Source organism: Nesterenkonia sp. YGD6 (assembly GCF_022565895.1).
Taxonomy (GTDB): Bacteria; Actinomycetota; Actinomycetes; order Actinomycetales; family Micrococcaceae; genus Nesterenkonia.
Genome location: NZ_JAJOYY010000002.1, coordinates 287509 through 345179, shown reverse-complemented (window position 1 = coordinate 345179; position 57671 = coordinate 287509). Strand labels below are relative to the sequence as shown.

Sequence of the window (57671 nt, the reverse complement as noted above, 5' to 3'; positions counted from 1 at the left end):
GCAGATCGGACTGCACGGGAACAACAAGTCCGACGCCGAGATCCAGCGCGCCCTCGACGCTGGGATCGGCCGCATCATCGCCGATTCCCTCGATGAGCTTGAACGGATCTCCACGCTGGCCGTGGCAGCCGGCACCCGCGCCCCGGTCATGCTCCGGCTGACTCCCGGCGTGCACGCCTCCACCCACGAATACATCGCCACCGCGCACGAGGATCAGAAGTTCGGCCTCTCCCTGACCCCGGCGTCCGGTGCAGACGCGTCCGGTGCAGACGCTGCCGGGGCAGAGGCGAAAGTCACCAACCCCTACCTCGGTTCGCCCGCCTGGACAGCAGCCTCGCGCGCACTGGAGCTTCCCGGCGTCGAACTCCGTGGAATCCACGCCCATATCGGCTCGCAGATCTTCGAACCTGCCGGTTTCGAACTGGCCGCGCAGAAGCTCATCGCCTTCCTGGCCAGCCTGCGTGCGGCCTACGGCGTGGAACTGCCCGAGCTCGACCTCGGCGGGGGACACGGGATCGCCTACACCGAGGCCGACACCCCGCGGGCCCCCGAAGCAATCGCCGCAGCCCTGGCCGCCACGGTGAAGCAGGCCTGCGCGGAGCACGGACTGAGCGTCCCACGGATCTCCATCGAGCCCGGCCGGGCCATCGTCGGCCCCGCCGGGGTCACGCTCTACCGAGTCGGGGTGCAGAAGGACGTCCAGGTCGACGCCCCCGACGGCACCACCGTGTCCCGGCGCTACGTGGCCGTCGACGGCGGCATGAGCGACAACGCCCGCGGCGTGCTCTACGACGCCGACTATTCAGCGGTGCTCGCCTCGCGCCGGGTGACCGGAGACCACGCGCTGTCTCGCATCGTGGGCAAACACTGCGAGTCCGGCGACATCGTCGTGCGAAACGTATACTTGCCGACGGCGACGGCCCGGGATGATCTCCTTGCCGTTCCCGCCACCGGCGCATACTGCCACTCGCTCTCGAGCAACTACAACTACCTGACTCGACCCGCAGTGGTCGCCGTCGCAGACGGCGCCTCCCAGGTGCTCATCCGCCGAGAGACCGAGCAGGACATGCTCGGGCGTGACACCGGCATTGCCGCACACTGACACACAGCACGCGCGCAGCGCCGGGAACCGAACAGGCACAAGGGATTGAGGTCATGATGTCCGCAGCAAGGACCACCGCAGAGCCGCTGAAGATCGGTCTGCTCGGCGCAGGCAACGTCGGCTCACAGGTCGCACGCACCCTGGTCGAGGAGCGGGCGCTCATCTCCTCGCGGGTCGGTGCCCCGATCAAGCTGATCGGCGTCGCCGTCCGCGACGTCGAGGCCCCGCGCGACTGGAAGATCCCCGGCGAGCTGCTCACCACCGACGCCGAGGCGCTGGTGGACGAGGCAGACCTGATCATCGAACTCATGGGCGGCCTCGAGCCCGCCGGCACCCTGGTGGAGCGCGCGCTGCGCGCCGGCACCGCAGTGGTGACCGGAAACAAGGCGCTGCTCGCGGTCCAGGGCGGAAAGCTCAGCCAGGCCGCCGCAGAGTCCGGCGCCCTGCTGCGCTTCGAAGCCGCGGTCGGAGGGGCCATCCCGATCCTGCGCCCGATCCAGGAATCCCTCTCCGGCGACCGCATCACCAAGGTGATGGGCATCGTCAACGGCACCACCAACTACATCCTGGACCAGATGGACTCCACCGGCGCCGCCTTCTACGACGCGCTGGCCGAGGCGCAGCGGCTCGGGTACGCCGAGTCCGACCCGACCGCCGACGTCGAGGGCCACGATGCCGCAGCCAAGGCCGCGATCCTCGGCGCGCTGGCCTTCCACGCGCCCTTCAGCATCGACGACGTCTACTGCGAGGGCATCACCTCCGTCACCTCCGCCGACATCGAGGCCGCCGCGGCTTCCGGCTATGTGATCAAGCTGCTGGCGATCGTCGAGAAGAACGACGACGGTGCCATCCTGCGCGTGCACCCCACCCTGCTGCCCCGCACCCACCCGCTTGCAAGCGTCCGCGGAGCCTTCAACGCGGTCTTCGTAGTCGCCGAGAACGCCGGGGAGCTCATGTTCTACGGACAGGGAGCCGGCGGGCTGCCCACCTCCTCGGCCATCATGGGTGATGTGGTCTCCGTGGCGCGCCGACTGCACAGCGGACCGGACAACCCCGGGACCACCGACACCAACGGAGACTCCCAGACGGTTCGCGCACTGCCGGTGGATGACGCCCGCACGCAGTACTACATTGATATGGAAGTCGCTGACCGTGAGGGTGTCATCGCCGAGGTGGCCCGCGTGCTGGCCGATCACCACGTCTCCATCGAATCCATGCGCCAGCCCGGAAGCGTATCGACCGACGGTGAGGTGGACACCGAGGCGGCGCGCGAACGCGGCGCCGTCGTGCAGATCGTCACGCACCTGGCGAAGGAGAAGCACCTCTCCGACACCGTGTCCACGTTGCGCGCCCTGGACGTGGTCCTGGCAGTGAACTCGGTGCTTCGCGTCGAGGTCGAACAGTAGTCCTGGGCCCAGCCCACACAGAGCAGATCCCACCAGCACGACGATGAAGGAGCCCCCACTCGTGGCGCACCAATGGCGCGGAGTCATCCGTGAGTATGCAGACCGACTCCCCGTGGAGGAGACCACCGAGGTCATCACCCTGGGAGAGGGCGGCACCCCGCTGGTCTACGCCCCCGCGCTCTCCGAGCTGGTCTCCGGCACGGTCTACCTGAAGGTGGAAGGGATGAACCCCACGGGATCCTTCAAGGACCGCGGCATGACCATGGCGATCACCGCCGCGGTGGCCGAGGGCGCCAAGGCCGTGGTCTGCGCCTCCACCGGCAACACCTCCGCCTCGGCCGCCGCCTACGCGACCCAGGCCGGTCTGACCTGCGCCGTACTGGTGCCGGCGGGCAAGATCGCGATGGGCAAGCTCTCCCAGGCGGTCGCCCACGGTGCGGAGCTGATCCAGGTGGACGGCAACTTCGACGGCTGTCTCGACATCGCCCGCAAGCTCTCCGAGAACTACCCGGTCTTCCTGGTGAACTCGGTGAACCCGGCACGCATCGAAGGCCAGAAGACCGGAGCCTTCGAGGTGGTGGACGCACTCGGCGATGCCCCGGACTACCATCTGCTTCCGGTCGGCAACGCCGGCAACATCACCGCTTACTGGAAGGGCTACAAGGAGTACTCCCAGCCCTGGACCAACCCCTACGGGGGAGGCACCGGTGAGGAGCTCGCCGCGGTGGCCAGCCACACCCCGATCATGTGGGGGTTCCAGGCCGAGGGCGCCGCGCCCATCGTCATGGGCCACCCGGTGACCGAGCCCGAGACGGTCGCAACGGCCATCCGGATCGGCAATCCCGCCTCCTGGGAGAAGGCCGAGGCCGCTCGGGATGAGTCTGCCGGGGTCATCGAGTCGGTGACCGACGAGGAGATCCTCGTCGCGCACCGCTGGCTGTCCTCCAAGGAGGGCGTCTTCGTGGAGCCCGCCTCCGCTGCCGGCGTCGCCGGACTGATCAAGAAGCACTCCGCCGGTGAGATGCCGGCGGACAAGACGATCGTGATCACCGTGACCGGTCACGGACTGAAGGATCCAGACTGGGCGCTGAAGAACGCCGACGGCTCGGACGTCACCCCGACCATGGTCCCGCAGGATGTCGAGACCGTGGCCCGGCAGCTGGGGCTCTGATTCGATGAGCGGGCAGCCCAGCATGCACAAGCTAGGACAGGGCCTCGCCCCTGAACAGGCACTGGCCCCCTCGGCCGCGACGCCACCTGCCGCGCAGGGACATGACGCGGAAGGTGCCAACGACCTTGCCCTTCGTGAGCCGCTGGCCGCCCCGGCGTCCTTCCACCTGAAGGTGCCGGCCACCTCCGCCAATCTCGGCCCCGGCTACGACACCATGGGTCTGGCACTGGGTCTCTACGATGAGATCACCGTCCACGCCGCGCCGCGGAGCGGCACCACCGCGCAGGTGGAGATCACGGTGGAGGGTGAGGGTTCCGCAACGCTGCCCCGCGATGCATCCCACCTGGTGGTCACCCTGGTCGAGAAGATCCTCAACGCCAAGGGCTTCAGCCTCCCCGACCTTCAGGTCCGAGCGGTCAACAACATTCCACACAGTCGCGGGCTCGGATCCTCGGCAGCGGCCGTCGCCTCGGCCGTGATGACCGCGCACACGCTGCTCCCAGACGGGTTGAGCGACGACGAGAAGCTCCAGATCGGTTCCCGGATCGAGGGCCATCCGGACAACTACGTCCCGGCGCTGCGCGGAGGGGTTGCAATCTCCTGGCAGGCAGCCGCCACCGCGCTGGGCTCCGCCGGTGAGCCTGACGGGTCCGCCGTCCACCCCCGAGACGGAGCCTTCAAGACCGCGCCGCTGATCCCGCACCCGGACCTGCGCACCGTGGTGGCCGTGCCGAACTTCGAGCAGTCCACCCAGGTGGCACGAGACCTCCTGCCCGCCCAGGTCGATCATTCCGCCGCGGCGCAGAACTCCGCGCGCGCAGCGCTGCTGGTCCACGCCCTCACCAGCGCTCCGGAGCTGCTGCTCGACGCCACTGAGGACGCGCTGCATCAGGAACAGCGCCGTCCCGCATTCCCCGGGTCGATGGCTCTGGTGGACGGACTCCGCGCAGCGGGGTTCGCCGCCGTGATCTCCGGCGCGGGACCCACGGTGCTTGTGCTCGCTGACTCCGACGCCCAGGCCAGCGCCGCGGCACAACAGATCTCGGCACTTGGCGGGCCCGACGCGCGGGGCCATGTGTTCACCCCCTCAATCCTGCCGATCGCGGGCGCGGGTGCTACAGTGGAGGCACATCAGCGTTGATGGCGTGCCCCGCACGCTCTCTCCCCAGATCCATTGAGTTGGCCCTGTAGAGATCACCATGATGTTCTTTCGCGCGAATTGCGCTTTTTCCTGCGCGCTGGACGGTGCAGACTCCTCAACAGAGTGAATCAGCAGAGTCCCGCGATGATCCCACTCCCCGCCGGGGACGAGGACCGTGCAAGAAGTCTCCCCGACGGTGTATGCGCGAAAGAAACTGAAATAAGCCAACGGACTTCTGACGCTCCGTTGAAGACATCGCAGGACGGCGCATCCGCCGGGCCTGCCTGACGAGGGGGAAGGAACCTTCGTGACAGAAACCACCGCTGAGACCACTGCGACTCAGAGCCCCGAGAAGGCCGAGTCCGCTGCACCCGAGGCCAAGAGCTCCGGGCTTGCCGGTCTGAAGCTCGCTCAGCTGCAGGCGCTTGCCTCACAGCTGGGCATCACCGGAAGCTCCCGGATGCGCAAATCTGCTCTGGTGGAGGCCATCTCCTCTCATCAGCGCGGAGGCGCCGTCGCCGAACGGGACAAGAAGCAGGACCAGGCGGCCGCCGCAGGCCGCGAGAACGACGCCGCCAAGGGCGGCAATGATGGGCAGACCGCGAGCTCCGAGGAGCCTGCCGCCAAGCGCCCCAACCGCCGCCGGTCCAAGGCGAGCGAAGCTGCCGCAGAGCAGAACGGCTCCACCGCGGACAGCGCTGAGAACGCCGCGAGCACCGATGACACGCGCACCGAGAACTCTCGCGACAACGGCCGCAATGACAGCAACGGCATCGACCGGCGCGCTGATCAGCAGGGTGGCGAGAACAACGGCAGCGATGACGGCGGCGATTCTCAGCCCCGCGGACGCAACCGCAACCGCCGCAACCGCAACCGCGACGACAACGGGAGCCAGCAGCAGAACACTGCGCCGGCCGAGACCCAGCAGTCCAACGCCCAGCAGTCGGATTCCCAGCAGTCGAACTCTCAGTCGGGCTCCAACGAGCAGACTCAGGACCAGACTCAGGAGAACGGCCAGCGCAACGACGGCGAAGGCCGCGGCCGACGCAATCGCGACAACAACCGCGACAACAACGGTCGTGACGGTGGCCGCGGCAACCGCAGCGAGCGCAGCGAGCGCAGCGATCGCAGCGACGGCCAGCGCAGCGACGGCGGCCGCGACAGCAGCCGCAGCGAGCGCAATGACGGCCAGCGCAGCGAGGGTCAGCGGAGCGACGGCGGCCGTGACAGCAGCCGCAGCGAGCGCAATGACGGCCAGCGCAGCGAGGGTCAGCGGAGCGACGGCGGCCGTGACGAGGAGCGTCGCAACCGGCGCAGCCGCAACCGCAACGACCGCAATGACCGCAATGACCGCAATGACCGTAACGACCGCAACGACCGCAGCAACCGTCGCCGCGGCCGCGATCCAGAGGTCGACGACACCGAGGTCACCGAGGACGATGTCCTGGTCCCGGTGGCGGGCATCCTGGATGTGCTCGACAACTACGCCTTCGTGCGCACCTCGGGCTACCTCCCCGGACCCAACGACGTCTACGTCTCCCTGGCCCAGGTCAAGCGGCACAACCTGCGCAAGGGTGACGCCGTCCACGGACACATCCGCGCCCCCCGCGACGGGGAGAACCCGCAGAAGCGCGCGAAGTTCAACGCGCTGGTGAAGCTCGACGCCGTCAACGGCCGCCCTTCGGAGGCCAACACCGATCGTGTCGAGTTCAGCAAGCTGGTTCCGCTCTACCCGCAGGATCGTCTGCGCCTCGAGGGTGACCCGAAGGACATCGCCCCCCGCGTGATCGACCTGATCGCTCCGATCGGCAAGGGCCAGCGCGGCCTGATCGTCTCCCCGCCCAAGGCAGGCAAGACGATCATCCTGCAGGCCCTGGCGAAATCGATCAAGGCCAACAATCCTGAGGTCCACCTCATGATGGTCCTGGTCGACGAGCGGCCCGAGGAGGTCACCGACATGCAGCGCACGGTCGACGGCGAAGTCATCGCCTCGACCTTCGACCGCCCGGCCGATGACCACACCACCGTCGCCGAGCTGGCCATCGAACGCGCGAAGCGACTGGTGGAGCTGGGCAAGGACGTCGTCGTGCTGCTGGACTCCATGACCCGACTGGGTCGCGCCTACAACACCGCGGCTCCGGCCTCCGGTCGGATCCTCTCCGGCGGTGTCGACGCCAACGCGCTCTACCCGCCGAAGCGGTTCTTCGGTGCAGCGCGCAACATCGAGCATGGCGGTTCGCTGACCATCCTCGCGACCGCGCTGGTGGAGACCGGGTCCAAGATGGACGAGGTCATCTTCGAGGAGTTCAAGGGCACCGGCAACATGGAGCTGCGGCTGTCCCGCCGCCTGGCGGACAAGCGGATCTTCCCAGCCGTGAACGTGAACGAGTCCTCCACCCGTCGTGAGGAGAACCTCCTCTCGGCTGAGGAGGTCAAGATCATGTGGAAGCTGCGCCGAGTGCTCTCCGGACTCGAGCAGGAGCAGGGTCTTGAGCTGCTGATCAACAAGCTCAAGGCGACCCAGTCCAACGCTGAGTTCCTGATGCTGGCGTCGAAGACCACGCTCGGAGACAAAGGCAACTAGCCGACTCATCAGGCGAAGCCCGGGGAGAGCATGCGCTCACCCCGGGCTTCGCCTGTACCAGCCCGGTCCGCCAGCGCTCCGTTCGCGCTTCAGCCACGGAAATGAAAGAGAATCCAGTCATGAGCGAAGAGATCAACGCCCGGATGTTCGACTCCGTATCGACGCTGCTCGCCGAGCACGCCGAACTTCAGGAGCAGCTCGCCGACCCACAGGTCCACGCCGACCAGTCGCTGGCCCGCCGGCTGGGACGCCGCTACGCCCAGCTCAACGGTGTGGCTGAGGCGCACAAGACCTGGAAGCAGCTCAGCGAGGACCTGGCGACCACCCAGGAGCTCGCCCAGGAGGACTCCGAGTTCTCCGCCGAGATCCCCGCGCTCACAGCCCAGCTCGAGGAGGCCGCGGCGAAGCTGCTGCGCATGCTGATCCCGCGCGACGAGAACGACGTGCGCAACGTGATCATCGAGGTCAAGGGCGGTGCCGGGGGCGATGAGGCCGCGCTCTTCGCCGGAGACCTGCTGCGCATGTACACCCGCTATTCAGAGGCCAGGGGCTGGAAGACCGAGATCATCTCCTCGACCCCCTCGGACCTCGGTGGCTACAAGGACGTGCAGATGGCGATCAAGTCCTCCACCAATGACCCGGCCCGGGGCGTCTACGCGCACCTGAAGTTCGAGGGCGGCGTGCACCGGGTCCAGCGCGTGCCCGAGACCGAGTCCCAGGGCCGGATCCACACCTCGGCGGCCGGTGTGCTGGTCCTGCCAGAGGTCGACGAGCCTGAGGAGCTGGAGCTGAGCCAGAACGACCTCAAGATCGACGTCTACCGCTCCTCCGGGCCCGGAGGTCAGAGTGTGAACACCACGGACTCCGCGGTGCGGATCACCCACCTGCCCACCGGGATCGTGGTGGCCATGCAGAACGAGAAGTCCCAGCTGCAGAACAAGGAGGCTGCGATGCGCGTGCTGCGCTCCCGCATCCTGGCCCACCAGCAGGAACAGATCGACGCCGACAATGCGCAGGTGCGCAAGTCCCAGGTCCGCACCATGGATCGCTCCGAACGCATCCGCACCTATAACTACCCGGAGAACCGGATCGTCGATCACCGCAGCGGGTACAAGGCCTACAACCTGGACACCGTGATCAACGGCGACCTGGAGGCCGTGATCCAGTCCTGCGTCGAGCTCGACGAGCAGGAGCGGCTCGCGGCGCTGAACGACACCCAGGACTGAGTCCCATGCCCACACATCAGCCAGCCGGTGCCCAGCCGGGGGACCACCCGGCCGATCAGCTCATCGACGACGCCGCCGCCCGGCTCCGCGCAGCGGGCGTTCCGAGTCCCAGGGTCGACGCCGAGATCCTCGCCGCCCACGTGCTCGGCGTCCCGCGCGGACGCCTCGCCGCGATGGCCATAGCCTCAAGCTCGGTCACCGCTGCCGACGCCGAGCGGATCACCGACCTGGTGGCCGAACGTGCGGACCGGGTGCCGCTGCAGCACCTCACCGGACTGGCGCCCTTCCGGCACCTCGAGCTGCGGGTGGGCCCCGGAGTCTTCATCCCGCGCCCCGAGACCGAGCAGGTCGCCCAGGCGGCGCTCGAACAGCTGGCCCGGATGGCCGCGCAGCGCCCACCCTCCTGGCGGCCCCGCGTGGTCGATCTCGGCACCGGCTCAGGCGCCCTGGCCGCCGCCATCGCCGCAGAACACCCCTCGGCCGAGGTCCACGCCGTGGAGCTCTCCACCCAGGCCGTCGCCTGGGCGGAGCTGAATCTGGCCCCGCTCGGAGTGACCCTGCACCAGCGCGACCTGCGTGAGGTGCCCGAGGAGTGGGAGTCCAGCTTCGACGTCGTCGTGTCCAACCCGCCCTATATCCCCGCCGGCATGGTGCCGCGTGAGGAGGAGGTGCGGGTGCATGATCCGGAGCTGGCGCTCTACGGCGGGGGCGCCGACGGGCTCACCATGCCCCATGCGGTGATCGCCGCCGCCAAGCGGCTGCTCGTGCCGGGAGGCTGGTTCATCCTCGAACACGCCGAAGCTCAGGCGCAGGCGCTGGCCGAGCACTGCAAGGCAGACAGCTCGCTGGCTCAGGTGAGCACGCACCAGGACCTCACCGGCCGGGATCGCGCCACCAGCGCGGTCACTGACCCAGCTCCCGCCGTTGACGCAGGTCTCGTGGCTGACCCGTATCCCGCCGTCGGCGTGGAAGAATGGCGCGCGTGAGCCAGACAGTCGACTGCACGGACCCCGCCTCCCGCGCCGAGGGCATCTCCGCGGCGCAGGACGCGCTCTCTCGAGGGGAGACGGTGGTCCTCCCCACCGACACCGTCTACGGCATCGGCGCCGACGCGTTCTCCCCGCAGGCCGTGGCGGTGCTGCTCGCGGCCAAGGGCCGCAGTCGCACCATGCCGCCGCCGGTGCTGATCGGTCGCCCCGAGATCATGGACGCGCTGGCCATCGACGTGCCCGAGGAGGCCAGGACCCTGGCGCAGGCGTTCTGGCCCGGCCCGATGACGCTGATCCTCAACGCCCAGCCCTCGCTGCGCTGGGACCTGGGGGAGACCCATGGCACCGTCGCGCTGCGCATGCCGGCCGATGAGCTCGCCCTGGATCTGCTCAACGCCACTGGGCCGCTCGCGGTCTCCTCGGCCAACCGCACCGGAATGCCCGCCGCGACCACCGTCACCGAGGCCCAGCAGATGCTCGCCGAGTCGGTCGCGGTGTACCTCGACGCCGGTGACCGCGGCTCATCCGCCGCGTCGACCATCATCGACGCCACGGTGACGCCGCCCCGCGTGGTGCGCACCGGGGCCCTGCCCCTGGCCGAGCTGCAGGCCGTCGTAGCCAGCGTGGCGCCCGAGGCAGAGGCGTCCGACTCGCACTCATGATCTATTTCCTGGCCGTCCTCGCCGTCTCGATGGTGGTGACCTATCTGCTCACCCCCGCGGTGCGGACCATCGCGTTGAAGCTGGGCATCTACACCCCGATCCGGGAACGTGATGTGCACAACCAGATCAAGCCGCGCTGGGGCGGGGTGGCGATGTTCCTCGGGATGGTCGTCGGTCTCGCCGCCGCCTCCACGATTCCCTATCTGAGTGGCATCTTCGCCGACCTGACCCCCGTGCGCGGCGTCTTCGCGGCGATGGTGGTGATCCTGCTGGTCGGCATGGCCGATGACGCCTGGGACATCCCCTGGATGGTCAAGCTCGGCGGACAGGTCGGCGCAGCCATCATCCTGGTGCTCCACGGGATCCAGCTCGAGGTCATGCCGGTGGGCTGGCTCGGAGTCGGCGGGCCGCTGGTGCAGGCGATGCTGACCGTGTTCGTGGTGGTGCTGACCATCAATGCCTTCAACTTCATCGACGGGCTCGACGGACTGGCTGCCGGAGTCGCCGCGCTGGGCGGCGCCGCGTTCTTCATCTACAGCTACCTGCTGACGCTCTCGATCAACGCCTTCGACGCCTCGAACCTGGTGACGCTGCTGATGGCGGTGCTCGTGGGCTCGTGTCTGGGCTTCCTGCCGCACAACTTCTACCCCTCGAAGATCATCATGGGCGACACCGGGGCCATGCTGCTGGGCCTGGTCATGGCGGCCGGGGCGCTGGCAGTGACCGCCGACGTCGGCCAGCTCGCCGAGGGCTTCAGATTCCGTAACATCCCCGCGTACATGCCGATCCTGCTGCCCCTGGCGGTGACCCTGCTGCCGCTGCTGGACCTGGCGCTGGCGGTGGTCCGACGCACCGCTCGGGGCGCCTCACCCTTCACCCCTGACCGTGGCCATCTGCACCACAAGCTGGTCGACGGCGGCTATTCCCACCCGCAGGCGGTGCTGCTGCTCTACTTCTGGTCTGCGCTGTTCGCCTTCGGAGCCGTCTCCTTCAACTTCCTGCCCTGGTGGCTGGTCACTCTGGGCATGGTGCTGAGCCTGGGCGCCGCGGTGGTGCTCACGCTGGGGCCCTGGCTCCGCCGTCGTGCGCTGCGGGTCAACCGGGCCGCCGCCCAGCGTGCGCTGCGGCACCGACTCAACGACTGATGACCCGGGTCAGGACGGCTTTCGGTGTGGTGGGACCGCCTTCGTCGGTGGTCCTCCGGCAGTGCCGGGGGTCGTTGTTCTGGTAGGCTTTCGGTGACTTCCCACACCAGTTCTGTGTTTTCCAACACCTGCGTGGGGGAGTTGCCCGTGGACCGTCTTCGGAAGTCTTGCTCATAGACTGGCGGTCCACATAAAAGGCGAGACGGAGTTGATCCGGCTTCCGATGCCCGGGGTTGAAACCCACTGACGGACACCGCAGAGAGGACCAGCGTTGCATTCGCTTGCGCCCATGGCCACCAATGAAGGTGGATTCCAGCCGCCCACGATTTCTGAGACGCACCTTCCGGAGATCTTTCCCTGGATGGCGGAGTGGGGGACTGGCTTCGGCAAGAACATGCTGATGGTCATCCTCTCGGTCATCGTCATCTCCTGGTTCTTCATGTGGGCGATCCGGAAGCAGTCCCTCGTCCCGTCGCGCACCCAGTACCTTGCCGAGTCCGGCTACGGGTTCGTCCGGCACACCCTGGGACGCGACATCCTCGGCGAGAAGCACTTCCGGCAGTGGATCCCGCTGCTCTTCGCGGTGTTCTTCTTCGTGCTGGTCAACAACATCTTCGGCGCCGTCCCGGGCCTGCAGCTGCCCACGTTCTCCCACGCAGGCCCCGCCTACGCGCTGGCCCTGATCATCTGGATCACCTGGATCGCGCTGGGCTTCAAGACCCACGGCCCCAAGTTCATCAAGCTCATGACGGTGCCCTCAGGCGTGCCGAAGTGGCTGCTGCCGCTGCTCGTGGTCCTGGAGTTCCTCTCCAACTTCATCATCCGCCCGCTGACGCACTCGCTGCGACTCATGGCCGTGATGCTCGCCGGGCACATCATCGTGATGCTCGCCGGCTCCGGCGTCGAGTTCCTCGTCGCCCAGCAGGGCGGCCTGGCCGACTACGGCCTGGGCGCGCTCATCCTCGTCGGCTCCATCCCGCTGTACTTCCTGGAGCTGATCATGATGGTCCTTCAGGCCTTCGTCTTCGCGCTGCTGACAGCGATCTACATCCAGGGCTCGATCGAGGCAGACGCCCACTGATTTTTCCCTCTATGCGGTTCGGCGTTCCTACCAGGACGTCGAGGCGCAGCGGCGGACCGGCACATGCCGGTAGGCCAGACATTAGAACCGTCCGCGTGGTACGCACGGGGACTCAGACAGAAAGTGAGCAACACATATGGACGGCACTCTGAACATGGTCGGCATGGGTCTCGCAGGCTTCGGCGCTGCACTGGCCATCGGCATGATCTTCTCGGCCTACCTCAACGGTGTGGCCCGCCAGCCTGAGGCGCAGCGCGTGCTGCAGCCCATCGCCATCCTCGGCTTCGCGCTGGCGGAGGCGGTCTTCATCCTTGCCATCGTCTTCGCCTTCGTGCTCTGACGCTGGTCCGATTCTTCTGGGACGGGCACCGGAACTCCGGGCCCTCTGAGATCGTCAGACTACTGAAAAAAGGGTGAACACATGATCAGTGCATCTCTGATCCAGGCAGCAGAAGGTGACGCCAACCCGTTGCTCCCGAACTTCTGGGAATTCCTGGTTGTGCTATTGGGCTTCCTGGTGCTGCTGTTCGTGGTCCAGAAATGGATCGTGCCAGCATTCGAGAAGGCCTATCAGGCCCGTACCGAGGCCATCGAAGGTGGACTCAACGAGGCTGAGAAGGCCAAGGCTGAGGCCGAAGCCATGAAGGCCGAGTACGAGAAGAACCTTGGGGATGCCCGTGCAGAGGCGAGCCGGATGCGTGAGGAAGCTCGCGCCGAAGGTGCCGAGATCGTCGCCGAGCACAAGGAGAAGGCCGCCGCTGAGGCGGCCCGCATCACCGAGCAGGCCCAGCAGCAGATCGCCGCAGAACGGGCATCGGCTGCGCATTCGCTCAAGGCTGAGGTCGGTTCGCTGGCCACACAGCTCGCGAGCCGGATCGTCGGCGAGGCGCTCGAGGACGACACCCGCTCCCAGCGAGTGGTCGATCGCTTCCTCGCGGATCTCGACGCTGATCAGTCAGCCCAGGCTGGCCAGACAGGAGCAGCACAGTAATGGCAGCGGTGACCACCGAATCCCTCGCAGCCGTGCAGAAGGAGCTCGCGCCCTCATTGGCGCAGGCCGACCTTGAGGTCGCCCGTGAGCTCTTCGCTGTACTGGATGTGCTCGATTCCTCGGCAGGGCTGCGCCGCAGCCTCACCGACCCCTCCCGTGATCCCCAGGACCGGGTGGCGATGGCACGCAGCCTCTTCGGCGCGAAGGTCAGGGGCACGACGACGGAAGTCCTCGATGCCCTCGTCTCGCGACGCTGGAGCAAGGAGCGCGACCTCGGCGACGCCGTCGAGATCCTCGCCGTCGTCGTGGTGGTGGTGCAGGCCGAGCGCGAGGGCCTGGCAGGTCTGGAGAAGCTGGAGTCGGCACTGCTGGACTTCCGGCGGACCGTGGCCTCCTCGCACCAGGTGCAGCGCGCGCTGACTGACGCCCAGGCAACGCCTGAGGCCAAGCAGAAGCTCGCAGCCCAGCTCTCCCCGGGAGCCAGCGCCGAGGCGCGGCTGCTCATCGATCGTGCTGTGACGGCGCCGCGCGGGCTTCGACCCGCGCAGCTCGTCGAGCGCTTCACCGAGCAGATCGCGGCACGCCAGCAGCGCTGGATCGCACTGGTCACCGTCGCCAAGGAGCTGGACCCCGGCTATATGCAGCGGCTCGGGGCAAGCCTGGACCGTTACTTCGGTCGAGAGCTGAAGCTCGACGTCGTGCTCGACCCTGCTGTGGTCGGCGGCATCCGAGTCCAGGTCGGTGATGAGGTGGTCGACAGCACGGTGGCCACCAAACTCAATGATCTCCACCGGAGACTGGCCAGCTAGTCTTCTTCAGACTGGCTCAACACATACGTGAATCTTTGAACCACCCGGCCGCACCTCGCGGCCATTACTGAGGAGAGCAGGGACTGCAGATGGCCGACTTGACCATCAACGCCGACGACGTCCGCAACGCCTTGAACGATTTCGCCGCATCCTACGATCCCGGCAGCGCAGAGCGCGTCGAGGTCGGACGCGTGATCTCCGCGGCTGACGGCATCGCTCGAGTCGAGGGACTTCCCTCGACCATGGCAAACGAACTTCTTCGCTTCGAAGACGGCACCCTGGGCCTGGCCCAGAACCTCGACACCCGAGAGATCGGCGTCGTGATCCTCGGCGAGTTCTCCGGCATCGTGGAGGGCCAGGAGGTCACCCGCACCGGCGAGGTCCTCTCGGTCCCGGTCGGTGACGAATTCCTGGGTCGCGTGGTCGACCCGCTGGGCACGCCCATCGATGACAAGGGCGACATCACCCCGGAGGGTCGCCGTCCGATGGAGCTTCAGGCTCCCTCGGTGGTGCAGCGCAAATCCGTGCACGAGCCGCTCCAGACCGGCATCAAGGCCATCGACGCCATGATCCCGATCGGCCGCGGTCAGCGTCAGCTGATCATCGGTGACCGCCAGACCGGCAAGACCGCGATCGCCATCGACGCCATCCTGAACCAGAAGGCCAACTGGGAATCCGGCGACGTCACCAAGCAGGTTCGCTGCGTCTACGTTGCTGTGGGCCAGAAGGCCTCCACCATCGCGGCCGTGCGGCAGACCCTCGAAGAGCGCGGCGCGCTGGAGTACACCACCATCGTGGCGTCCCCGGCATCTGACCCCGCCGGCTATAAGTACCTGGCACCGTTCGCCGGTTCGGCCATCGGCCAGCACTGGATGTACGGCGGCAAGCACGTGCTGATCGTGTTCGATGACCTCTCCAAGCAGGCTGAGGCCTACCGCGCGGTGTCGCTGCTGCTGCGTCGCCCACCGGGACGCGAGGCGTACCCCGGCGACGTGTTCTACCTCCACTCTCGTCTGCTCGAGCGTTGTGCCAAGCTCTCCGACGAGCTCGGCGCGGGTTCGATGACCGGACTTCCGCTGGTGGAGACCAAGGCCAACGACGTGTCGGCCTACATCCCGACCAACGTCATCTCGATCACCGACGGTCAGATCTTCCTGCAGTCGGACCTCTTCAACGCCAACCAGCGTCCGGCAGTCGACGTGGGCATCTCGGTGTCCCGCGTCGGTGGTGCCGCTCAGCTCAAGGCCATGAAGAAGGTCTCCGGCACGCTGAAGCTCGACCTGGCGCAGTACCGGGACATGCAGGCCTTCGCCATGTTCGCCTCGGACCTCGACCCCGCCACCCGGCAGCAGCTGGTGCGCGGCGAGCGCCAGACCGAGCTGCTCAAGCAGGCGCAGTACACGCCGTACGCCATCGAGGATCAGGTCGCATCGATCTGGACCGGTTCCCAGGGTCACCTGGACGATGTCGAGACTGCGGACATCAAGCGCTTCGAGACGGACTGGCTGGACTACCTGCGTCGCAAGACCAACGTGCTGACCAACATCGCCGCCTCGGGCAAGCTCGAGGACGACACCGTCAGTGCGCTCAAAGAAGCCATGGTCGCGTTCAAGAAGGAATTCCACGCCGAGGGTGCCACGTCCATCGTGGGCAACGAGCAGACCGACGCGATGTCCGCCGACGAGATCAGCCAGGAAGAGATTCCCGCACGCAGCTGAGGTCCACACCGCAGCTGAGCAGAATCACTTGCTGAACGACATCAAGGAAGGACAAGCATGGGAGCCCAGATTCGGGTCTACCGCCAGAAGATCGCATCGACTTCGTCGATGAAGAAGATCTTCAAGGCGATGGAGCTGATCGCGACGTCTCGCATCGGCAAAGCACGCAGCCGTGCGCGGGCAGCCTCGCCATACGCAGATGCCATCACACGTGCGGTCTCCGCCGTGGCCTCGCAGAACGACATCGATCACGTGCTGACCACGAAGGTGGAGAACCCCACCCGCGCGGCAGTGCTGATCGTCACCAGCGACCGCGGACTCGCCGGCGCCTACTCCACGAACGTGCTCAAGCGGGGCGAAGCCCTGACCAAGCGCCTTCGGGAGGACGGCAAGGAGATCCGCCCCTACCTCTATGGACGCAAGGCGCAGGCGTTCTATGACTTCCGTGAGCGGGAGTATGACCAGGTATGGACCGGAAACACGGACGCCCCCGAGGTGGAACGTGCTCAGGAGATCGGCCGCACGCTGGTCGATCGCTTCCTGCAGCCCACCGAGGAGGGCGGCGTGGACGAGCTGTATCTCGTCTACACCGAGTTCCAGTCCATGGTGAAGCAGGAGCCGGTGGTGCGACGTCTGTTGCCGCTGGCCTTCGTGGAGCAGGATGCGGAAGCCAAGCACGAGCCCACCCCGCTGTATGACTTCGAGCCCGCCGCCGAAGAGGTCCTCGATGCGCTGCTTCCGCGGTACATCGAGTCCAAGATCTTCGCGGCGATGCTGGAAGCCTCGGCGTCGGAGCTCGCGGCTCGCCAGCGGGCGATGAAGTCTGCTGCCGACAACGCGGACGACCTCATCAAGAAGTTCACCCTGTTGCGCAACAACGCTCGCCAGGCCGAGATCACCCAGGAGCTCAGCGAGCTCATCGCGGGTGCCGACGCTCTGGCCGCGAGCTAGCCCACGGGTACCCCCGCAGGCCAACAACAGACGTTTTGACATCATCCAAGATCAAGTGAAGTGAGAGAGATGACTGCCACTACTGCAGAGCAGAGCTCCGGAGCAGCCGGTCAGCCGGGTGCGACTGGTCGCATCGCCCGGGTGATCGGTCCGGTCGTGGACATTGAGTTCCCCGCCGACTCCATCCCATCGATGTACAACGCGCTCAACTCCGAGGTCACCCTCGGCGGCGTGACCCGCAAGATCACGTTCGAGGTCGCTGCACACCTGGGCGACAACCTGATCCGTGCGATCTCGCTGCAGGCCACCGACGGCCTGGTGCGCGGCACCCCCGTGCACGACACCGGATCAGCCATCACGGTGCCCGTGGGTGAGTCCGTGAAGGGACACATCTTCAACGTCCTGGGCGAGACCCTGGACATGCCGATCTCCGAGCTGGAGGTTCAGGATCGCTGGCCGATCCACCGCCCGGCTCCGAACTTCGCGGCACTCGAGGGCTCCACCGAGATGCTGGAGACCGGCATCAAGGTGATCGACCTGCTGACCCCATACATCCAGGGCGGCAAGATCGGCCTCTTCGGCGGCGCCGGTGTGGGCAAGACGGTGCTCATCCAGGAGATGATCACCCGTGTGGCCCGCAACTTCGGCGGCACCTCGGTGTTCGCCGGTGTCGGTGAGCGCACCCGTGAGGGCAACGACCTCTGGGTCGAGATGGAAGAGGCCAACGTCCTCAAGGACACCGCCTTGGTGTTCGGTCAGATGGATGAGCCGCCAGGCACGCGTCTGCGTGTGGCACTGAGTGCGCTGACCATGGCGGAGTACTTCCGCGATGTGCAGAACCAGGATGTGCTGCTCTTCATCGACAACATCTTCCGCTTCTCGCAGGCCGGCTCCGAGGTCTCCACGCTGCTGGGGCGCATGCCTTCAGCAGTGGGTTACCAGCCGAACCTTGCCGACGAGATGGGTGTGCTCCAGGAGCGCATCACCTCGACCCGCGGCCACTCCATCACATCGATGCAGGCCGTCTACGTCCCCGCCGATGACTACACCGACCCGGCGCCGGCGAACGTGTTCGCCCACCTGGACGCGACCACGGAGCTTTCCCGTGCAATCGCCTCGCGTGGTCTGTACCCGGCTGTGGACCCGCTGAGCTCGACCTCGCGCATCCTTGACCCGCAGTACGTGGGTCAGGAGCACTACGACACCGCGACTCGGGTGAAGCAGATCCTGCAGAAGAACAAGGAGCTGCAGGACATCATCGCGATCCTCGGCATCGATGAGCTCGGCGAGGAAGACAAGATCGTCGTCTCCCGCGCCCGCCGCATCGAGCAGTTCCTGTCACAGAACACCTACACCGCCAAGCAGTTCACCGGCGTCGACGGTTCCACTGTGGCGATCAAGGACACCATCGAGGGCTTCAACGCCATCGCCAACGGCGATCTCGACCACATCCCGGAGCAGGCGTTCTACAACGTCGGCGGCCTCGATGATGTCGAGCGTCTCTACGCCGAGATCAAGAAGAGGTCCTGATCATGGCCGAACTCGACGTTCAGGTGGTCGCCAGCGACCACGCCGTCTGGTCCGGTGCCGCCAAGTCGGTGCGCGCGCGCACAGTGGAGGGTGACATCGGCATCCTGCCGGGTCACACTCCGGTGCTCTCGCTGCTGGCCGAAGGTGAGCTGGTCATCAACCCCGTCGAGGGCTCCCCAGTGAACGCGAAGGTCACCGGAGGCTTCTTCTCGGTGGACTCCGATCAGGTGACCATCGTCGCGGACGAGGCCGAGCTCACGCAGAGCTGACCCGATCATCGACTGATCCACCTCATCGCCAGGCGGGCCCCCGGACTCCTCACGGAGACCGGGGGCCCGCCTGTCTGTGCGCGCGTGCGCGAAGCTCATCCTGTCTGTGCGCGCGTGCGCGAAGCTCATGGACAGCTTCGCCAGCTCATGGCGGCGCATCAGGCGCTGCCGAACGCGAGGGGCGTCGAGATGGTCCAGGGGCGAGATGCCCGCCATGGTGCGCGAGCTCGATGCCGAGTCCGGCCGGGACAGCCGGCTCTGCGGCGACGCCGACCCCAGGGGTGAGCCTCCCGACGTTTCGGGCCGGAGGTTCAGCCGGCTAGAAGAGGCGCGAGTCGGCGTCGTCGACCCCGCGCATCGCGTCATAGTCCAGCACGAGGCAGCGGATGCCGCGGTCCTCAGCGAGGGTGCGTGCCTGGGGCTTGATCTGCTGGGCCGCGAAGACTCCCTGCACGGGCGCCAGCAGCGGATCGCGGTTGAGCAGGTCCAGGTAGCGGGTGAGCTGCTCAACCCCGTCGATGTCGCCGCGACGCTTGAGCTCCACGGCGACGCTGCCCTGTGGGCCGCGGGCGAGGATGTCCACCGGACCGATCGGGGTGGGGTGCTCCCGACGGATGAGCCGGTGGCCGGCGCCGAGCAGCTCGATCTGCTCGGCGAGCAGCCGCTGCAGATCGGACTCCACGCCGTCCTTGACCAGACCCGGGTCCACGCCGAGATCATGCGAGACGTCCTCGTGGACCTCGCTGATCAGGATGGACAGGGTGTCATCGCTCTTGGTCGCCGAGACGTTCCAGACCTCGGTGATACCGGCCTCACGCTGCTGCGCGTCGGGCGCGGTCACCCGCATCGTGGCGGGCGGGGACATCCAGTTGAGCGGCTTATAGGAGCCGCCGTCGGAGTGGATGAGCACGCCGCCGTCGGCCTTCACCATGAGCAGGCGCGTGGCCTGGGCCAGGTGGGCGTTGAGCCGGCCGGAATATGACACTGAACAGGTCGCAATTACCAATCGCACGGTGACTGATCCTACCCGGTCTCGGGGGAAGGGCCGCACCCGGGACCAGTGGCCCAGCTGTGTCGTGGTATCCGGAGCCCCACACCTGAAACAATGGAGCCCATGGCCAAGTCAGCGAAGGGACCCGGAAGGCGCGCGTCGAAGTGGCAGCGCGAGCACCGACCGCTGTCCACGGGGGTCTTCGGTCAGGGCGCATTCTCCTCCGGGACGGTGCGCCGCCGTGACGGGGAATATCACGTGCGGCACATCTCCGCCTCCGCAGCGCAGAAGAGCTACACCTGCCCGGGATGTCACCTTCCCGTGCCGGCAGGGACCGCTCACGTCGTCGCCTGGCGGGCCGATTCGATCTTCGGCGATGAGCACGCGGCCGCCGAGCGACGCCACTGGCACAGCCAATGCTGGCGGATAGGCTGAGGTCATGTCTGCTCAGAGATTTGAATACACCGAGGTCCACGACGAGGAGCTGGGACCCAAGTCGGTGCTGCCGGCGCGGCGTGAGGAGATCACGCTGCAGACCGAGGACGGGCTGACCCTGGTCGGTGAGCTGGCGCTGCCCCTGCATGCTCGGCCCGAGGCGACTCTGGTGACCTTCCACCCGCTGCCCACCCACGGCGGGTTCATGGACTCCCACATCTACAAGAAGGCCTCCTACCGGCTCCCTGCACTGGCAGACATCGCGGTGCTGCGCTTCAACACCCGTGGCACCAGCTCACCGCGCGGGACCTCGGAGGGGGAATTCTCCGGAGGTGTCGAGGAGCGACTCGACATGGCCGCCGCGATCCGGTTCGCCGCGCAGCGCGAACTGCCCCACCGCTGGATGCTCGGCTGGTCCTTCGGCACCGAGCTGGTGCTCAAATATGGCACCGACGAGCCCGCACGCTCGGAGACGGAAGGCGCGATCCTGCTCTCGCCTCCGCTGCACCGCGCCGAGCCGGCACACCTGGAGGCCTGGAACGAGGATGGGCGCCCGCTGCGCATCCTGGTGCCCGAGCTTGATGACTTCCTCAAACCCGCGGAGGCGCGGCAGCGCTTCGCCCCGATCACCCAGGCTCAGCTGCGCGGCGTCGAGGGTGCCAAGCACCTCTGGGTGGGGGAGCGGTATTCCCGCCTGGTGCTCGAGGACATCGCGTCCACCGTCCTGGGCGTGACCGCGGATCTGCCGACCACCTGGACCGGGCCGATGGCCTCGGAGTAGCGCTGCGCCGCGCGACCGACCGGTCTGCGCTGCGCCGCGCGGCCTGACTGGGTTCCGGGCTAGCGGGCGTCCTGGCGGCGGATCAGGACCTCGCGGGTCAGCAGCATCACCGCGGCGGCGGTCGGGATCGCCATGAGAGCCCCGAGCACCCCGAGCAGCGTGCCGCCGGCGATGACCGAGATCACGACGACGGCGGCGGGGATCCGCACCGCGCGGGCCATGATGCGCGGCGAGACGAAGTACGCCTCGACCTGCAGGTACACGAAGTAGATGGCGGCGAAGGTTGCGGCGGTCTGCCAGTCCACCGTCAGGGCGACCAGGGTCACGATCGTGCCGCCGGTGACCGGCCCCACCAGGGGGATGAAGGCCAGCACTCCGGCCACCACTGCGAAGAGCACGCCGAAGGGCACGCCGGCGATGCTGATCGCGAGGAATGCGACAAGCCCGTTGAGCACCGCGACACCGGCCTGACCGATCACGTAGTGGCCGACCCCGTCCAGGATCCGATCCCCGAGGTGCTGGACCCGGCCGCGGTTCGAGCGCGGTGCGAGACGGTAGGCCCATGCGGTCATCACCGGCAGTGAGGCCAGGAAATAGATCGCCAGCACGAACACCACCAGCGTGCCGAGTCCGGTGGTCAGGATCGCCGTCCCGACTCCGAAGAGCCCGCCGAGGGCATTGGTGATGTTCGTGGGGTCGGAGATGAACCGGTTGACCTCGGTGTCGATGATCTGTTGCACCTGGAACTCATCTTCGACGCTCCGGAACCACTCAGAGCCGGAGATGTTGTTGACCAGCACCGGCAGCGAGCGCACGAAGGTGGACGTCTGCTCCGTCACCATCGGGGCGAGGGCCGCGATGAATGTCGCCACGACGGCGAGGAATGCCGTGATCGTGACAGCCACCCCCGCGGGCCGCGGCAGGCCTGCCCGTTCCAGGCTGCGCACCACCGGATCGAGGCCGATGGCGATGAACAGCGCGGCGGTGATCCACAACAGCAGCTGCGTGTTGGCCTGGGCCACGAAGAAGACCAACAGCGCGAGGCCGACGCCCAGGGCGAGCATGAATCCGGTGTAGATCGGGCGCGACGCGTAGGGGGCGGCGGCGTTCTGCGTGGACTCCGCCGAGACCGGGGGCAGGCCATATCGGTCGAACTCGGGAAGCGCCGCCGGTGGTTTGAGAGCACGGGCTGACCGAATCATGCGCATGCGGTACTGCAGGCCGCGCGGACGACGTCTCGAGGGTCCACGGCCGAACAGGCGTCGACGGGGAGCGGCTGAGCGGTCCTGTTCGCCGCTGCCGGACTGCCCGTCGGGGCCCAGCTCCTGAGGATCATGCTCGGACTCTGTCACGGGGTCAGCTTAGCCACGCGCCGTCCATGGGACACCATGGTCTGGCGGAAATCCGTCCAGCGGGCGCCCAGACTGTGATCCTATTGTTATGTTCGGTATTCTAAGAGGTTGAACCACCGCCTCCTCCTCCGATCAAGGACTCCTCACCCGTGCGTCTCCCCGCTTCCATCATCGCTTTCATCCTGGGTCTGCTTATGGCGGGCATCGGAGTGGGGCTGCTCACCGTCTGGGCCTCCGACGAGGTTCCCACCGCGCAGACCGAGGAGGTGGAGGATGCCCCGCTGACCGTGATCAGTGAAGACCTGATCGACCCTCAGGCGGAGCGCGACGAGTTCACCATCAGCGCTGAGGGTGAGTACACCATCGCACTGGCGCGCACCCAGGACATCGAGGCCTGGGTCGGCGACGCCGCGCACGTCACCATCGGAGCGGTGCAGGAGGGCGAGGATGATGCCCCGTCCACCATCGAGACGCAGTTCACCGAGGGTGAGACCACGGTGCCGGATCCGAGCGGCTCTGACCTCTGGGCCGCCAGCGAGACCACCGAGGGTGATCTTCGCTACCGCTGGAGCGCACCCGATGACAGCGGCGAGTGGAGCCTGCTGATCTTCCGCGACGGCGAGGAGCCCGCTCCCAGCGCCGTCACAGTGGAGCTTCCCGAAGAGGAAGAGAGCCTGCTCGGCACGGTGCTGATCGTGCTCGGCGCGCTGGTCATCCTGGTGGGCATCTTCCTGCTCTACCGCGCACTCGCCACCCGTCGCCGCGACCGCAGCCCCGAGACCGACCCCGGGACCACCCGGGTCGGTGGTCTCGCCGCGGGCGCTGCGACCGGTGCCACCGCTGCGACCGGTGCCACCGCCGCAACCGGTGCCACCGCCGCGACCGGTGCCGCTGCCGCACCCGGTGCTGGCGCCACGGATACCACCACAGTCGAGGATGAGATGAACCAGACCGAAGGGCCCCACGAAAGCCCTCACCCTGAGGCTCCCCAGCACGTCGATCCCTCCGAAGAAGAGCTGACCGGGGTCCTCGGTTCGGTCTCCACCACCGAGAGCACCTACGACCCGGAGGCGCTCAAGGACGAAGACTCCGCCGCAGCCGGCACCGAAACTGCCCGCACCGACTCAGCCGGAGGAGCCGATCCGGTGGATCCCGATGCCACCGGCATCATCGACCCGGTGGGACCGGAGCCGACCGCTCCCGAAGCGACCGAGGATGACACCGAGGACGATACCGAGGAAGGCCGCACCTGGCGCAGCCGCTCGGTGGCCACTGCCGCGGCCTTTGCGCTGGCGCTGAGCCCTGCTGCGCTCATGGCCGATGCGGAGAATCCCGCTCAAGACCCCGCCGAGGACGAGTCGGCGCAGACCGAGGAGGTCGAAGCAGAAGAGGTCGAGGCAGAAGATGGCGAGGGCGCCGGATATTCGGTGCTGCTCCAATCCCAGCTGCAGGGGATCGTCGATGACATCGCGGAGCAGACCGCGGCGGCCGACGCCGAGTTCGATGCCGAGATGCTCTCGCCACGAGTTTCGGGAAATGCGGCGCAGGTCCGTGAACTGACCTACCGGAACCACGAGATGGACGAGGAGGTCACCGCGGACGCCATCGGCACCGAGATCCTCAGCGCCGCGGTGACCTCCGGCACCGACTTCCCGCGTCAAGCGGTGGTCATCACCCAGGACGCCGAGGCCGAGATCCCGCAGGTGCTGGTCATCGAGCAGGCTTCACCTCGGGAGAACTATGAGCTCATTCAGGCGGTGCTGATGGTCCCCGGCACGGAGTTCCCGGCCATCGCGGCCGAGGACGGCGGTGTGGAGCCTGTGGATCCCGACGCCGAGGAAGCTCGGTTCGCCGCCAACCACGCCATGGAGCGCGTCGCCGTCTTCCTGAACAACAGCGAGTACTACTTCGGGATGAGTGTGGAGGAGAACGCCTACATCGAGGACCTCCAGGCGTACCAGGAAGAGCTCAGCGAGAGCGCCGAGGACCTGAGCATCTCCTACACCCGGCCGTTCATCGGCGAGGGCAGCACCGCGATGCGTCTGCCTGATGGTTCGGTGATCGCAGTGGGCAGCTTCGACTCCACCACGCAGCTGCGACCCGAGGACGGCGCCTCGATCAACCTCACCGGCGTGACCGCGGATCTGGCGGGCACCGATTCCACCACGGACGACGTCGACATCGTCAATCGTGAATCGATGATCCTGCACATCCCGGCCGAGGACGGCGAGCGGGTCGTCGTGCTCGGAGTCCACGATATTGTGAATGAGGTCAACGTACTCGACTGATCTCCGCAGCCGGAGATCGATCTGCAGGACCACCATGATGGACCCCGACGTGCAAGGAGCGCTTCTGTGACCGATTCCGCCCAGGAACCCCAGTCCCGACGGGTCGACGCCAGGGGGGCAGTGGATCTCTCCGGATTCGCCTCCGACGGTGCGCCCGGGGCGTCCGCGCCCGCCGCCCCGGCGGGTCAGGCCCCAGCCGCTCAGGCTGCACCGGGAGCGCCCAACAGCTGGGCCATCCAGGTGCAGCCGCAGCAGCTGCAGCAGGTGGTGGAGCTCTCCTCGCAGGCTCCGGTGATCGTGCTCATCCACGGCACCGACGCGGCCTCGGCGACTATGAAGTCCACCCTGGAGGACCTCGTCGACGCCCAGCAGGGTCGCCTGCTGCTCGCCGAGATCGACTCCTCCGCGCACCCGGAGCTGGCCCAGAGCGCCGATCAGGTCCCGGTGGCCACCGCCTTCATCGGCGGCCGTCCGGTCGGGGAGTTCGACGCCTCGGTGCCTACCGAGCAGCTTTCCCAGCTGGTGACGCAGATGGTGCAGATGGCCACCCAGAATGGCATGACACAGAAGCTTCCCGCGCAGTCCACCCGAGTCGTGGAGGGCCAGGAGCCCCCGGCGGAGCCGGAGCTGCCGCCGCTGCATCAGGAGGCGCTCGATGCTCTGGAGAACAGCGACTACGCCGCTGCGGCGAAGGCCTACGAGCAGGCCATCAAGGAGAAGCCCGACGATGAGGACGCCAAGATCGGCCTGGCCCAGGTGAAGCTGCTGCAGCGGACCACCGGAGCCGATCTCGCCGCAGCCCGTGAGGCCGCGGCCGCGAACCCCGACGATGTCACCGCACAGATCGCCGTCGCCGACCTCGACGTGCTGGGCGGTCACGTGGAAGATGGCTTCTCGCGCCTGGTGCGCTTCATCCAGACCCATTTCGGTGATGATCGAGAGACGGCACGGGCTCACCTGGTCGAGCTCTACTCCATCACCGGTGACACCGATCCCCGCGTCTCCGCCTCGCGCAGGCAGCTCGCCCGCGCCCTCTTCTAGAAGGCCTCGTCTCGACCCCGCTCGAAGAGTCAGGAGATGTCCTTCTCAGGGCGGAGGCGCCGCTGAGCTGGGCTCGGTAGTCTCGGTGCATGCATTCAGCCAGCGTCAGCACGCCCGCACTGAGACTGCGCGGCCTGAACAAGAGATTCGGACAGACCCCCGCGGTGGAGGATCTGCACCTGGACGTGCCGCGCGGATCCTTCTACGGGTTCGTCGGCCCCAACGGTGCGGGAAAGACCACCACCCTGTCCATGGCGACGGGCCTGATGCGACCCGATGCCGGCAGCGCAGAAGTCGTGGGCATCGACGTCTGGGCGCAGCCCCAGGAGGCCAAAGGCTCCATGGGAGTGCTCGCGGACGGCGTCATGCTCTTCGACAAGCTCACCGGTGCGCAGCTGGTGACCTACGCCGGGCTGCTTCGCGGGATGGACCGTGACACCGTCGAATCTCGCACCGCTGACCTGCTGCGGGTGCTCGGTCTCGAAGATGCCCGGGGCAGACTCGTCCAGGACTACTCCGCCGGGATGACCAAGAAGATCGCACTGGCCTCGGCGATGGTCCATGCACCGAAGCTTCTGGTGCTCGATGAGCCCTTCGAGGCCGTGGACCCGGTCTCCGCGCGCACGATCCGCGGCCTGCTGGAGTCCTACGTCGCCTCCGGGGGCACGGTGATCCTCTCGAGCCACGTCATGGATCTCGTCCAACGGATGTGTTCCCACGTCGGGATCATCGCCGAGGGGCGGCTGCTGGCCTCGGGAACCCTGGAGGAGGTCCGCAATGGTTCGGACCTCGAGGCGCGCTTCGTGGAGCTGGTCGGACTCGAAGGCGGAGATCAGGAGCTCGAATGGTTGCAGCTCTGATACGCCTCAAGAAGGATCTGACCTTCAACGGGTTCAACCGATCAGGCTGGCACATCCTGGGCACGGTCTTCGCCGGGCTCTACGGCCTGGGCATGGTGGGGATGGTCTTCGCGCTCCAGGTGATGGAGGGCAGCGCCGACGTCGCCGACCCGGAGTTCGTCCACACCGCCAGCGTGCTGATGGGCTCGGCGGTCTTCCTGCTCTGGCTGATCATCCCGGTGTTCATCTCAGGGGCCGACGCCGCGATGAACCCGCGTCAGTTCGTCACCTACGGCATCCCCCGGCGGGGACTGATCCTGGGGCTGGTGCTGACCGGGCTGATCTCGATCGGAGCGGTGCTCACCCTGATCTGGCTGATCGGGCAGGTGCTGCACTGGCGCTGGGACGCCGCGGCCGCCGTGACGGCGGCGATCACGCTGCCGCTGCTGCTGATCACCTACAGCCTGGTCTCCCAGGCAGTGACCACCTCGATCAGCGCCTGGCTCAGCGGGCGCCGGTCCCGGGACTTCCTCGCCGTGCTGGCGCTGAGCCTGATGGTGCTGCTCTACCCGATCATGGTCGGGCTGCAGAGCGCCTTCGCGTCGCTGGCCGACGCGCTGCCCGCCGTGGTGAACTTCCTCGCACTGACTCCGCTGGGCGCCGGGGCCGCTCTGCCTGCCGACGCGGCGGCCGGTCACTGGGGCTCATTCACGCTGCGGCTGGGGATCCTGGCAGCGACGGCGGCCGTCGCCCTCGTGGTCATCCGAGCCGCCCTGGTGAAGATCACCGAACAGCCCACCGTGCCGAGCTCCTCCGGGTCCAGGAGTGCGAAGGGACTCGGGATCTTCGCACGCTTCCCCGCCACGCCCTGGGGTGCGGTGGCCGCGAGGGCCAGCACCTATTGGCTCAAGGACGCCCGCTACGGCGGGACCCTGGTCGTCCTGCCGGCACTGGTGGTACTCGCGGTGGTCATGTACTTCCAGCTCGAGGCGCCCTGGGTGCTGCTCGCACTGGGACCGATCTTCGGCTTCAGCCTGGGCTTCGCGATCTCCGCGGACATCTCCTACGACCACTCCGCCTTCGCGCTGCACATCACCAGCGGCGTCTCCGGCATGGCGGACCGGGTGGGACGCCTGGTCGGGCTGCTGGCCTTCGGCCTGCCGGCCACGGTGCTCGCGGCGCTGATCCCGGCGGTGATGTTCGCCGAACCGGGCACCGCAGCCGCGCTGGTGGGTGCGAGTGTCGGCATGCTGCTCAGCGCCGCCGGACTCTCCTGTCTGATCTCGGCCCGCTTCACCTATCCCGTCCCCAAGCCCGGGGACGGTCCGCTGAGTCAGCCCTCGGGCTCCACCGGCCGGTTGATGATCGTTCAGCTGGGCATGCTCATCGCGACCCTGGTGCTGATGCTGCCGGAGGTGATCCTGGTCATCATCTGGATGGTCAGCGACGCTCAATGGCTGGCCTGGGTGCTCGGGATCGGATCGGTGCTCAAGGGTCTGGCGCTGGTCTGGATCGGCGTGCATCTCGGGGCGCGGGTCTATGATCGCAGTCAGCCGGAGCTCTTTCAGCAGGTCAGCCAATACTGAGGCGCCGCGGATCGGGCCCAGAGCGGCGGGTCCGGTGCTGCAGCGAGCTCGGAGCAGCGGCGGCGGAGGCGAAGCAGATGGGCCGACACCGCGTCGCGCGGGGATGATCTGCTCTCGCAGGCTCGCTAGACTAGGACCCATGATGGTCAATGACAACGGACTCCAGCCCGCCCCCGCCCGGTTTGGCATGCACACCGCTGATCCGGCCGCCGCGCCGGCACCCGGTGGAGCCGCCACCATCGAGCGCGAGCACCAGGAGCAGCTCTCCGAGCCCGGTGATCACGAGCGCTTCGCCCATTACGTGAACAAGAACCGCATCATGGAGTCCGCCCTCGAGGGCGGCGCCGTGGTGGCGCTCTGCGGCAAGGTCTGGATCCCGTCGCGGGATCCCAAGAAGTTCCCCGTGTGCCCGGAGTGCAAAGAGATCTACGAAGAGATGATGGGCGGCGGAGACGGGGACGGCGAGTCCGGCGGGGACTCCGGCGGCAAGCGCGGCTTCTTCGGCTTCGGCCGCAGCTGAACCTGCGCTGAGCCAAGCACACAGTGGAGCAGTCTGAGACGCTTTTCGACGTCGGCACCGATGTCGGCAGATCACTACCCCCGGTCTATCCGCACCGTGCCGCCCACGGCACCGCGGGAACCCTGCGCCAATGGCAGCAGGAGGCCCTCGACCTCTACATCCAGAAGCGGCCCAAGGACTTCCTCGCCGTCGCGACCCCCGGTGCGGGCAAGACCACCTTCGCGCTGCGAGTGGCGAAGCTGCTGGTGGAATCCGGTGAGGTGAACCGGATCTACGTGGTCGCGCCCACCGAGCACCTGAAGCGGCAGTGGGCCGATGCCGCCGGGCGCGTGGGTCTGGCCCTGGATCCGAACTTCAAGAACTCCGACGGCCGCCATGGCCGCCAGTACATCGGCGTCGTCGTGACCTACTCGCAGGTGGCGAACAAGCCCGCGCTGCACCGAAACAAGACCGAGGCCGGTCGCACCCTGGTCATCTTCGACGAGATCCACCATGCCGGTGACGCGCTCTCCTGGGGCGACGGCGTGCGGGAGGCCTTCGATCCCGCCGTGCGGCGGCTGGCGCTCACCGGCACCCCGTTCCGCTCCGACACCTCACCGATCCCCTTCGTGGAGTACGTGGAGGACGGCGCCGGGGTGCGCCGATCCAAGGCGGACTACGCCTATAACTACGGTCCGGCGCTGAAGGACCGGGTGGTGCGTCCCGTCGTCTTCATGGCCTACTCCGGGAACATGCGCTGGCGGACCTCCGCCGGGGAAGAGATGGAGGCCCAGCTCGGGGCCGCCGCCACCAAAGACATCACCAACCATGCCTGGCGCACCGCGCTGAACCCGGAAGGGGAGTGGATCCCTTCGGTGCTCAAGGCCGCGCATCAGCGGCTGCTGAAGGTCCGAGACAAGATCGACGACGCCGGCGGACTGGTCATCGCGACCGACCATGAGACCGCCCGCGCCTACGCCGCCCAGCTCGACGAGCTGACCGGGCAGAAGACCACCGTGGTCCTCTCCGATGACAAGGGCGCCTCGAACCAGATCGAGAAGTTCTCCGATGACCCCTCCAAGCTGTGGATGGTCGCCGTGCGGATGGTCTCCGAAGGTGTTGACGTGCCGCGGCTCTGCGTGGGCGTCTATGCCACCTCCACCTCGACCCCGCTGTTCTTCGCCCAGGCGGTCGGGCGCTTCGTGCGGCTGCGCAAGAAGGCGGAGGTGGCGTCGGTCTTCCTGCCTTCGGTGCCGGTGCTGACCACCCTGGCCAATGAGATGGAGCAGGAGCGCGACCACGCGCTGGACGTCCCGCGCGCCGCGGCGCAGGACTCCGAGGAGGGCCTCGACGATGAGCTGCTCGATGCCGCCAACAAGGAGGAGCGTGGCTCGGATCAGCTCGAGCGCGGCGAGTTCGCCGCGCTGCATTCCAACGCCTCCTTCGACAAGGTCCTCTTCGACGGCGCCGAGTTCGGCCTCGGTGGCGCCATGGGCTCCGAGGAGGAGCTGGACTTCTTAGGGATCCCCGGTCTGCTGGAGCCCGAGCAGGTCTCCACGCTGCTGCGCCAGCACCAGGCGGACCAGCTGCGCCGCAAACCCGCCGCCGCGGCGTCGGCGGAGCCGGTGGTGGACCACCGGCAGCTCAAGACGCTGCGCGCCACGCTGAACAAGTCGGTCTCGGCCTATGCGGCGAAGACCGGCATGCATCAGGGCAGCATCCACACGAAGCTCCGCGACGCCTGCGGGGGACCCGCGGTGGGCCAGGCCACACAGGTTCAGCTCGAGGAGCGGCTCAAGAAGATCCAGATGTGGTTCGTCGGGCGGAAGTAGCCGAGCGAGAGGCCTGTGACTCGGCTGCCCCTGGCCAGAGTTTCCTTCTCAGAGGTCCTCGAGGCTGACGACCTCGACCTCGGCGGCGTCGAACTCGGCATAGGCCTGTTCGACCGAGTCGTCGCTGACGCCCACGGTGAGCTCCCGGATGATGCGGACCTGGAAGTCGTTCTCCACCGCGTCGAGCACGGTGGCCCGCACGCAGTGATCGGTGGCGATGCCGACGATGGTCACCGCGTCGATGTCCTGGGCGCGGAGCCAGGCGTGGAGATCTGCTGAACCCTCGGTGATGGCAGCTGCGGGACCGACCTTGGAGCCGTTCTCGCCCTCCAGGCTGCCCACCTTCTCGGGATCACCCTCCAGGCCCTCGAATCCTGAGTAGCCGTCGGAGTAGAGGCCCTTTAGGAAGCGCGCATCGACGTGTTCGGTGTCGAGATTCGGATGAAGCTCGGCACCGGGGGTGCCAGCCACGCAGTGCTCGGGCCAGCTCACCTTGAAGTCCGGGGTGTCGGAGAAGTGAGGTCCGGGATCGATGTGCCAGTCCTGCGTCGTGAGGATCGCGTCGAACTCGGCGTAGCTGTCCTCCAGAAATTCGCTGATCTCGCTGGCGACCTGCGCGCCGCCCGCGACCGCAAGCGTCCCGCCCTCACAGAAGTCCTGCTGCACATCGACAATGATCAGCGCCTGGGCCACTACGTCCTCCTGGTCGGAAAGCTCCGGGTATGGGTGTGCGACGCGAGGTACTCACAGCAGCACACCCACCACGTTACTGGTTCTACCCGGCCTCGGCGAGGTCGAACTCCTTGAAGACCAGTGCGCGGTCGGCGGCGGCTCCGGCGACGCTGCTGACCTGCCGGCGATCAGCTGAAGATCGTGGGCAGGACCGGGTCCCCATGCTGCAGCCGCTGCGCTGCGGGCGGGAGTTCGGCGAGCGATGCCGCGTGACGCCGACGCGCATCGGCCACGCCGGCCTGCCCGACATGTTCGGGTGCGACCTCGCCGGCGCGGACCAGCGGCACCATCAGCTCGCGGGTGCGCTGGCCATGGGTCTGCGGCGCGGCGCCGACCCCGATCAGCTCCGCGTCGGCACGGCCGGACTCATCGAAGCTGCGCACCGCCTGCTTGACCCCGCCCAGGCTCGACTTGCCGGGGGCGTTCTTCGCCACGGAGACGGGCTCGCCGTCGTCGTCGGTGCGCTGCACCAGCTTGTAGACCATCGCGGCCGTGGGGGAGCCGCCGCCGGTGACCAGCTTCGTGCCCACCCCGTAGGAGTCCACCGGAGCCGACTGCAGCCGCGCGATGGCATGTTCGTCCAGATCGGAGGAGACGATGATCTTGGTACGGGTGTTTCCAAGCGAGTCCAGCAGCGCCCGGACCTCGCCGGCCTGCTCGACCAGGTCCCCGGAGTCCAGCCGGACCGCGCCCAGCTCCGGCCCGGCGATGCTCACGGCGCGGCGCACCGCTGTCTGTACGTCGTAGGTGTCCACCAATAAGGTGGTGCCCGGTCCGAAGGCTCGCACCTGGGCTTCGAAGGCCTCCTCCTCCGAATCGTGGAGCAGCGTGAAGGCGTGGGCCGCAGTGCCCAGGGTGGGCAGGCCCCATCGGCGCCCGGCCTCGAGGTTCGAGGTGGCGGTGAAGCCGGCGATCGCGGCCGCCCGGGCTGCGGCCACGGCGCTGAACTCCTGGGTGCGTCGCGATCCCATCTCCACACACGGCCGGTCCCCGGCGGCGACCGTCATCCGCGAGGCCGCCGACGCGATGGCCGAGTCGTGGTTGAGCACCGAGAGCACGTAGGTCTCCAGCAGGCAGGCCTCGGCGAAGCTCGCCTCCACGCGCAGCACCGGGGAGTCCGGCATGAAGATCTCTCCCTCGGCGTAGCCGTGGACATCACCGGAGAACCGGTAGTCCGCTAAGAACTCCAGCGTGGTCTCGTCGACGATGCCGCGGTCACGCAGCCAGTCGATCTCGGCACTGCCGAAGCGGAACTGGGCGAGGCCCTCGAGCATGCGCCCGGTGCCGCCCACCACGCCGTAGCGTCGGCCCGCGGGAAGATGGCGGGTGAAGACCTCGAAGACGCAGCGCCGCCCAGCGGCCCCGGAGGCCAGCGCGGCCTGGACCATGGTCAGCTCGTACTGATCGGTGAGCAGCGCGGTGGAGGGCGCCGTCGGTCTGGAGCGGACGGCGGGCGTGGCGGAGGCCGCGGTGGCGCGGGCAGCGGCGGGCTGGGCGGAGGCAGATTCAGGTGGCACGGTCCCAGCGTAGAATACTCAGCATGAGTTCAGCCGAAGGATCCACGCTCAGCCGTGAGGAGACTGGCCTCGATTCCGAGTTCTCCCAGCTCCTCTCTGCGGCGCGCCCCTACCAGGTGGTCGTCTGGAACGACCCGGTCAACCTGATGACCTATGTCAGCTGGGTCTTCCGCAGCTACTTCGGTCATTCCAAGTCGCGCGCGGAGAAACTGATGATGCAGGTGCACGAGGAGGGCCGCGCCGTGGTCTCCCACGGTCCGCGGGAGAAGGCCGAGCAGGACGTCACGGCCATGCACCAGTACGGTCTGCAGGCGACCCTGGAAGAGGCCGAGTAACCCGTGGCGACAGCTTTTCGCGCCACCACCAAGGGATACCGCGCCGATCTCGAACAGCATGAGCGCCGCCTGCTCAGCTCGCTCTGCGCCGATGTGATCCAGCTTCTGGAGAGCCGCGAGGACGAGGCTGATCCAACGGACGAGGCCGCAGCCCCGGACGGGTCCGCGTCGCCGGCTGGGTCTGGGTCGCCGGCTGGGCCGGGATCCGCGGCCGAGGATCCCGCCTTCGCGCACTTCCGGGCCGAGCTCGCGGGTCTCGGCGGGGAGGAGCCGCTGGCACCGCCCGAAGATGACGTGCTGCGACGGCTCCTGCCCGATGCCTCCACCGATCCGGAGGAGGCCGGCCACTTCCGTCGACTCAGTGAGAACTCGCTGCGCGGGGCCAAGATCGCGGATCTGCGCACCGCTCGGATGCTGCTCGAGAGCACTCCGATCAGCATCGACGACGACGTCGCCCCGGTCTTCGGCCGGGCGCTGAACGATCTGCGGCTGACCCTGGCCAGCCGGCTCCAGCTGCACAGCGCCGAGGACGCCGAGCGGGTGCATGACCTTGCGGTCGGGTCGAGCGCCAAGGACACCGACGCCTTCATGGCCGAGATCTACACCTTCATCACCTGGCTCCAGGAGACCCTGTTCAGCGCGATGACCGAGTTCCTGCCGGAGCGTGGGACCGCCGACGACGATGAGAACGCCGACGAGGCAGACCCCGACGCGAGCGGCGGTGCCGGGACATCTGCTCCATGAACGCCTCCGCTCCGGTGGGGATCTTTGATTCCGGGGTCGGCGGGCTGACCGTGGCCCGCGCGGTCCTGGACCAGCTGCCGGGGGAGTCGATCACCTACCTCGGTGACACCGCGCACGGCCCCTATGGACCGTTGCCCATCGCCCGGGTCCGCGCCCATGCGCTGGGAGTCATGGACTCACTCGTCGAGTCCGGGGTCAAGGCCCTGGTCATCGCGTGCAACTCAGCCTCAGCCGCGGTGCTGCGCGATGCCCGCGAACGTTATACGGATCGTCACGGGATCCCGGTGATCGAGGTGATCCAGCCCGCGGTGCGACGCGCCGTCTCGGCCACCCGCAACGGACGCATCGGGGTCATCGGCACCTCCGCCACCGTGAGCTCACGGGCCTACGAGGACACCTTTGCCGCCGCCCCGGCGCTGCAGATCACCACCGCGGCCGCTCCGCGCTTCGTCGAGTTCGTCGAACGCGGCGTCACCACCGGGGACGAGCTGCTCGACGCGGCGCAGGAGTATCTCGCGCCGCTGAAGGCCGCCGGCGTCGACACGCTCGTGCTCGGCTGCACGCACTACCCGCTGCTCACCGGCGTGATCTCCTTCGTGATGGGGGAGGAGGTCACACTGGTGTCCTCCGCCGAGGAGACCGCCAAGGATCTCTACCGGGCGCTCACCCGCCAGGACCTCCAGCGCCCGCCGGCTCTCGACGCACCGGGGACCGCCGCGTCGAAGGAACACACCTTTCTCTCCACCGGGGACGCGGAGGCGTTCGCGCTGCTCGCCCGGCGCTTCCTGGGCCCCGAGGTGCTCGCAGTGCGGCAGGTCGACCACGTCCGAGAGACCTATCCCACCGGAATGATCCGACGCATCACTCCCGCTATGCTGACCGGAGCGCAGGATGACTGAAGTGGAGCTACGCACCATATGAAACTCACCATCATCGGGTGCAGCGGGTCTTTCCCCGGCCCGGAGTCTCCGGCCTCGTGCTACCTGCTGACCGCCCAGTATCAGGGCCGGACCTGGCGCGTCGTCGTGGACCTGGGCAATGGAGCCCTGGGCAAGCTCCAGCAGCACCTGGCGCTGGAGGACATCGACGCCGTGTGCCTCTCCCATCTACACCCGGACCACTTCATGGACCTGTGTGGGCTCCACGTGGCCATCCGTTGGCGGCCCGGGGGCTGGCCGGGCAGGCATGTGCCCGTCTACGGACCCTCCACCACAGACCAGCGGATCGCCAGCGCCTACGGGATGGATCCCAATCCCGGGATGCATCCCGACTTCGACTTCAGGACCTGGCGGCCCCGGCAGGCCGAGACCATCGGACCGTTCACGATCACCCCGGTGCCGGTGCGCCACCCGATCGAGGAGGCCTACGCGCTGCGGATCGACATAGCAGCCGAGGCCTCGGCCGATGCCCGTGCGCATACGCTGACCTACTCCGGTGACACCGACGCCTGTGATGGACTGGTCGAAGCAGCCCAGGACGCTGACGTGTTCCTCTGCGAGGCCGCCTTCGAGGATGGCCGCGACGACCACATCGAGGGAGTGCACCTGAACGGCCACCGCGCCGGAGTCATGGCGCGATCGGCGGGGGTGGGACGGCTGCTGCTGACCCATATCCCGGTCTGGACCTCCCAGCGGGTCCTGTTGGCCAAAGCACGAGAACAATACGCAGGCGACCTCGCGGTCGCCGTCGCCGGTGTCACCTATGAGATCGGTGCCAGCACGCCCCACCACCACGGAGAGAGTGAGCAGTGACTATCACCACCCTGCGGACCGACGGACGCGCAGCCGATGAGCTGCGCCCGGTCATCATCACCCGAAACTGGAACGCCCACGCCGAAGGGTCGGCGCTGATCGAGTTCGGCGGCACCCGGGTGCTGTGCACCGCCTCCTTCGAGTCCAATGTGCCGCGCTGGCTCAAGGGCAAGGGCGAAGGGTGGGTCACCGCCGAGTACGCGATGCTGCCCCGCGCCACGAACACCCGCTCCGGACGCGAATCCGTGAAGGGAAAGATCGGTGGGCGCACCCATGAGATCTCCCGACTCATCGGCCGCTCGCTGCGGGCGGTCGTGGACACCAAGGCCCTGGGGGAGAACATGATCACCCTGGACTGCGACGTGCTCCAGGCCGACGGCGGCACCCGCACCGCCGCGATCACCGGGGCCTACGTGGCGCTGGCCGACGCGGTGGAATGGGCGCGCCAACAGGGCCACGTGTCCAAGCGCGCCGAGGTGCTCAAGGACTCCGTCGCGGCGATCTCGGTCGGCGTGCTCCCCGACGGCCAGTCCGTGCTCGACCTGCCCTACGCGGAAGACTCCACCGCAGGCACCGATATGAACGTCGTGGTCACCGGCTCCGGAGACTTCGTGGAGATCCAGGGCACCGCCGAGGGATCACCGTTCAACCGCACAGAGCTGGACAGCCTGCTCGACCTCGCCCTGGGCGGGACCGACAGGCTGGCCCAGCTGCAGCGGGAGGCGCTGGCCCAGTGACCGCGAGGATCGTCCTGGCCACCCGGAACCAGGGGAAGCTCCGCGAATTCCGCGCCCTGCTCGGCTCCAGTCCGCAGCTGGATGACCTCGACCTGGACACCGCTGTCATCGACGCTGCGACCGCCGGCTGCGCCGAGGTCCCGGAGACGGGCCTCACCTTTGAGCAGAACTCGCTGCTGAAGGCGCGCGCGGTGGCCGCCGAGACCGGACTGCCCGCCGTCGCCGATGATTCAGGACTCGCCGTGGACGTCCTCGGCGGCGCCCCCGGAATCTTCTCTGCCCGGTGGGCCGGCGCCCGAGCCTCGGACGAGGCGAATCTCATGCTGCTGCTGGAACAGCTCGCCGACATCGCCCCAGCTCATCGGGGCGCGGCGTTCGTCTGCGTCGCCTCCTTGGTGATCCCCGACGCCCAGGGCAGACCGACGAGAGAGTTCACCACCACCGGACGGCTGGAGGGCACGCTGCTGCGCGAGCCGCAGGGCCTGGGAGGCTTCGGCTATGACCCGATCCTGCAGCCGGAGGGGGAGACCCGCAGCGCCGCCGAGCTCTCCATGGCGGAGAAGAACGCGATCTCCCACCGAGGCACCGCCTTCGCCGCGCTGCGCGGCCACATCGTGGAGGCGCTGACGCAGTGAGGGGCTTGAACTTCACGGCCGTGGACTTCGAGACCGCCAACGGCTTCCGCGGCTCGCCCTGCGCCATAGGGCTGGTCAAGGTCCGCGACGGCGAGGAGGTCGACACCTACTACTCCGCGATGCGTCCGCCGGAGGGCTTCGACCGTTTCGATCCGCACAATGTCGCGATCCATGGGATCACCGCGGAGGCGGTGGCCCAGGCGCCACGCTTCGGGGAGCTCTTCGAGGACATCCACGGATTCATCGGTGAGGACATGCTGGTGGCCCACAACGCCGGCTTCGACATCGAGGTCTTCGAAGCCGCGCTGGAGGTCAGCGGACTCGATTCCCCGGGTCTGAGCTGCCTGTGCTCCGTGCGACTCTCCCGCGCGAACTACCAGCTCCCCTCGCACGCGCTGCCCAAGGCGGCCGCAGAGGCCGGCTACCAGCTCACCCAGCACCACTACGCGCTGGACGACGCGCGCGCCTCGGCGGCGGTGGTCTGCGACATCGCCGCACGGCGCAACGTCGGGGCCACCGATCGGCTGTTCCAGGAGAGCGGAATCGCCCCGCGCACCATGGAGCCCTGGCAGGCCCCGCGGACGCGGGAGTCCCGGGCGACCCGACAGGTGCGCACCATGGCGCACCTCTTCGACGCCCGGCTGCCGGCCCCGCAGCCACGGCATATGCCGGATCTGATGCGGTGGCAGGACGAGGGGAAGAACCTCCCGCCGTCCTCCGTGGCTGATCCCGCCCATCCGCTGTTCGCCCAGCAGCTGGCCTTCACCGGGAACCTCTCGATACCGCGTGCCGAGGCCAAGGAGCTGGTCGCCGCCCTGGGCGCGGCCACCGCTTCGCGGGTCACGGCGGGCACCACGCTGCTGGTGGTCGGGGACGGATTCGAACCCTGGGAGCTGAGCGCCCCTGAGGAGTCCTTCCCGCTGCGCAGCAGCAAGGCGCGCGAGGCGCTGCGCCGACAGCGCGAGGGTCAGCCGCTGAGGTTCATCGCCGAAGAGGAGTTCCGCGCCCTGCTGGGCTCCCGCTGGCCGGTGAGCTCTCCTGCCGTGACTGACCCTGAGGCTGCTCAGCCTGCTGTCGAGGCTTCTCGGCCTCTCAGCGCGCGCGGGTGACCTCTTCCCAGTCCCGCGCGAGCTCGTCGATGACGGCATAGACGCTCTGACCCTCCTGGCGGGTGGAGCCAGAGCTGCCTGGGCCCGAGGCTGCCGCTGCGGGCGCGGCTCCCGCCGCGGCGAGGAGCTGACGGTCCAGGATGGCGGCGACGTCGTCGTCGAGACCTGCGGTGATCTTCTGCTGCCGCGCGGCCGCGGCGTCGGGCAGAACGTCCGAGGGCGCGCCGCTGGCGAGCAGGTGCACCAGGTCCGCCAGGTCTTCGGCCTTGCGCGTCAGCTCCGGATGTCCGTGCGTGAGCGCCATGGTCTGGCGCGCCCAGGCGCGCCGCATCGAGGCGTCGATATAGGGGACCAGACCCACCGGCACCGCGCGCAGCAGCGCCGTGGCATCGGTGGACTCTGGCTGCGCCGGGGCGCTGGGATAGGCCATCTGACCGTGGGCGAGTCCGCGCAGGCTCGTCGCGGCGGAGCCGGCCTGCGCGGTGAACATGCCTTGGAGGATCAGCCGCTGAAGCGCCTGATCCAACGGGCGCGCCGGAGGCTGCGGGGCGTTCTCGGGGTAGGACCCGGTGATCAGACGGTACCAGCGCAGCGAGCCGAGCCACATGCAGGCCAGCGGGTCAGCGCCGAGTCCCTGGCGGCTCCAGTCCAGCAGCTCCATGAGGCCATCGGCGGTGCAGAGCTGGTGCAGCACCTCGGCGTGCAGAACGATCGGTCCAGCAGCGCCCCGGCTGCCCGCCAGGACGCCGGCATCGCCAGGGCCACCCGGTCTCGAGGGTTCGACGCCGGCGGCCAGCACCGGGCGCAAGCGGCTGATAAGTATCTCGGCGGTCTCCACCTGACCAGAATAGTCTCCTGCGGGGTGGTGATCCGGCCATGTCCGTGCCAGCCGATAGCGTGGTGGCATGCGCTGGCTACACACTTCGGACTGGCACCTCGGTCGCGGCTTCCACGGACATTCCCTGCGCGACGAGCAGGAGCAGATGCTCGAGACGGTCTGCGCCGCCGTGACCGAGCATCAGGTGGACGTGGTGCTGATCGCCGGAGACGTCTATGACCGTGCGCTTCCCCCCGAATGGGCGGTCGTCGCGCTGGAGGAGACGCTGCAGCGCCTGACCGACGGCGGAACCCAGGTGATCATCACGCCCGGCAACCACGATTCCGCCCAGCGCCTGGGATTCGGGCGCGGGCTGATGCGCGGCTCCGGCGTTCACATCCGCAGTGCGCTGAGCGACGCATGGACCCCGGTGGTGGTCCCGGAGCCCAGCGGGGGCACCACCCTGGTCTACGGCATTCCCTACCTGGAGCCGCAGCTTTTTGCGCCGAGCCTCGGGCTGGACCGCGGACATCACACCGGCGTCACCGCGGAGGTGATCGGAAGGATCTGGGAGGACGTGGGCCAGCGCCGTGAGGCCGCCGCGCAGAACACCGGGGATCAGGATTCCAGCGCTGAGCTGAAGGTGGTGCTCATGGCACACCTCTTCGCCGCCGCTGGAGCGGCCTCGGACTCGGAGCGCAATATCGGGGTGGACGTCGCCGCGGGGGACCAGCCCACACACCATCAAGACAGCATCGGCGGGCTGGCCGTGGTGCCGCTGGAGATCTTCGAGGGCTTCGACTACGTGGCACTGGGGCATCTGCATGGGCGTCAGCGGTTGTCCGAGACCGTCCGCTACAGCGGGTCGCCGCTGCGTCTGTCGTTCTCCGAGACCCGCCAGGCCAAGGGGGCGTGGCTCTGGGACTCACATTCGGGGGAGCCGGCTCAGCCGCTGGACTGGCAGATCGGCCGGCCGCTGGCGCAGCTGGAATCGACCCTCGAGGAGCTGCTGAGCCCATCGACGGTGGAGAAGCATCAGGAGGCCTATGTCCAGGTCAAGCTCACCGACCCGATCCGGCCGGCGCGCGCCTTCCAGCGTCTCCAGGAGGTGTACCCGTATATGGCCTCGTTCGCCCACACAGGACGTCAGGACACCCCGCACCGGACCTATTCGGCGAAGGTGGAGCAGGCGCGCACCGACGTCGAAGTCATCGAAGGCTTCCTGGAGCATGTGCGCGGGGGACGCGGACCCAGTGCTGACGAGACTGAGCTGATCACGCAGAGTGTCCAGGCGGTGCGGCCGTGAAGCTTCACCAGCTCACCCTGCATGCCTTCGGTCCCTTCGCCGGCACGGAACTGGTCGACTTCGACCGGCTCGGCGCCGACGGGCTGTTCCTGCTGCGTGGGCGCACCGGTGCGGGCAAGACCTCGATCCTCGATGCGGTGACCTTCGCGCTCTATGGCGACGTCCCCGGACAGCGCGACAAGACCCAGCTCAAGAGCACCCACGCGCCTGCCGAGAGTGAGCCGTCGGTGACGCTGGAGTTCACCCAGGGCGGGCGCCGCTGCCGGGTCTGGCGCTCACCGCATCACGGCCGCCCGCAGAAGCGCGACGCGAGCCGCCAGCGTGAGGTCGGGCAGCGCGTCGTCGTCGAATTCTTCCAGGACGGCGCCTGGGTGCCCTACACCTCCGGCATCCAGGCGGCCAATGATGAGATGCAGCGGATGCTCGGACTGGACCTGCACCAGTTCACCAAGGTCATCCTGCTGCCTCAGGGCGCCTTCGCGCATTTCCTGCACGCCAGCAGCAAGGACAAGCAGGACCTCCTCGAGCGGCTCTTCGACACCGACCGGTTCACCCTGCTGGAGAAGCACCTTCGGGAGATGGCCCGGGAGGCCGAGCAGCAGCTCAAAGACAGCGACACCAGGATCGCGATGCACCGCGAGAACCTCACCCAGGCCGCGCTGGCGATGCTCCCCGCGCCTGCCGATGCCGAGCCGGGTCCTGCTGAGCTGAGTGCCGCTGAGCCGGGTGCCGCTGGACGGGGCAGTCCCGCAGAGCGCGACGAGCCCGAGGCGCTGCCAGCCCTGCAGGAGGCGGAGCTCACGGAGCTCAGCGAGGTGGAGCTGAGCGAGCGTGTGGATCGGGCCATCACGACCCGGCTCGCCCAGCTGCGCCGGGGGGCCGAGGCTGCCGACTCCGCGGCACAAGACGCCTCGGCCGTGCAGGAGGAGCTGCGCGTCCGTGAGGAGACCCTGCGCCGCTTCACCGACCATGCAGCACGGCACGCGGCGCACGAGAAGCAGCGCGAGGACGTGACGGCGCTTCGAGCGCAGCTGCGTCGGCATGAGGCGGCGCAGCTGATCCAGACCTGGTTCGACGCCGCCGCCGACGCGTCCCAGGAACATCGGGCCGCCGTTGCGGCCGCCTCGAAGGTGACCCAGGAGGCCGAGTCGACCTTGGCTGGGTTCGCCGCACGCCAGCCCGATGTCGCCGCTCCCCGTGTGCTGACCACCCTGGACCAGGAACCCGCCCCCGCTGAGGTCGGTGCGGCCATCGAGGAGCTGATCGCGCTGCGCGCTCGGCTCTCAGGATCTGACACCGATGAGCTGGAGACTCGGCTCGACCAGCTGCTCCAGGCTGCGGCCGAGATCCAGCAGCAGCACGAGCAGGCCCAGGCCGAGGCCGAGGACCTGGCAGTGCAGCAGGAGAGCCTGGGCGCCGCGCAGCAGGCGCTGCAGCAGCAGCTGGAGGATCCGGAAGAGCTCGAAGCCGCCAGAGACGCGGCCCGCGCCGATGCTGAGCTGCTCGCGACCCGCGTGCAGGCCCAGCGCACCCGGGATGCACTCGCCGCCCGATGCGCGAGCTGGGGCGACAAGCAGGAAGAGCGCGAACGCGCCCACGCTGAGATGAAGCGTGAGCACGAACAGCGGCTTCAGAGCTACCTGCGCAACATGGCTCTGCAGCTCGCCGGCGAGCTCGAGGACGGCATGCCCTGTCTGGTGTGTGGATCCACCGATCACCCCCATCCGGCGGTGGACGAGGATCCTGACGTCACCCGGGAGGAGGTGGAACAGACGCAGCAGCTGCTGCAGAACGCCCGGGATGAGCTTCGTGAAGCTGCGATCCAACGTCGAAGCGTCACCGAACAGCACGACGCGGTGCTCGTTGAGCTTGCGGAACATGCGGAGATCGACATCGAGCGCACCGAGGCCGACCTGGCGCAGGCGCGTGGATCTCTCATCCACGCCGAACAGCGCAGATCGGATCAGCGCGAGCTGCGCGAGCGTCTGGACGCCGACGTCGCCGAGCGACAGCGCGTCCAGGCCCGGCATGCCGAGGCACGGCACAGGGCTGAACGGGCACAGGCCACGCTCACGCAGCAGCGGACACAGGCGAGCGAACTCGCATCGGCGCTGGAGGGGCTTCGGGGCCCCTACGACTCCCTGCAGCTGCGCCGTGAGGCGCTCGAGCGAGTGCTGCAGGGGCTGCGCGATGCGCAGGCGCGGATCGAGGCCGCCGCTGTCCAGCAGTCCCACCGCGATCGGGCCCAGACCGGGGCCGCCGCCCAGCTTGCGAGCTCAGAGTTCGCCGACGCAGCGGAGCTTCAGGCCGCGCAGCTGCCTGAGCATGTTCTGGACGGCCACCTTTCGACCGTGCAGACCTGGGATGAGCTCAAGACACAGCTCGACTATGAGTCCGCGCAGGACGACATCCAGGCCGGCAGGCGTCGCCATGATGAAGGTCAGATCCGGCCCGGAGCCGAGGAGCTGCACGCCGCAGCCGAGCTCAGCGCATCCGCCGCGCAGGCCGCACGGGACGCCACGGCGGTTCTGCTCCGCTTCGACGCGCAGCGTGAGGCCGTCGAGGACATGAGCGCCAAGCTTCTGACGGCGCTGCGGCATCGTGACGCGGCGCTGGGTGCGCAGCGCATGCGAAGCGAGCTGGCTGCGACCATCAATGGTGCCGGACCGGAGAACTCGCTGAAGATGACGCTGACCACCTACGTGCTGGCCGCCCGCCTCGAGCGTGTGGCGGAGGCGGCGACCCGTCACCTGGCCACGATGTCCGAGGGCAGGTACCGGCTGCGTCACAGCGACGAGGCGGGCGGGCGCGGACTGCGCGGGCTGGAGCTGAAGGTCTACGACGACCACAGCGACGTCGAGCGGCCCACCTCCTCGCTCTCAGGCGGCGAGACCTTCATGGCCTCGCTCTCGATGGCGCTGGGGCTCGCCGAGGTGGTCCAGGCCGAGTCGGGCGGGATCGGCATGGAGTCCCTGTTCATCGATGAAGGATTCGGCTCGCTGGACGAGGACACGCTGGAACACGTCATGAGCGCGCTGCACCGGCTGCAGGGTGAGGGCCGCCGGGTGGGACTGGTCAGCCACGTGACCGAGATGCACCGAGTCATCCCGACCCAGCTGCGCATCCACCGGCACCGCACCGGATCAACCACCGAGATGGTCATCCCATGAGCCGCCGGTCCACGATGAACAAGACGGTCGCACTGGCGGCCCGAATGCCTGGCCCGATGCTGCCCGTGGGTGTCATGGCGGCATCGGCGGCCAGCACCGGATCGATGTTCACCACCGCCACCCTCACCGCCGCAGCGCTCGTCGGAATCTCGATCTCCGCCCCCGCGGCCATCGCAGGAGCCGAGCGTTTCGGTGTGCGCAACGTCCTGCTCAGCAGCGCCATCGCGCATGTGCTGATGCTGGTCCTGATGGTCAGCAGCGTGGAACGACTCACCCGGGGCGACACGCTCACCTCCAATGCGACGATCTATGCGCTGCTCCTGGTCTTCACGCTCGGCGCGGGTCTGAGCACCCCTGCGGCGGCCACCTTCAGCCGGGCGGTCAGCTCGACCCGGTCAGGAGGGTTCTCGGTGCGCCAGAGACTGCGCGCGGAAGCCCGGCTCGATGACGCTGCACTGATCACAGCGCCGTTGCTGCTGGCTCTGCTGAGCTTCAGCTTCGGGCCCACCGTGGGCCTGCTCAGCTCAGCGGTGCTCACCGCGGTCGCGGTGCCGCTCTACGCGGTGGATCGCGCTCATCCCACCGAGGTCCCGCCAGACACTGCGCGACTGCCCCTGGGAGGAGCAGAACACGCCCAGCAGCAGCTCCTGGAACAGCGCGGACTCGCTCCCGATCAGCCCGCGCAGCGGGGAGAGCCGGAGCTTGGGCAGTCGGAGCTTGGCTCGCCGGAGATCCGGCGGCCGCCGCACCCGACCGACTGGGCGCGGCGCATCAGCGCAGCGATCGTCCTGGTCGCCACCATGGGACTGGTGCTGGGCGGACTCTGGATCACGGTGCTGGACGCCGCCCAGACCCTGTTCCGGCCCAGTCTCTTCGCGGTCACGCTGGGACTGATGGCCGCCGCGGGGGTGGTCTGCGCACGCTGGAGGCGCTCGAGCTTCACCGCACCGCTGATGTTGAGGCGACGGAGGCTGCATGCCACGACTCTGTTCGTGCTGAGTCTGCTCCTGCTGCCGCTGGCCGTGTGGCTGCCCGAGGGGCTGACGTCGCTGCTGCTGCTCAGCATCATCGCCGTGCTGCAGTCAGCGGTGCTGGGACGGCTGGTGCTCGGACTCTATGCCGGTCTGGCGATCGGCGTGCCGGCTCATCGGGTGCCGACCGCACTCACCGCCGTCGCCGGGGGAATGCTGCTGGGGCTCGCACTCGGCCTCACCCTGGCAGGGGTCGCCGCCGATGAGCTCGGCACCGGCGCCTCGGCCGCGGTGGTCACTGCGGGAAGCGTGGTGGCCGCTGTCGTGGTCTTCTCGGGACAGCTCTGGGGCAGCCCCGGGTCCCGCGTCGAGCACCCGGCGGCTGCAGGCCGCCCGGACTGAACGCTGACCTCAGCCGGCCTGCAGGAAGCTGAGGACAGCCGCCTTATAGTCCCGCGAGGTCACCGCATTGATGTGATCGCGCTCGGGGATCTGGACGAACGCGGCGACGGCGCCCTGGGCGGTCACCAGCGGCACCAGGGAGGCGGCCTCCGCGGCGATCTCGTCTCTTGAACCGGCCACCACCAGTGTCGGCACCGGCGGCACGGCCGCGGCGGGGTCGTAGGGGTCCACCGAGAGGCTCAGCAGCAGCTCCACGGTATGGGGCACATTCGCTCCTGGCAGGGCGCCGGCCAGGGTCACCAGATTCCGCGTCAGGTCGTCGACGGGTCGCACGCCCTCCTGCACCCAGAGCCGGGCCTGCTTGGCCTTCAGCGCACCGAGGCGATCATCGGTGGGGGAGCCGCCCATGATCAGGTGCGTGACCATCTCGGGGTGGGCGGCGCTGAACTCCCAGGCGAGACGGGATCCCAGCGAGTACCCGTGGACGGCGACCGTCTCGTGCCCCTGCTCCTGCAGGTGCGAGCCGAGATCGGAGAGGATGTCCCGCACCCGGACGTCCACTGGGTTGAGGTCCTGAGACGCGCCGTGACCGGGCAGGTCGACGGCGATGATGCTGCGCCCAGTCCCCGCCAGCGGATCCAGCCAGCCGGTCTTCACCCAGTTGTAGAGCGTGCTGCTGGCGAAGCCGTGGATGAGCAGCACCGGGGGCCCGGTCGGGTCTGCATGGGTCCAGGTGTGCAGCGTCAGCCCTGCCGGGGTCCGCACAGACTCCGGGGCCGGAAACTCTAGGCGCGCCATGGATCAGGGCTGCAGCTGCAGTGTCGCGACGGTGTCAGCTGTGACCTCGGAGAGCAGCGCGGGGTTCTCGTTGAGCGCCCGGCCGAAGGAGGGGACCATCTGTTCCAGCTTCGGACGCCAGCGGTCCATCTGCGCGCCGAAGCACCGCTCGAGCAGCGAGAACATGATCGACGGCGCGGTGGAGGCGCCGGGGGAGGCGCCGAGCAGGCCGGCGATGGAGCCGTCCCGGGCAGAGATCAGCTCGGTGCCGAACTGCAGCACGCCCTTGCCCTTGTCGTTCTTCTTCATCACCTGCACGCGCTGTCCGGCAGTGATCATCTCCCAGGCATCCGAGCCGGCGCTGGGGAAGAAGGCGTGCAGCTCTTCGAACTTCGAGCGGGAGGACTTGGTGACCTCCTTGACCAGATAGGTCACCAGATCGGTGTTGTCCTTGCCCACCTGCAGCATCGGCAGCAGGTTGTGCGGGCGGACCGAGAGCGGCAGGTCCATGAAGGAGCCGCTCTTGAGGAAGTTTGTGGAGAACCCGGCATAGGGGCCGAACATCAGCGTGCGTCGGCCTTCGACGAATCGGGTGTCCAGGTGCGGCACCGACATCGGCGGTGCGCCCACCGAGGCCAGGCCGTAGACCTTGGCGTGGTGCTGCGCGGCGACTGCAGGGTCGGTGCTGCGCAGGAACTTCCCGGAGACGGGGAAGCCTCCGAAGCCCTTGATCTCGTCGATGCCGGCGCCCTGGAGGAGTCCCAGCGCGCCGCCGCCGGCGCCGACGAAGACGAAGCGGGCACTGGCCACGCTGCGGTCTCCGGTGGCCTTGTCCTTGACCTTGATGTCCCAGCGGCCGTCGACCCCGCGCTTGATCGACTGCACCTCGTGGCCGTAGTGCAGGTCCGCGCCGCTGCTGTCCAGATGTGTTGCCAGCTGACGCGTGAGTGAGCCGAAGTCGACATCGGTGCCGCTGTCGAACTTCGAGGCGGCGATCCGCTGGGAGGGATCACGTCCCTCGATCAGCAGCGGGGCCCATTCGGCGATCTCCGCGTGGTCCTCGGTGTGCACGATGTCGGAGAAGAGCGGCTGGGCCTTCATCGCATCGTAGCGGTCCTGCAGGTACTGGGCGTTCTTGTCGCCCCAGACGAAGCTGATGTGCGGCAGTCCGTTGATGAACGTGCGCGGCGAACCGATCGTGCCCTCTTTGACCCAGTGCGAGTACAGCTGCTTGGAGACGGTGAACTGCTCGTTGATGCCTTGGGCCTTCGCGGTGGAGACCTTGCCGTCCGCCCCGCGCGGGGTGTAGTTGAGCTCGCACAGCGCTGCGTGGCCGGTGCCGGCGTTGTTCCATGGATCGGAGGACTCCTGGCCCGCCTGGTCCAGCGCTTCGAACAGCCCGATGGACCAGTTCGGCTCCAGCTCCTTGAGCATGGCGCCGAGAGTGGTGGACATGATCCCGGCGCCGATGAGCACGACGTCGAACTTCTGTCCTTCACTGGACTGCTGAGCGCTTGTCGACGATGACTTGGCCACAGAATTCTCCTTGAGTGTTCCCCCTGATGAGACCCGGGGGTGGTACGCGTTGTCCTTGAATCGACTCTACCTGCGCCCGCGCAGGCCCGGGAAATCCGCCGCCGCCCAGGGGCGGGGGCTAATCGGCCGGAGTGATGTCCTTGAAGAGCTCATGCAGCACCGGGGACATCGGATAGTCCGCGACGCCCCGGCCCAGCGCCACTCCGGAGATCGGGTGCACCAGTGGCAGCGCTGGCAGGTCCTCTGCGACGATGTCGGCGATCTCCCTATATATGTCATTGCGTGACTGCTCGTCATCCTCGCTGCGCGCGTCCTGGATCAGCTCGCGGACCTCGGCGGAGTCGTAGTTGAACTCGGACGTCTGGTGCGAGAAGAGCGGACCGAAGAAGGAGTGCGGCGACCGGTAGCCGCCGTTGCGTCCCAACAGGTGCATGGCTCGATCGTCATCATCGAGCAGCGAATCCACGTACCCGTCGTCCCAAGACACCGGTCGGGGAGTGATGTTGAACCCTACCGCCGTCAGGTCGCGGGCGATCGAGGCGAACACCGCCTCGGGACGGGGAAAGTAGCTGCGAGTCGCGTTCATCGGGTAGTAGAAGCGCAGCGGCTCACCGTCATATCCGGTGTCCGCCAGCAGCTCCTGGGCCTCCTCGACGTTGTAGCCATAGCGTGTGGCCTGCTCCGAGTGGACCCCCAGCGCCGCCGGGGTGAACTGGTAGGCGGGCCGGCTGCCCTCCAGGAAGAAGGACTCGACCAGGGTGTTGAGGTTGATGGCGCGAGCCGCCGCCTCGCGCACCTGAACATCCCCCATCACCGGGTGATCCTGGTTGAACCCGAGGTAGAGGACCGAGAAGGGGTCCCGCTGCAGGATCAGCCGGCCCGACTGCACCAGAGAGCGCAGATTGTCCGCCGTGATGTAGTCATAGACATCGACCTTGCCGCGCTGCAGCTCACGCAGCCGATCGAAGGAACGGGGCAGGGTGCGCACCACCACCCGTTCGGCAGGGGGCTCGCCGTCCCAGTAGTCCTCGAACGCCTGGAGCACCACCTCCTCGGGGTCCACGCTGAGAAGCCGGTACGCCCCGGTGCCGCGGGGTTCGCGGGCGAGCCGCTCCGGATCAGCGTCGGAGAGCACCTCGGCGGAGGCGATCCCGAAGGCAGGCATCGCCAGCGCCTGCGGGAGGAACACCAGCTGCTCGGACAGGGTGAGCTCCACTGTGAACTCCCCGGCCGCCTCCACCGATTCCAGCAGGCAGTCTTCGTCGTCGAAGAACCCGCCGAAGAGCGACTCGAAGGCCAGCGTGGTCCGCGCCGGGGCATCGGAGCCGAGCAGCTCATTCATCCGGCCCCAGCGCCGGAAGTTCGCGACCACCACCTCGGCGGTCAGTTCGCTGCCGTCGTGGAAGAGCACGTCCTCGCGCAGGGTGAAGGTATAGGTCAACCCGTCGTCGCTGGCCTCCCAGTCCGTAGCCAGCAGCGGAGCGGTGGCGCCGGTCTCGCCGTCGATCCCGACGAGGGTCTCAAAGACCTGCCGGCAGACCCGCGCGGTCTCGGTGTCCACCGACAGCGCAGGGTCCATCGACTCCACGGAGGAGACGCCCGAGAGGACGACGCCGCGCGGCTCGTTCACCTCGGGGACTTCGGTGGCGCGGGCCTGCATTGCGGAGCCGGGGGTGAACGCCGAAGCCGGCCACTGCAGGGCACCGGCAGTGCCCGCCAGGCCGAGCGCCCCGAGAAAGCGACGGCGCTGCATGGGTGAATGCATCTCGCGTCCTCTCGATCGGGGCAGGACCTGCGGGATGCCCGCTGGTCGCCGTTCAGACTACCTGAGCCCCTTCCGCGTCACCCATCCGTGCGCCCTGATCGACCCATGGGGAAGATCCTGGTGATCGGCTCCTCCGCCGCACTGGGGATCCCGTGTGTCGATGTCTCCCACGAGGGTGCGCTGCTGCGGGCTCTCCAGCGGGAGCTCGGTGGTTCCCCGGTGCCGCTGGTGACGATGTGCGGGCCCTATCCACAGGGCTCAGCGGCATCCTGGCAGCCGAGGTCACCGCGACGCTCGATGATGTCTCGGAGGTCAGCGTGGGCCTGGTGCAGAACACCAACGCGCTGGTGGGGCCGGTCGGTGTCCGGGACATGCTCACCAAGCTCTCACAGCGAGTCTCCACGCGGGAGGGGCTGAAGCCGGGATCCACCAGGCCCCGGCGCATGCATTTCGGTGAGCGGGCGGTGACTGTGCGACTGATGCGCTGCGATGAACGCCCCGATATCCAGGACGTGGTGGTGCCGCTGGGCTTCTTCACCGCGGCAGATCTCCAACGCATCACCGACGGTGCTGGTCAGATTCGCCGCGGGAGCAGATTGAAATGGTGCGGGCGGGGGGACTTGAACCCCCACGTCTAAGACACTGGATCCTAAATCCAGCGCGTCTACCAATTCCGCCACGCCCGCAGATGTCGCTGGGGGAGTGCTTTGACCTCCCCGCGGCGACATTTCAGTCTACAGGAGAGCCGGGCCCGAACCCGGGCAGGGTGCGGGCCGCGAGTGCGACGCCCGCCATCTGGCGCAGGTCGGGACTCGGGTCAGAACTGCGCCGAAGGGCTCATGCTGCGAGCTTCTCGCGCAGGCGTGCGACATGGCCGGTGGCTTTGACGTTGTACTGGGCGAGCGTGACCTTGCCGTCCTCGTCGAGCACGATCGTGGAGCGGATCAGGCCCTCGATGACGCGACCGTAGTTCTTCTTCTCACCCCAGGCGCCATAGGACTCCGCCACCGCGTGGTCCTCGTCGGCGAGGAGCGGGAAGCTCAAGCACTGTTCGTCGGTGAACTTGTCCAGAGCCGAGACCGGGTCCGGGGAGATTCCCAGCACCGTATAGCCCGAGGCGGCGAGGGAGTCCAGTGAGTCACGGAAGTCGCAGGCCTGGGTGGTGCATCCAGGGGTGGAGGCCTTGGGATAGAAATAGAGGATGACCTTCTGTCCGCGCAGCTGGTCCAGACTCACCGAATCCCCGCCGGCAGCCGGCAGGATGAAGCTGGGAGCGACGTCGCCGGTCTCAAGTCGAATGCTCATCGAAGTCCTTTCAACGGATATGGCTGATGCGCCGAAACCACCCTATCCGTAGAATAGATCGACCAAGCCCCCGCGAGAGTAGAGGCAGTGATGGTCATCCTCACCGAGCGCAGCCAGCCGGAGCAGCACCTGGTCGACGCCCTGCGCGCAAGCTTCGACGCCTCGGTGATGAACTTCGGGTCCTACAACATCCTCTGCACGGTGGACCGTCTGGGAGCCCCTGCGAAGATCGGCGCCGCCCGTGCCTGGGGCGGGTCTCTGCTGCTGGTGGGCTACCGCCGCGAGCCTGTCGAGATCGTGCTCTGTCCAGTGGATCTCGACGACGCGCTGTGCCGGGTGCAGTCGCTGCAGCAGGGTGAAGAACCGGGACGTGCTGCGGCCGCCATCCCCACCCTGGTGAACCTCACGAACCTCGCCGGGATGGCGTCTCAGGACAATTTCGTGGAGGTGACCCTTTCCACCGGACGACGGATGAAGCTTGACCTCCATGAGGAGGTGAGCTTCGATCAGTTCCCGGAGATCGCGCTGCATCAGGGACGGGACGTGGAAGACTTCTACGAGTTCATCGACTACTTCATGGACGTCGTCGAGCGGATGAACGCGGCCTGACGGTTCCGGGTCGACGCTGCGGTGAGGGCGCGGTGAGCGTCTAGCACGGCGCCGAGGCTTCCGAGACCGGGGGAGTTCCCGAGATCTCCGCCGACAATGCCCGCGCCCGACTCCGGATAGGAGCTTTCCGAGAGCACTGTTCTCACCGCTTCTGCGACCTGCGCCGCGGACGGCTCGTCTCGAGGCGGAGCGTGGGGCGGGGGCAAGGTGCAGGAACCTCTGGCCGGAGCACGAAAAAGACCGTCGGTCCACGAGAGATTCTCGTGATCCGACGGCCTGAATCGCGGACAGCGCCTGCCCGGTGGAAGTGGGCCCCTCGGGACTTGAACCCGAAACCTGCAGATTAAGAGTCTGATGCTCTACCAATTGAGCTAGAGGCCCTTGAACTGCAAGCGCTGTACTGACTTTCGCCGCTCTGCATCTCAGCAGGGCAACGACATAGAACTCTAGCACCAGGTCGGCGGGTGCGCCAATTGAGAATCAGTGATCGTGATCTCACCGGACAACCAGGCGGCGCGGCCGGTCTGGACGCTCTTCCGCGGGTCTCACCTGGGCGCACAGACGAGGATTCGTCGGCTTGGGGGAGGACACGGTACTGTGGACCGGTCCGCCTGAAGTCCCATGGAGGTCTGCCGTGCAAGCGGTGGGTCACCAGCATTAGGACGGGCAGTCGATCGGGGTGTAGCTCAGCTTGGTAGAGCGCGCGCTTTGGGAGCGTGAGGCCGCAGGTTCAAATCCTGTCACCCCGACAGCAGACGATTCACCAGTCATCGATCAGGAGCCCCACACGTGGTCAAGAGCACCGTAGAGAATCTGAACCCGACCCGCGTCAAGCTCACCGTCGAGGTGACTTCCGAGGAGCTGGAACCCAAGATCAAGGCGGCGTACAAGAGCATCGCCGAGCAGGTCCAGGTCCCCGGCTTCCGCAAGGGCAAGGTGCCGGCTCCGATCATCGATCAGCGCGTCGGCCGCGAGTACGTCATCCAGCAGGCCATCAACGACGGCCTCAACGACTTCTACCAGCAGGGCCTGGCCGAGGCCGATCTCGCCCCGCTGTCCCGTCCTGAGGTGGAGATCGAAGAGGTCCCCGACGTCAAGACCAACGAAGGCGTGCTCAAGTTCACCGGCGAGCTGGACATCAAGCCAGTCATCGAGCTGCCCGAGTACTCCGGCCTCGAGGTCGAGGTCGAGTCACGCTCGGCAGATGAAGCAGCCGTGCAGGAGCAGCTCGACGAGCTCCGCGGCCGGTTCGGCACGCTCAAGGACGTCGAACGCCCCGCCGCCAACGACGACTTCGTCACCATCGATCTGATCGCCACCGTGGGCGAGGAAGAGGTCGACACCGCGTCCGGCCTCTCCTACCAGGTCGGCGCAGGCACCATGCTCGAGGGCATCGACGAGGCCCTCGAGGGTCTCTCGGCCGGCGAGGATGCCACCTTCGACACCACCCTGGCCGGCGGCGATCACTCCGGTGAGACCGCATCGGTCAAGGTCACCCTTCAGGCCGTCAAGGAGCGCGAGCTTCCGGAGGCCGACGACGAGTTCGCTCAGCTGGCCTCGGAGTTCGACACCATCGAGGAGCTCCGCGCGGACCTGACCTCCAAGGCCGAGGAGAACCTCGTCGTGGAGCAGGGCGTGGAAGCACGCGACAAGGTCCTCGAGAAGCTCATGGAGCTCATCGAGGTCCCCGTGCCCGAGTCCGTGGTCGCAGAGCAGGTCGAGCAGCACTTCTCCTCCCAGGGCCACGAAGTCGGTGACGATCACGACACCGAGGAGCACCGCGAGGAGCTCTCCAAGCAGACCGCCGACGCCTTCCGCAACGAGCTCGTCCTCGACGAGATCGCGCAGAAGGAAGAGATCGGCGTCGAGCAGAGCGAGGTCATCGAGTACATCGTCTCCACCGCCTCCCAGTACGGCATGGAGCCGAACCAGTTCGCGCAGATGCTCGATCAGGCCGGACAGGTCCCCATGATCATGGGAGAGGTTCGCCGTCGCAAGGCGCTGGCCAAGGTGCTCGAGCTCGCCGTCGTCAAGGACACCGAGGGCAACGTCGTCGATCTGACCGACTTCGTGACCCCCGCCGGTGACGAGGACGAGACTGACGCTGTTGAAGCCGAGACCGCCGAGGTCGAGGCTGCCGATGCTGAGACCACCGAGGCCGAGGCCTCCGAGGACACCAAGCAGAACTGATACAACTCGCAGCAGCAGAAGGGCGTCACCGCACAGGTGGGGCCCTTCTGCGCGTCAAGGTGTTCTCTGTGAGTTGAAACCGTGTGCCAACAGCGAACAGTCCCGCGCCAGGGGCTCACCTGGAGCGGAACAACCAGTAATGTTCTTGCCGAGGGCACTTCCAGTGCCGACCCCAGCTTGACCCACCAGTGGAGGATGAGTCCATGACCCAGAGCCTGCCGAGCATGTCCAGCGTGGACGCCGCGTCCCGCGACGACTATATCTACAACCGTCTGCTCAAAGAACGGATCATCTGGCTCGGTTCAGAGGTCCGCGACGACAACGCCAACGCCATCTGTTCCCAGCTGCTCCTTCTCTCCGCCGAAGACACCGAGAAGGACATCTACCTCTACATCAACTCCCCAGGTGGATCCGTGACCGCGGGCATGGCGATCTACGACACGATGAAGTTCATCCCGAACGACATCGTCACCGTCGCCACCGGTCTTGCCGCCTCGATGGGACAGTTCCTGCTCTCCTCGGGCACCCCGGGCAAGCGCTTCGCCACCCCGCATGCGCGCATCCTGATGCACCAGCCCTCCGGCGGCATCGGCGGCACCGAGTCTGACGTCCGCATCCAGGCGCAGCTGATCCAGCACATGAAGCAGGTCATGGCTGAGCTCACCGCCGATCAGACCGGCCAGAGCATTGAGACGATCCTGCGGGACAACGCACGCGACAAGTGGTTCACCGCTGAGGATGGCCTTGCGTATGGATTCTTCGACAAGATCGCCCAGCGGTCTTCCACCGTCTCCGGCGGCGGGGGAGTCTGAGCCCTCACGGGAGCAGATCACCCTCAGCCAACGATTCGCACCAGGACCACAGGAGCACATCTGACATGAACCCACTTGATCCTTCGGCACCAGGCCTTCCCTCGGCGCAGCCAACCGGCCCCGCCATGCCGGATTCACGCTATATCCTTCCCTCCTTCGAGGAGCGCACCCCCTACGGCTTCAAGCGCCAGGACCCCTACGCGAAGCTCTTCGAAGATCGCATCGTGTTCCTGGGCAGCCAGGTCGACGACGCCTCGGCCGATGACATCATGGCGCAGCTTCTCGTGCTGGAGTCGATGGACTCCGAGCGCGACATCACGCTCTACATCAACTCCCCGGGCGGATCGTTCACGGCCATGACCGCCATCTACGACACGATGCAGTTCGTCCGGCCGCACATCCAGACGGTCTGCCTGGGTCAGGCAGCCTCCGCAGCCGCGGTGCTGCTCGCCGCCGGCACGCCCGGCAAGCGGCTGGCCCTGCCCAACGCGCGCGTGCTGATCCACCAGCCCGCCGTGGGCGGCACCCGTGGCACCGCCACGGATCTGCAGATCCAGGCCGATGAGGTGCGGCGCATCCGCACCTGGATGGAAGACGTGCTGGGAGACCTCACCAAGAAGTCCCCGGACGAGATCGCCGAGGACATCGACCGTGACAAGTTCCTCTCCGCCGCCGGCGCGAAGGACTACGGCCTGGTGGATGAGGTTCTGGCCTCCCGCAAGCTCCCACTCTGACGCTTTTCAGCGACAAGATGCGACCCGTTCGGGGACGTTCCACAGGAACGTCCCCGAACGTGTCAGCGCCCTGAAGTACGCTAGAGCCGAAAGCACAACAGTTCCGAAGGGGATCCACGTCCATGGCACGTATCGGTGAGAGCGCAGATCTGCTCAAGTGCTCGTTCTGCGGCAAGAGCCAGAAGCAGGTCCGGTACAAGCTGATCGCTGGCCCCGGCGTCTACATCTGCGACGAGTGCATCGAGCTCTGCAACGAGATCATCGAGGAATACCTCAATGAGGTCCAGGAGCCCGACGATTTCGAGCTGCCCAAACCGCGTGAGATCTATGATTTCCTCGACGAGTACGTGGTCGGGCAGGACAAGGCCAAGCGCACCCTCTCTGTGGCCGTGCACAACCATTACAAGCGTATCCAGGCCACAGGTTCGGCGAAGAAGACCACTTCTCTGGAGAAGGGCCCGCTGGACGACGTCGAGATCGGCAAGTCCAACATCATGATGGTCGGCCCGACCGGCTCAGGAAAGACCTACCTGGCGCAGTCTCTGGCCAGGAAGCTCCAGGTGCCCTTCATCGTCGCCGATGCCACCAGCCTCACCGAGGCCGGCTACGTCGGGGAAGACGTGGAGAACATCCTGCTGAAGCTCATCCAGGCCGCCGACGGAGACGTCAAGAAGGCCGAGCAGGGCATCATCTACATCGACGAGATCGATAAGATCTCGCGAAAGTCGGAGAACCCCTCCATCACCCGCGACGTCTCCGGTGAGGGCGTCCAGCAGGCCCTGCTGAAGATCCTCGAGGGGACGGTAGCCTCGGTGGCCCCGCAGGGTGGACGCAAGCACCCCCAGCAGGAATTCATCCAGATCGACACCTCGAACATCCTGTTCATCGTCGCCGGTGCCTTCGCCGGTCTTGAGGAGCTCATCGAGTCACGGGCCGGCCGCAAGGGGATCGGCTTCGGCGCACCGCTGTCGACGATCACCAAGAGCGAGGCCAGCTACGCGGACGTCGAACCGGAGGACCTGCACAAGTTCGGGCTCATCCCCGAACTCATCGGGCGGCTCCCGGTCATCGCCACGGTCGAACAGCTCGACGCCGCGGCGCTCACCGACATCCTGACCAAGCCCCGGAATGCATTGGTCAAGCAGTACCAGAAGATCTTCTCCATCGACGGGATCGAGCTCGAGTTCACCCCCGAGGCGCTGGGCGCCGTGGTGGAGCAGGCGGAGCTGCGTGGCACCGGTGCGCGCGGTCTGCGATCCATCCTGGAGAATGTGCTGGGACCTGTGATGTTCGAGCTGCCCTCCCGCGATGACGTCGCCTCGGTGACCATCACCGCAGCCGTGGTCCGCGAGGGCGCCGAGGCGGAGCTGGTCACCCTGTCCGAAGCCAAAAAGTTCCGCAAGAAATCCGCCTGACCTGCCTCTTCGACCCTTTTTTGCGCCTGTCTATTTGCTGGACGGGAGCTGAGGTGTAGGCTCGCTCACACGTAGTGACCTAGGCCACATTAAGTGGCCGGGCCACCACGCCGGGTGACGAGAGGTGGAAGATTCATGGGTGAATCCCAAGGCTCCCCGCGCAGGGGACGGACGGCTCGCGCATCAGGCGCCGCACTCGCGGCGGCCATCCTGCTGAGCGGCTGCTCGGACAGTGAGGACGTGCCGGTCCTCACCTGGTACATCAACCCGGACGACGGCGGACAGGTGGCCCTCGCGCAGGTCTGCACCGAAGAAGCAGAGGGCGCCTACGTGATCCAGACGTCGCTGCTCCCGGCCGACGCCCCCTCCCAGCGGGAACAGCTGGCCCGCCGTCTGGCGGCCAACGACTCATCGCTGGACATCATGTCCCTGGACCCCCCGTTCATCCCTGAACTTGCGGAGCCCGAATTCCTGGCCCCGGTCCCGGACGACGTCGCTGAACGCACCACCGAGGACACCCTCGAAGGAGCGCTGGCCGGCGCGATGTGGAACGACGAACTGGTCACCGTCCCGTTCTGGGCCAACACGCAGCTCCTCTGGTACCGCAAATCTGTGGTCGAAGAAGCAGGTCTGGACATGGAGCAGCCGATCACCTGGGACCAGGTCATCGACACCGCGCTCGAGCAGGACAAGCTCCTCGGCGTCCAGGGGGTCCGGGCCGAGTCCATGACGGTCTGGCTCAACGCGCTGGTGGAGTCCCAGGACGAGTCGATCCTGGCGAACCCCGAGGCCCCTGCCGCAGAGCTGCAGACCAACCTCGACACTGAGCAAGGGATGCGGGCCGCGGAGATCATCGGCCTGATCGGCACCGAAGGTCTGGCAGGGCCCGGAGTCGCCTCCATGGATGAGAACCAGTCGATGCTGCTGTTCCAGCGAGATGAGGGCTCCTTCATGGTCAACTGGCCCTTCGTCTGGCCGGCGACAAACGCAGCCGCCGAGGAAGGTGCACTGGACGAGGAGCTCGTCGATGACATCGGCTGGGCGCAGTACCCCCGCGTCGACGAGGACACCCCGTCCGCGCCTCCGCTGGGCGGAATCAACCTCGCGGTGGGCGCCGACTCCCTCAACCAGGATCTCGCCTTCGAGGCCATCGAGTGCATCGTGCAGCCGGAGAACCAGACGGAGTACTTCATCACCAACGGCAACCCGCCGTCATCGGAGGCCGCCTACGAGGATCCAGCCCTCGAGGACAACTTCCCGATGGCCGACGCCATCCGGGAGGCGCTCGAAAATGCAGCCCCGAGACCTCAGACTCCCTTCTACAACGAGATCTCCACCGCGATCCAGCAAGACTTCACACCCATCTCCGGGGTCCGCGCCGAGCAGACCCCCGCGCAGACCGATGCCTTCATCGTTGAAGTGCTCAGAGGGGAGCGTCTCCTGTGACGACCGCACCAGAAACCTCGCGGAGGCAGAAGCGCGAGAGCGCCGAGTCATCCAAAGGCAAGAGCGCAGACCGCAAGAACGGCAACAACGCGAAACGGACCAACCGCGCGAAGTCAGAGGCTCGCCTGGGCTGGCTCATCGCGGGACCAGCGTTCTTCGTCATGCTCGCGGTCACTGCCTACCCGATCGCGCAGGCCATCTACGATTCGATGTTCTCCTTCCGCCTGACGGCACCGGATGAGCGCTCCTTCGTGTTCCTGCAGAACTACCTGACGATCCTCTCCGACACCGGGGTCTTCTGGCGGGCGCTGCTGGTGACCTTGCTGGTCACCGTGGTCACCGTGGCTGTCGAGCTGGTCCTCGGCTTCGCGCTGGCGCTGGTGATGCATAAGGCGCTGAAGCGGATCCGTGGGGCGCTGCGCACCGCAATCCTCGTT

General features: G+C 67.5%; 52 protein-coding genes and 3 tRNA genes (2 of these 55 only partly in view). 44 read left to right on the top strand and 11 right to left on the bottom strand.

All coding sequences use genetic code 11. The annotated features are described in order from the left end of the window. From LTI14_RS04955 to LTI14_RS04875, 17 genes are all read left to right on the top strand, one after another. On the top strand, positions 1-1102 hold the 3' portion of the coding sequence (locus tag LTI14_RS04955) for a diaminopimelate decarboxylase family protein (RefSeq protein ID WP_241471081.1). 422 nt of this gene lie to the left of the window's left edge; the window shows 1102 of its 1524 coding nt (coding positions 423-1524); its start codon lies beyond the left edge, outside the window; its stop codon occupies positions 1100-1102. Between the two features lie 56 nt (positions 1103-1158). Continuing rightward, positions 1159-2508 carry a homoserine dehydrogenase gene (locus LTI14_RS04950; protein ID WP_241471082.1) on the top strand — a complete coding sequence of 450 codons (1350 nt, stop codon included), beginning with the start codon at positions 1159-1161 and terminating at the stop codon, positions 2506-2508. Between the two features lie 61 nt (positions 2509-2569). Beyond that, positions 2570-3679 carry a threonine synthase gene (gene thrC, locus LTI14_RS04945; RefSeq protein ID WP_241465020.1) on the top strand — a complete coding sequence of 370 codons (1110 nt, stop codon included), beginning with the start codon at positions 2570-2572 and terminating at the stop codon, positions 3677-3679. Between the two features lie 22 nt (positions 3680-3701). Next, the gene (gene thrB, locus LTI14_RS04940; RefSeq protein ID WP_241465019.1) at positions 3702-4820 is read left to right on the top strand and encodes a homoserine kinase; all 1119 of its coding nucleotides are present in this window, start codon (positions 3702-3704) and stop codon (positions 4818-4820) included. Between the two features lie 307 nt (positions 4821-5127). Continuing rightward, positions 5128-7404 carry a transcription termination factor Rho gene (rho, locus tag LTI14_RS04935; RefSeq protein ID WP_241475957.1) on the top strand — a complete coding sequence of 759 codons (2277 nt, stop codon included), beginning with the start codon at positions 5128-5130 and terminating at the stop codon, positions 7402-7404. Between the two features lie 143 nt (positions 7405-7547). Further along, positions 7548-8630, top strand: a complete 1083-nt coding sequence (prfA, locus tag LTI14_RS04930; RefSeq protein ID WP_241465107.1) for a peptide chain release factor 1 — start codon at positions 7548-7550, stop codon at positions 8628-8630. A gap of 5 nt (positions 8631-8635) precedes the next feature. Next, complete coding sequence (gene prmC / locus LTI14_RS04925) at positions 8636-9616, top strand: peptide chain release factor N(5)-glutamine methyltransferase (protein WP_241465017.1); 981 nt, start codon at positions 8636-8638, stop codon at positions 9614-9616. Next, positions 9604-10281: an L-threonylcarbamoyladenylate synthase gene (locus LTI14_RS04920; RefSeq protein WP_241465016.1), complete on the top strand. Its 678-nt coding sequence runs from the start codon at positions 9604-9606 to the stop codon at positions 10279-10281. Before prmC ends, LTI14_RS04920 begins: the two co-directional genes overlap by 13 nt. After that, a complete protein-coding gene (locus tag LTI14_RS04915; RefSeq protein WP_241465015.1) occupies positions 10278-11426 on the top strand; it encodes an MraY family glycosyltransferase in 1149 nt (382 codons plus the stop codon). Before LTI14_RS04920 ends, LTI14_RS04915 begins: the two co-directional genes overlap by 4 nt. Positions 11427-11715: 289 nt before the next feature. Beyond that, positions 11716-12507: a F0F1 ATP synthase subunit A gene (gene atpB, locus LTI14_RS04910; protein WP_241465014.1), complete on the top strand. Its 792-nt coding sequence runs from the start codon at positions 11716-11718 to the stop codon at positions 12505-12507. 136 nt (positions 12508-12643) lie between these two features. Further along, positions 12644-12847 carry an ATP synthase F0 subunit C gene (locus LTI14_RS04905; RefSeq protein WP_036476452.1) on the top strand — a complete coding sequence of 68 codons (204 nt, stop codon included), beginning with the start codon at positions 12644-12646 and terminating at the stop codon, positions 12845-12847. A gap of 81 nt (positions 12848-12928) precedes the next feature. Beyond that, on the top strand, positions 12929-13498 hold the full coding sequence (locus tag LTI14_RS04900) for a F0F1 ATP synthase subunit B (protein ID WP_241465013.1): 570 nt from the start codon (positions 12929-12931) through the stop codon (positions 13496-13498). Next, positions 13498-14307, top strand: coding sequence for a F0F1 ATP synthase subunit delta (locus LTI14_RS04895; protein ID WP_241465012.1), 810 nt, complete (start codon positions 13498-13500; stop codon positions 14305-14307). The genes LTI14_RS04900 and LTI14_RS04895 overlap by 1 nt, the downstream gene beginning before the upstream one ends. 89 nt (positions 14308-14396) lie before the next feature. Next, positions 14397-16025 carry a F0F1 ATP synthase subunit alpha gene (gene atpA, locus LTI14_RS04890; RefSeq protein ID WP_241465011.1) on the top strand — a complete coding sequence of 543 codons (1629 nt, stop codon included), beginning with the start codon at positions 14397-14399 and terminating at the stop codon, positions 16023-16025. A gap of 57 nt (positions 16026-16082) precedes the next feature. Continuing rightward, positions 16083-16976 (top strand): F0F1 ATP synthase subunit gamma, encoded by an 894-nt coding sequence (locus LTI14_RS04885; protein WP_241465010.1) that lies wholly within the window; start codon positions 16083-16085, stop codon positions 16974-16976. Positions 16977-17045: 69 nt separating this feature from the next. After that, positions 17046-18506 (top strand): F0F1 ATP synthase subunit beta, encoded by a 1461-nt coding sequence (gene atpD / locus LTI14_RS04880; RefSeq protein WP_241465009.1) that lies wholly within the window; start codon positions 17046-17048, stop codon positions 18504-18506. A 2-nt stretch (positions 18507-18508) separates the two neighbouring features. Continuing rightward, entirely contained in the window at positions 18509-18775 is a 267-nt protein-coding gene (locus LTI14_RS04875; RefSeq protein ID WP_241465008.1) for a F0F1 ATP synthase subunit epsilon, read from the top strand. Positions 18776-19094: 319 nt separating this feature from the next. Here LTI14_RS04875 and nucS read toward each other — a convergent pair whose 3' ends face one another. Then, on the bottom strand, positions 19095-19787 hold the full coding sequence (gene nucS / locus LTI14_RS04870) for an endonuclease NucS (protein ID WP_241465007.1): 693 nt from the start codon (positions 19785-19787) through the stop codon (positions 19095-19097). A gap of 102 nt (positions 19788-19889) precedes the next feature. Between nucS and LTI14_RS04865 the strand changes: the two genes are divergently transcribed. Then, a complete protein-coding gene (locus LTI14_RS04865) occupies positions 19890-20201 on the top strand; it encodes a hypothetical protein (protein WP_241470949.1) in 312 nt (103 codons plus the stop codon). 4 nt (positions 20202-20205) lie between these two features. Then, positions 20206-20982, top strand: a complete 777-nt coding sequence (locus tag LTI14_RS04860) for an alpha/beta hydrolase (RefSeq protein ID WP_241465005.1) — start codon at positions 20206-20208, stop codon at positions 20980-20982. A gap of 59 nt (positions 20983-21041) precedes the next feature. On the opposite strand, the gene LTI14_RS04855 is transcribed toward LTI14_RS04860, so the two are convergent. Beyond that, positions 21042-22334 (bottom strand): AI-2E family transporter, encoded by a 1293-nt coding sequence (locus tag LTI14_RS04855; protein WP_241465004.1) that lies wholly within the window; start codon positions 22332-22334, stop codon positions 21042-21044. A gap of 149 nt (positions 22335-22483) precedes the next feature. On the opposite strand from LTI14_RS04855, the gene LTI14_RS04850 reads away from it, so the two are divergent. The 6 genes from LTI14_RS04850 (at position 22484) to LTI14_RS04825 (ending at position 30419) form a co-directional block, all read left to right on the top strand. Beyond that, positions 22484-24622, top strand: coding sequence for a hypothetical protein (locus tag LTI14_RS04850; RefSeq protein WP_241475956.1), 2139 nt, complete (start codon positions 22484-22486; stop codon positions 24620-24622). 66 nt (positions 24623-24688) lie between these two features. Next, positions 24689-25663 carry a co-chaperone YbbN gene (locus tag LTI14_RS13225; protein ID WP_241465002.1) on the top strand — a complete coding sequence of 325 codons (975 nt, stop codon included), beginning with the start codon at positions 24689-24691 and terminating at the stop codon, positions 25661-25663. An 89-nt stretch (positions 25664-25752) separates the two neighbouring features. Further along, entirely contained in the window at positions 25753-26523 is a 771-nt protein-coding gene (locus LTI14_RS04840; RefSeq protein ID WP_241475955.1) for an ABC transporter ATP-binding protein, read from the top strand. Further along, entirely contained in the window at positions 26508-28088 is a 1581-nt protein-coding gene (locus LTI14_RS04835; RefSeq protein ID WP_241475954.1) for a transporter, read from the top strand. The genes LTI14_RS04840 and LTI14_RS04835 overlap by 16 nt, the downstream gene beginning before the upstream one ends. Before the next feature lie 187 nt (positions 28089-28275). Then, positions 28276-28608, top strand: a complete 333-nt coding sequence (locus LTI14_RS04830; RefSeq protein WP_241465106.1) for a DUF3039 domain-containing protein — start codon at positions 28276-28278, stop codon at positions 28606-28608. Positions 28609-28631: 23 nt separating this feature from the next. Then, positions 28632-30419, top strand: coding sequence for a DEAD/DEAH box helicase (locus tag LTI14_RS04825; RefSeq protein ID WP_241464999.1), 1788 nt, complete (start codon positions 28632-28634; stop codon positions 30417-30419). Between the two features lie 48 nt (positions 30420-30467). On the opposite strand, the gene LTI14_RS04820 is transcribed toward LTI14_RS04825, so the two are convergent. Both LTI14_RS04820 and LTI14_RS04815 read right to left on the bottom strand, forming a co-directional pair. Further along, the gene (locus LTI14_RS04820; RefSeq protein ID WP_241464998.1) at positions 30468-31112 is read right to left on the bottom strand and encodes an isochorismatase family protein; all 645 of its coding nucleotides are present in this window, start codon (positions 31110-31112) and stop codon (positions 30468-30470) included. A gap of 167 nt (positions 31113-31279) precedes the next feature. Further along, positions 31280-32539, bottom strand: a complete 1260-nt coding sequence (locus LTI14_RS04815) for a nicotinate phosphoribosyltransferase (protein ID WP_241471083.1) — start codon at positions 32537-32539, stop codon at positions 31280-31282. A 152-nt stretch (positions 32540-32691) separates the two neighbouring features. Between LTI14_RS04815 and clpS the strand changes: the two genes are divergently transcribed. From clpS to LTI14_RS04780, 7 genes are read left to right on the top strand one after another with little or no spacing between them, the layout of a single operon-like run. Then, entirely contained in the window at positions 32692-33003 is a 312-nt protein-coding gene (gene clpS / locus LTI14_RS04810; RefSeq protein ID WP_241464997.1) for an ATP-dependent Clp protease adapter ClpS, read from the top strand. Between the two features lie 3 nt (positions 33004-33006). After that, positions 33007-33747 carry a DUF2017 family protein gene (locus LTI14_RS04805; protein ID WP_241470953.1) on the top strand — a complete coding sequence of 247 codons (741 nt, stop codon included), beginning with the start codon at positions 33007-33009 and terminating at the stop codon, positions 33745-33747. After that, positions 33744-34646, top strand: coding sequence for a glutamate racemase (gene murI, locus LTI14_RS04800; RefSeq protein WP_241470954.1), 903 nt, complete (start codon positions 33744-33746; stop codon positions 34644-34646). The genes LTI14_RS04805 and murI overlap by 4 nt, the downstream gene beginning before the upstream one ends. A gap of 18 nt (positions 34647-34664) precedes the next feature. Beyond that, the gene (locus LTI14_RS04795; protein ID WP_241464994.1) at positions 34665-35498 is read left to right on the top strand and encodes an MBL fold metallo-hydrolase; all 834 of its coding nucleotides are present in this window, start codon (positions 34665-34667) and stop codon (positions 35496-35498) included. Then, entirely contained in the window at positions 35495-36235 is a 741-nt protein-coding gene (rph, locus tag LTI14_RS04790) for a ribonuclease PH (RefSeq protein ID WP_342357719.1), read from the top strand. Before LTI14_RS04795 ends, rph begins: the two co-directional genes overlap by 4 nt. Next, positions 36232-36870, top strand: a complete 639-nt coding sequence (gene rdgB / locus LTI14_RS04785) for an RdgB/HAM1 family non-canonical purine NTP pyrophosphatase (RefSeq protein WP_241464993.1) — start codon at positions 36232-36234, stop codon at positions 36868-36870. Before rph ends, rdgB begins: the two co-directional genes overlap by 4 nt. 5 nt (positions 36871-36875) lie before the next feature. Continuing rightward, a complete protein-coding gene (locus LTI14_RS04780; protein WP_255727528.1) occupies positions 36876-37979 on the top strand; it encodes an exonuclease domain-containing protein in 1104 nt (367 codons plus the stop codon). Here the strand turns inward: LTI14_RS04780 and LTI14_RS13220 are convergent. Continuing rightward, positions 37963-38817: an ADP-ribosylglycohydrolase family protein gene (locus LTI14_RS13220; protein ID WP_241475953.1), complete on the bottom strand. Its 855-nt coding sequence runs from the start codon at positions 38815-38817 to the stop codon at positions 37963-37965. The two genes, LTI14_RS04780 and LTI14_RS13220, sit on opposite strands and share 17 nt — an antisense overlap. A gap of 67 nt (positions 38818-38884) precedes the next feature. On the opposite strand from LTI14_RS13220, the gene LTI14_RS04770 reads away from it, so the two are divergent. From LTI14_RS04770 to LTI14_RS04760, 3 genes are read left to right on the top strand one after another with little or no spacing between them, the layout of a single operon-like run. Continuing rightward, positions 38885-40102, top strand: coding sequence for an exonuclease SbcCD subunit D (locus tag LTI14_RS04770; protein ID WP_241475952.1), 1218 nt, complete (start codon positions 38885-38887; stop codon positions 40100-40102). Then, positions 40099-43272 carry an AAA family ATPase gene (locus LTI14_RS04765; RefSeq protein WP_241470957.1) on the top strand — a complete coding sequence of 1058 codons (3174 nt, stop codon included), beginning with the start codon at positions 40099-40101 and terminating at the stop codon, positions 43270-43272. Before LTI14_RS04770 ends, LTI14_RS04765 begins: the two co-directional genes overlap by 4 nt. Next, entirely contained in the window at positions 43269-44645 is a 1377-nt protein-coding gene (locus LTI14_RS04760) for a hypothetical protein (protein WP_241470958.1), read from the top strand. The genes LTI14_RS04765 and LTI14_RS04760 overlap by 4 nt, the downstream gene beginning before the upstream one ends. A gap of 9 nt (positions 44646-44654) precedes the next feature. Here the strand turns inward: LTI14_RS04760 and LTI14_RS04755 are convergent, their stop codons facing one another. The 3 genes from LTI14_RS04755 to LTI14_RS04745 form a co-directional block, all read right to left on the bottom strand. Beyond that, complete coding sequence (locus LTI14_RS04755; protein WP_241464987.1) at positions 44655-45443, bottom strand: alpha/beta fold hydrolase; 789 nt, start codon at positions 45441-45443, stop codon at positions 44655-44657. A 3-nt stretch (positions 45444-45446) separates the two neighbouring features. Continuing rightward, entirely contained in the window at positions 45447-46958 is a 1512-nt protein-coding gene (locus LTI14_RS04750) for a malate:quinone oxidoreductase (RefSeq protein ID WP_241464986.1), read from the bottom strand. 118 nt (positions 46959-47076) lie between these two features. Then, positions 47077-48723 (bottom strand): ABC transporter substrate-binding protein, encoded by a 1647-nt coding sequence (locus LTI14_RS04745; RefSeq protein WP_241464985.1) that lies wholly within the window; start codon positions 48721-48723, stop codon positions 47077-47079. 236 nt (positions 48724-48959) lie between these two features. Here LTI14_RS04745 and LTI14_RS04740 point away from each other — a divergent pair, with 236 nt between their 5' ends. Beyond that, entirely contained in the window at positions 48960-49361 is a 402-nt protein-coding gene (locus LTI14_RS04740) for a hypothetical protein (protein ID WP_241475951.1), read from the top strand. Here LTI14_RS04740 and LTI14_RS04735 read toward each other — a convergent pair. Both LTI14_RS04735 and bcp read right to left on the bottom strand, forming a co-directional pair. Further along, a tRNA-Leu gene (locus LTI14_RS04735) sits at positions 49326-49409 on the bottom strand. The genes LTI14_RS04740 and LTI14_RS04735 overlap by 36 nt on opposite strands. A gap of 151 nt (positions 49410-49560) precedes the next feature. Next, positions 49561-50028 (bottom strand): thioredoxin-dependent thiol peroxidase, encoded by a 468-nt coding sequence (gene bcp, locus LTI14_RS04730; protein ID WP_241464984.1) that lies wholly within the window; start codon positions 50026-50028, stop codon positions 49561-49563. 87 nt (positions 50029-50115) lie between these two features. Between bcp and LTI14_RS04725 the strand changes: the two genes are divergently transcribed. Beyond that, on the top strand, positions 50116-50637 hold the full coding sequence (locus tag LTI14_RS04725) for a hypothetical protein (protein ID WP_241464983.1): 522 nt from the start codon (positions 50116-50118) through the stop codon (positions 50635-50637). A 308-nt stretch (positions 50638-50945) separates the two neighbouring features. Here LTI14_RS04725 and LTI14_RS04720 read toward each other — a convergent pair. Next, positions 50946-51018, bottom strand: a tRNA-Lys gene (locus LTI14_RS04720). A gap of 294 nt (positions 51019-51312) precedes the next feature. Here LTI14_RS04720 and LTI14_RS04715 point away from each other — a divergent pair. From LTI14_RS04715 to LTI14_RS04685, 7 genes are all read left to right on the top strand, one after another. Further along, positions 51313-51386 (top strand) — tRNA-Pro (locus LTI14_RS04715). A 40-nt stretch (positions 51387-51426) separates the two neighbouring features. Further along, positions 51427-52827 carry a trigger factor gene (gene tig / locus LTI14_RS04710; RefSeq protein ID WP_241475950.1) on the top strand — a complete coding sequence of 467 codons (1401 nt, stop codon included), beginning with the start codon at positions 51427-51429 and terminating at the stop codon, positions 52825-52827. A 203-nt stretch (positions 52828-53030) separates the two neighbouring features. Continuing rightward, the gene (locus LTI14_RS04705) at positions 53031-53639 is read left to right on the top strand and encodes an ATP-dependent Clp protease proteolytic subunit (protein ID WP_241464981.1); all 609 of its coding nucleotides are present in this window, start codon (positions 53031-53033) and stop codon (positions 53637-53639) included. Between the two features lie 65 nt (positions 53640-53704). After that, on the top strand, positions 53705-54373 hold the full coding sequence (locus LTI14_RS04700) for an ATP-dependent Clp protease proteolytic subunit (RefSeq protein WP_274615902.1): 669 nt from the start codon (positions 53705-53707) through the stop codon (positions 54371-54373). Positions 54374-54495: 122 nt separating this feature from the next. Then, positions 54496-55788, top strand: coding sequence for an ATP-dependent Clp protease ATP-binding subunit ClpX (clpX, locus tag LTI14_RS04695; RefSeq protein ID WP_241464980.1), 1293 nt, complete (start codon positions 54496-54498; stop codon positions 55786-55788). A 135-nt stretch (positions 55789-55923) separates the two neighbouring features. Then, entirely contained in the window at positions 55924-57234 is a 1311-nt protein-coding gene (locus LTI14_RS04690) for an extracellular solute-binding protein (protein WP_241464979.1), read from the top strand. Next, on the top strand, positions 57231-57671 hold the start of the coding sequence (locus LTI14_RS04685) for a carbohydrate ABC transporter permease (protein ID WP_241464978.1). Its footprint extends 570 nt past the window's final position; only the first 441 of its 1011 coding nucleotides appear in the window; its start codon is at positions 57231-57233; the stop codon falls past the right edge of the window. The genes LTI14_RS04690 and LTI14_RS04685 overlap by 4 nt, the downstream gene beginning before the upstream one ends.

Bases quoted from the DNA above. Each gene is read 5' to 3' on its own strand.
- LTI14_RS04835 (WP_241475954.1), top strand. From the start codon at position 26,508: ATGGTTGCAGCTCTGATACGCCTCAAGAAGGATCTGACCTTCAACGGG.
- atpB (WP_241465014.1), top strand. From the start codon at position 11,716: ATGGCCACCAATGAAGGTGGATTCCAGCCGCCCACGATTTCTGAGACG.
- prfA (WP_241465107.1), top strand. From the start codon at position 7,548: ATGTTCGACTCCGTATCGACGCTGCTCGCCGAGCACGCCGAACTTCAG.
- LTI14_RS04770 (WP_241475952.1), top strand. From the start codon at position 38,885: ATGCGCTGGCTACACACTTCGGACTGGCACCTCGGTCGCGGCTTCCAC.
- LTI14_RS04885 (WP_241465010.1), top strand. From the start codon at position 16,083: ATGGGAGCCCAGATTCGGGTCTACCGCCAGAAGATCGCATCGACTTCG.
- LTI14_RS04865 (WP_241470949.1), top strand. From the start codon at position 19,890: ATGGCCAAGTCAGCGAAGGGACCCGGAAGGCGCGCGTCGAAGTGGCAG.
- bcp (WP_241464984.1), bottom strand. From the start codon at position 50,028: ATGAGCATTCGACTTGAGACCGGCGACGTCGCTCCCAGCTTCATCCTG.
- murI (WP_241470954.1), top strand. From the start codon at position 33,744: ATGAACGCCTCCGCTCCGGTGGGGATCTTTGATTCCGGGGTCGGCGGG.
- LTI14_RS04840 (WP_241475955.1), top strand. From the start codon at position 25,753: ATGCATTCAGCCAGCGTCAGCACGCCCGCACTGAGACTGCGCGGCCTG.
- LTI14_RS04900 (WP_241465013.1), top strand. From the start codon at position 12,929: ATGATCAGTGCATCTCTGATCCAGGCAGCAGAAGGTGACGCCAACCCG.
- LTI14_RS04795 (WP_241464994.1), top strand. From the start codon at position 34,665: ATGAAACTCACCATCATCGGGTGCAGCGGGTCTTTCCCCGGCCCGGAG.
- LTI14_RS04815 (WP_241471083.1), bottom strand. From the start codon at position 32,539: ATGGTCCAGGCCGCGCTGGCCTCCGGGGCCGCTGGGCGGCGCTGCGTC.
- clpS (WP_241464997.1), top strand. From the start codon at position 32,692: ATGAGTTCAGCCGAAGGATCCACGCTCAGCCGTGAGGAGACTGGCCTC.
- clpX (WP_241464980.1), top strand. From the start codon at position 54,496: ATGGCACGTATCGGTGAGAGCGCAGATCTGCTCAAGTGCTCGTTCTGC.
- atpD (WP_241465009.1), top strand. From the start codon at position 17,046: ATGACTGCCACTACTGCAGAGCAGAGCTCCGGAGCAGCCGGTCAGCCG.
- LTI14_RS04875 (WP_241465008.1), top strand. From the start codon at position 18,509: ATGGCCGAACTCGACGTTCAGGTGGTCGCCAGCGACCACGCCGTCTGG.
- LTI14_RS04895 (WP_241465012.1), top strand. From the start codon at position 13,498: ATGGCAGCGGTGACCACCGAATCCCTCGCAGCCGTGCAGAAGGAGCTC.
- LTI14_RS04860 (WP_241465005.1), top strand. From the start codon at position 20,206: ATGTCTGCTCAGAGATTTGAATACACCGAGGTCCACGACGAGGAGCTG.
- LTI14_RS04755 (WP_241464987.1), bottom strand. From the start codon at position 45,443: ATGGCGCGCCTAGAGTTTCCGGCCCCGGAGTCTGTGCGGACCCCGGCA.
- LTI14_RS04745 (WP_241464985.1), bottom strand. From the start codon at position 48,723: ATGCATTCACCCATGCAGCGCCGTCGCTTTCTCGGGGCGCTCGGCCTG.
- LTI14_RS04690 (WP_241464979.1), top strand. From the start codon at position 55,924: ATGGGTGAATCCCAAGGCTCCCCGCGCAGGGGACGGACGGCTCGCGCA.
- LTI14_RS04760 (WP_241470958.1), top strand. From the start codon at position 43,269: ATGAGCCGCCGGTCCACGATGAACAAGACGGTCGCACTGGCGGCCCGA.
- atpA (WP_241465011.1), top strand. From the start codon at position 14,397: ATGGCCGACTTGACCATCAACGCCGACGACGTCCGCAACGCCTTGAAC.
- LTI14_RS04705 (WP_241464981.1), top strand. From the start codon at position 53,031: ATGACCCAGAGCCTGCCGAGCATGTCCAGCGTGGACGCCGCGTCCCGC.
- thrB (WP_241465019.1), top strand. From the start codon at position 3,702: ATGCACAAGCTAGGACAGGGCCTCGCCCCTGAACAGGCACTGGCCCCC.
- LTI14_RS04700 (WP_274615902.1), top strand. From the start codon at position 53,705: ATGAACCCACTTGATCCTTCGGCACCAGGCCTTCCCTCGGCGCAGCCA.
- prmC (WP_241465017.1), top strand. From the start codon at position 8,636: ATGCCCACACATCAGCCAGCCGGTGCCCAGCCGGGGGACCACCCGGCC.
- LTI14_RS04830 (WP_241465106.1), top strand. From the start codon at position 28,276: ATGCACACCGCTGATCCGGCCGCCGCGCCGGCACCCGGTGGAGCCGCC.
- LTI14_RS04950 (WP_241471082.1), top strand. From the start codon at position 1,159: ATGTCCGCAGCAAGGACCACCGCAGAGCCGCTGAAGATCGGTCTGCTC.
- LTI14_RS04915 (WP_241465015.1), top strand. From the start codon at position 10,278: ATGATCTATTTCCTGGCCGTCCTCGCCGTCTCGATGGTGGTGACCTAT.
- LTI14_RS04920 (WP_241465016.1), top strand. From the start codon at position 9,604: ATGGCGCGCGTGAGCCAGACAGTCGACTGCACGGACCCCGCCTCCCGC.
- LTI14_RS04905 (WP_036476452.1), top strand. From the start codon at position 12,644: ATGGACGGCACTCTGAACATGGTCGGCATGGGTCTCGCAGGCTTCGGC.